The sequence below is a fragment of the Enterobacter sichuanensis genome, from assembly GCF_009036245.1.
Classification (GTDB): domain Bacteria; phylum Pseudomonadota; class Gammaproteobacteria; order Enterobacterales; family Enterobacteriaceae; genus Enterobacter; species Enterobacter sichuanensis.
On record NZ_CP027986.1, the window covers coordinates 2572234 to 2629127 of the forward strand.

Annotated in this window: 58 protein-coding genes, 2 tRNA genes and 1 other annotated feature (2 of these 61 only partly in view); of the genes, 28 read left to right on the forward strand and 32 right to left on the reverse strand. The window is 53.7% G+C overall.

Annotated features, from left to right (window positions below; translation table 11 throughout):
- Positions 1-1744 carry the 3' portion of a cyclic di-GMP phosphodiesterase gene (gene pdeR, locus C1N69_RS12345; protein ID WP_025756594.1) on the forward strand. Its footprint begins 248 nt before the window's first position, so 1744 of the gene's 1992 nt are visible here — the last part of the coding sequence; its start codon lies beyond the left edge, outside the window; the stop codon is at positions 1742-1744.
- On the opposite strand, the gene C1N69_RS12350 is transcribed toward pdeR, so the two are convergent.
- The gene (locus C1N69_RS12350; protein ID WP_025756593.1) at positions 1741-2610 is read right to left on the reverse strand and encodes a crotonase/enoyl-CoA hydratase family protein; all 870 of its coding nucleotides are present in this window, start codon (positions 2608-2610) and stop codon (positions 1741-1743) included. The two genes, pdeR and C1N69_RS12350, sit on opposite strands and share 4 nt — an antisense overlap.
- Positions 2611-2803: 193 nt before the next feature.
- Here C1N69_RS12350 and C1N69_RS12355 point away from each other — a divergent pair, with 193 nt between their 5' ends.
- The 3 genes from C1N69_RS12355 to osmB all read left to right on the forward strand — a co-directional run bounded on the left by C1N69_RS12355 (position 2804) and on the right by osmB (position 4264).
- Positions 2804-2986, forward strand: a complete 183-nt coding sequence (locus tag C1N69_RS12355; RefSeq protein WP_047958819.1) for a YciZ family protein — start codon at positions 2804-2806, stop codon at positions 2984-2986.
- A gap of 43 nt (positions 2987-3029) precedes the next feature.
- Positions 3030-3782, forward strand: a complete 753-nt coding sequence (gene yciT / locus C1N69_RS12360) for a DNA-binding transcriptional regulator YciT (protein WP_047958820.1) — start codon at positions 3030-3032, stop codon at positions 3780-3782.
- Positions 3783-4045: 263 nt separating this feature from the next.
- Positions 4046-4264, forward strand: a complete 219-nt coding sequence (gene osmB, locus C1N69_RS12365) for an osmotically-inducible lipoprotein OsmB (RefSeq protein ID WP_008501216.1) — start codon at positions 4046-4048, stop codon at positions 4262-4264.
- A 105-nt stretch (positions 4265-4369) separates the two neighbouring features.
- On the opposite strand, the gene yciH is transcribed toward osmB, so the two are convergent.
- From yciH to pgpB, 5 genes are all read right to left on the reverse strand, one after another.
- On the reverse strand, positions 4370-4696 hold the full coding sequence (yciH, locus tag C1N69_RS12370; protein ID WP_155031297.1) for a stress response translation initiation inhibitor YciH: 327 nt from the start codon (positions 4694-4696) through the stop codon (positions 4370-4372).
- On the reverse strand, positions 4693-5433 hold the full coding sequence (pyrF, locus tag C1N69_RS12375; RefSeq protein WP_059387034.1) for an orotidine-5'-phosphate decarboxylase: 741 nt from the start codon (positions 5431-5433) through the stop codon (positions 4693-4695). Before pyrF ends, yciH begins: the two co-directional genes overlap by 4 nt.
- 186 nt (positions 5434-5619) lie before the next feature.
- The gene (gene lapB / locus C1N69_RS12380) at positions 5620-6789 is read right to left on the reverse strand and encodes a lipopolysaccharide assembly protein LapB (protein ID WP_025756588.1); all 1170 of its coding nucleotides are present in this window, start codon (positions 6787-6789) and stop codon (positions 5620-5622) included.
- 6 nt (positions 6790-6795) lie between these two features.
- Complete coding sequence (locus tag C1N69_RS12385) at positions 6796-7104, reverse strand: LapA family protein (RefSeq protein WP_025756587.1); 309 nt, start codon at positions 7102-7104, stop codon at positions 6796-6798.
- Between the two features lie 148 nt (positions 7105-7252).
- Positions 7253-8020, reverse strand: coding sequence for a phosphatidylglycerophosphatase B (gene pgpB / locus C1N69_RS12390; RefSeq protein WP_045285945.1), 768 nt, complete (start codon positions 8018-8020; stop codon positions 7253-7255).
- A 197-nt stretch (positions 8021-8217) separates the two neighbouring features.
- Between pgpB and ribA the strand changes: the two genes are divergently transcribed.
- Positions 8218-8808 (forward strand): GTP cyclohydrolase II, encoded by a 591-nt coding sequence (gene ribA, locus C1N69_RS12395; RefSeq protein WP_008501210.1) that lies wholly within the window; start codon positions 8218-8220, stop codon positions 8806-8808.
- Positions 8809-8842: 34 nt separating this feature from the next.
- On the opposite strand, the gene acnA is transcribed toward ribA, so the two are convergent.
- The 6 genes from acnA to topA all read right to left on the reverse strand — a co-directional run bounded on the left by acnA (position 8843) and on the right by topA (position 16326).
- The gene (gene acnA, locus C1N69_RS12400; RefSeq protein ID WP_155031298.1) at positions 8843-11518 is read right to left on the reverse strand and encodes an aconitate hydratase AcnA; all 2676 of its coding nucleotides are present in this window, start codon (positions 11516-11518) and stop codon (positions 8843-8845) included.
- Between the two features lie 162 nt (positions 11519-11680).
- Positions 11681-11779 (reverse strand): small membrane protein YmiC, encoded by a 99-nt coding sequence (ymiC, locus tag C1N69_RS22950; protein WP_032672427.1) that lies wholly within the window; start codon positions 11777-11779, stop codon positions 11681-11683.
- A 137-nt stretch (positions 11780-11916) separates the two neighbouring features.
- Entirely contained in the window at positions 11917-12087 is a 171-nt protein-coding gene (locus C1N69_RS22800; protein ID WP_053060153.1) for a hypothetical protein, read from the reverse strand.
- 2 nt (positions 12088-12089) lie between these two features.
- Positions 12090-12230 (reverse strand): YmiA family putative membrane protein, encoded by a 141-nt coding sequence (locus C1N69_RS12405; protein ID WP_216689425.1) that lies wholly within the window; start codon positions 12228-12230, stop codon positions 12090-12092.
- Positions 12231-12566: 336 nt separating this feature from the next.
- Complete coding sequence (cysB, locus tag C1N69_RS12410) at positions 12567-13541, reverse strand: HTH-type transcriptional regulator CysB (RefSeq protein ID WP_006175683.1); 975 nt, start codon at positions 13539-13541, stop codon at positions 12567-12569.
- 187 nt (positions 13542-13728) lie between these two features.
- Complete coding sequence (gene topA, locus C1N69_RS12415) at positions 13729-16326, reverse strand: type I DNA topoisomerase (protein ID WP_025756584.1); 2598 nt, start codon at positions 16324-16326, stop codon at positions 13729-13731.
- Positions 16327-16725: 399 nt separating this feature from the next.
- Here topA and C1N69_RS12420 point away from each other — a divergent pair, with 399 nt between their 5' ends.
- Entirely contained in the window at positions 16726-16977 is a 252-nt protein-coding gene (locus C1N69_RS12420) for a YciN family protein (protein WP_003856804.1), read from the forward strand.
- Positions 16978-17011: 34 nt separating this feature from the next.
- Here the strand turns inward: C1N69_RS12420 and sohB are convergent, their stop codons facing one another.
- Positions 17012-18058, reverse strand: coding sequence for a protease SohB (gene sohB, locus C1N69_RS12425; protein WP_104556919.1), 1047 nt, complete (start codon positions 18056-18058; stop codon positions 17012-17014).
- A gap of 251 nt (positions 18059-18309) precedes the next feature.
- Between sohB and C1N69_RS12430 the strand changes: the two genes are divergently transcribed.
- Positions 18310-19071, forward strand: a complete 762-nt coding sequence (locus tag C1N69_RS12430; protein WP_155031299.1) for a YciK family oxidoreductase — start codon at positions 18310-18312, stop codon at positions 19069-19071.
- A complete protein-coding gene (gene cobO / locus C1N69_RS12435) occupies positions 19068-19658 on the forward strand; it encodes a cob(I)yrinic acid a,c-diamide adenosyltransferase (protein WP_059387019.1) in 591 nt (196 codons plus the stop codon). Before C1N69_RS12430 ends, cobO begins: the two co-directional genes overlap by 4 nt.
- A gap of 35 nt (positions 19659-19693) precedes the next feature.
- Here the strand turns inward: cobO and rluB are convergent, their stop codons facing one another.
- The 3 genes from rluB to rnm form a co-directional block, all read right to left on the reverse strand.
- Positions 19694-20569, reverse strand: coding sequence for a 23S rRNA pseudouridine(2605) synthase RluB (gene rluB, locus C1N69_RS12440; RefSeq protein ID WP_025756579.1), 876 nt, complete (start codon positions 20567-20569; stop codon positions 19694-19696).
- 96 nt (positions 20570-20665) lie between these two features.
- Entirely contained in the window at positions 20666-21286 is a 621-nt protein-coding gene (locus C1N69_RS12445) for an L-threonylcarbamoyladenylate synthase (RefSeq protein ID WP_025756578.1), read from the reverse strand.
- Entirely contained in the window at positions 21283-22176 is an 894-nt protein-coding gene (rnm, locus tag C1N69_RS12450) for an RNase RNM (RefSeq protein ID WP_155031300.1), read from the reverse strand. Before rnm ends, C1N69_RS12445 begins: the two co-directional genes overlap by 4 nt.
- 148 nt (positions 22177-22324) lie before the next feature.
- Positions 22325-22419: a sequence feature (Trp leader region), on the forward strand.
- Positions 22420-22442: 23 nt separating this feature from the next.
- Between rnm and C1N69_RS12455 the strand changes: the two genes are divergently transcribed.
- From C1N69_RS12455 to yedF, 7 genes are all read left to right on the forward strand, one after another.
- Complete coding sequence (locus tag C1N69_RS12455; protein ID WP_047958826.1) at positions 22443-24005, forward strand: anthranilate synthase component 1; 1563 nt, start codon at positions 22443-22445, stop codon at positions 24003-24005.
- Positions 24005-25600 carry a bifunctional anthranilate synthase glutamate amidotransferase component TrpG/anthranilate phosphoribosyltransferase TrpD gene (gene trpD / locus C1N69_RS12460; protein WP_155031301.1) on the forward strand — a complete coding sequence of 532 codons (1596 nt, stop codon included), beginning with the start codon at positions 24005-24007 and terminating at the stop codon, positions 25598-25600. The genes C1N69_RS12455 and trpD overlap by 1 nt, the downstream gene beginning before the upstream one ends.
- Before the next feature lie 3 nt (positions 25601-25603).
- Positions 25604-26962 (forward strand): bifunctional indole-3-glycerol-phosphate synthase TrpC/phosphoribosylanthranilate isomerase TrpF, encoded by a 1359-nt coding sequence (gene trpCF, locus C1N69_RS12465; protein ID WP_025756574.1) that lies wholly within the window; start codon positions 25604-25606, stop codon positions 26960-26962.
- 10 nt (positions 26963-26972) lie between these two features.
- Positions 26973-28166 carry a tryptophan synthase subunit beta gene (gene trpB / locus C1N69_RS12470; protein WP_047958829.1) on the forward strand — a complete coding sequence of 398 codons (1194 nt, stop codon included), beginning with the start codon at positions 26973-26975 and terminating at the stop codon, positions 28164-28166.
- Positions 28166-28975, forward strand: a complete 810-nt coding sequence (gene trpA / locus C1N69_RS12475; RefSeq protein WP_155031302.1) for a tryptophan synthase subunit alpha — start codon at positions 28166-28168, stop codon at positions 28973-28975. Before trpB ends, trpA begins: the two co-directional genes overlap by 1 nt.
- Before the next feature lie 181 nt (positions 28976-29156).
- Positions 29157-30368, forward strand: a complete 1212-nt coding sequence (gene yedE, locus C1N69_RS12480; protein WP_155031303.1) for a selenium metabolism membrane protein YedE/FdhT — start codon at positions 29157-29159, stop codon at positions 30366-30368.
- Positions 30365-30598 (forward strand): sulfurtransferase-like selenium metabolism protein YedF, encoded by a 234-nt coding sequence (gene yedF, locus C1N69_RS12485; protein WP_025756570.1) that lies wholly within the window; start codon positions 30365-30367, stop codon positions 30596-30598. The genes yedE and yedF overlap by 4 nt, the downstream gene beginning before the upstream one ends.
- Before the next feature lie 43 nt (positions 30599-30641).
- Here yedF and ompW read toward each other — a convergent pair whose 3' ends face one another.
- Positions 30642-31274, reverse strand: coding sequence for an outer membrane protein OmpW (ompW, locus tag C1N69_RS12490; RefSeq protein WP_047958831.1), 633 nt, complete (start codon positions 31272-31274; stop codon positions 30642-30644).
- A 282-nt stretch (positions 31275-31556) separates the two neighbouring features.
- On the opposite strand from ompW, the gene C1N69_RS12495 reads away from it, so the two are divergent.
- The 4 genes from C1N69_RS12495 to yciA all read left to right on the forward strand — a co-directional run bounded on the left by C1N69_RS12495 (position 31557) and on the right by yciA (position 33825).
- Entirely contained in the window at positions 31557-31961 is a 405-nt protein-coding gene (locus C1N69_RS12495; RefSeq protein ID WP_047958832.1) for a YkgJ family cysteine cluster protein, read from the forward strand.
- Positions 31962-31986: 25 nt separating this feature from the next.
- Positions 31987-32730 (forward strand): YciC family protein, encoded by a 744-nt coding sequence (locus tag C1N69_RS12500; protein ID WP_025756567.1) that lies wholly within the window; start codon positions 31987-31989, stop codon positions 32728-32730.
- 55 nt (positions 32731-32785) lie between these two features.
- Positions 32786-33325 carry a septation protein A gene (locus tag C1N69_RS12505; protein WP_025756566.1) on the forward strand — a complete coding sequence of 180 codons (540 nt, stop codon included), beginning with the start codon at positions 32786-32788 and terminating at the stop codon, positions 33323-33325.
- 104 nt (positions 33326-33429) lie between these two features.
- Positions 33430-33825, forward strand: coding sequence for an acyl-CoA thioester hydrolase YciA (gene yciA, locus C1N69_RS12510; RefSeq protein WP_008502796.1), 396 nt, complete (start codon positions 33430-33432; stop codon positions 33823-33825).
- A gap of 39 nt (positions 33826-33864) precedes the next feature.
- Here the strand turns inward: yciA and tonB are convergent, their stop codons facing one another.
- Positions 33865-34587 carry a TonB system transport protein TonB gene (gene tonB, locus C1N69_RS12515; RefSeq protein WP_045285931.1) on the reverse strand — a complete coding sequence of 241 codons (723 nt, stop codon included), beginning with the start codon at positions 34585-34587 and terminating at the stop codon, positions 33865-33867.
- Positions 34588-34807: 220 nt separating this feature from the next.
- On the opposite strand from tonB, the gene C1N69_RS12520 reads away from it, so the two are divergent.
- Entirely contained in the window at positions 34808-35104 is a 297-nt protein-coding gene (locus C1N69_RS12520; protein WP_025756564.1) for a YciI family protein, read from the forward strand.
- Positions 35105-35145: 41 nt separating this feature from the next.
- On the opposite strand, the gene C1N69_RS12525 is transcribed toward C1N69_RS12520, so the two are convergent.
- From C1N69_RS12525 to C1N69_RS12535, 3 genes are all read right to left on the reverse strand, one after another.
- Positions 35146-36099, reverse strand: a complete 954-nt coding sequence (locus C1N69_RS12525; protein ID WP_155031304.1) for a bifunctional helix-turn-helix transcriptional regulator/GNAT family N-acetyltransferase — start codon at positions 36097-36099, stop codon at positions 35146-35148.
- A gap of 93 nt (positions 36100-36192) precedes the next feature.
- Positions 36193-36828, reverse strand: coding sequence for a leucine efflux protein LeuE (leuE, locus tag C1N69_RS12530; RefSeq protein WP_095451169.1), 636 nt, complete (start codon positions 36826-36828; stop codon positions 36193-36195).
- 106 nt (positions 36829-36934) lie between these two features.
- A complete protein-coding gene (locus C1N69_RS12535) occupies positions 36935-37108 on the reverse strand; it encodes a YciY family protein (protein WP_088244222.1) in 174 nt (57 codons plus the stop codon).
- A gap of 158 nt (positions 37109-37266) precedes the next feature.
- Between C1N69_RS12535 and cls the strand changes: the two genes are divergently transcribed.
- Positions 37267-38727: a cardiolipin synthase gene (gene cls / locus C1N69_RS12540; RefSeq protein ID WP_025756561.1), complete on the forward strand. Its 1461-nt coding sequence runs from the start codon at positions 37267-37269 to the stop codon at positions 38725-38727.
- Between the two features lie 33 nt (positions 38728-38760).
- Positions 38761-39090 (forward strand): HI1450 family dsDNA-mimic protein, encoded by a 330-nt coding sequence (locus tag C1N69_RS12545; RefSeq protein ID WP_025756560.1) that lies wholly within the window; start codon positions 38761-38763, stop codon positions 39088-39090.
- A 31-nt stretch (positions 39091-39121) separates the two neighbouring features.
- On the opposite strand, the gene C1N69_RS12550 is transcribed toward C1N69_RS12545, so the two are convergent.
- The 7 genes from C1N69_RS12550 to C1N69_RS12580 form a co-directional block, all read right to left on the reverse strand.
- Complete coding sequence (locus tag C1N69_RS12550) at positions 39122-39991, reverse strand: ion transporter (RefSeq protein WP_047958837.1); 870 nt, start codon at positions 39989-39991, stop codon at positions 39122-39124.
- A gap of 14 nt (positions 39992-40005) precedes the next feature.
- Complete coding sequence (gene oppF / locus C1N69_RS12555) at positions 40006-41010, reverse strand: murein tripeptide/oligopeptide ABC transporter ATP-binding protein OppF (RefSeq protein ID WP_155031305.1); 1005 nt, start codon at positions 41008-41010, stop codon at positions 40006-40008.
- A complete protein-coding gene (oppD, locus tag C1N69_RS12560) occupies positions 41007-42020 on the reverse strand; it encodes an ABC transporter ATP-binding protein (protein ID WP_025756557.1) in 1014 nt (337 codons plus the stop codon). Before oppD ends, oppF begins: the two co-directional genes overlap by 4 nt.
- A gap of 11 nt (positions 42021-42031) precedes the next feature.
- The gene (oppC, locus tag C1N69_RS12565; protein WP_025756556.1) at positions 42032-42940 is read right to left on the reverse strand and encodes an oligopeptide ABC transporter permease OppC; all 909 of its coding nucleotides are present in this window, start codon (positions 42938-42940) and stop codon (positions 42032-42034) included.
- 14 nt (positions 42941-42954) lie between these two features.
- Positions 42955-43875: an oligopeptide ABC transporter permease OppB gene (gene oppB / locus C1N69_RS12570; protein ID WP_008502786.1), complete on the reverse strand. Its 921-nt coding sequence runs from the start codon at positions 43873-43875 to the stop codon at positions 42955-42957.
- A gap of 84 nt (positions 43876-43959) precedes the next feature.
- Complete coding sequence (gene oppA / locus C1N69_RS12575) at positions 43960-45591, reverse strand: oligopeptide ABC transporter substrate-binding protein OppA (RefSeq protein ID WP_025756555.1); 1632 nt, start codon at positions 45589-45591, stop codon at positions 43960-43962.
- Positions 45592-46361: 770 nt separating this feature from the next.
- The gene (locus C1N69_RS12580) at positions 46362-47009 is read right to left on the reverse strand and encodes a YchE family NAAT transporter (RefSeq protein WP_021240330.1); all 648 of its coding nucleotides are present in this window, start codon (positions 47007-47009) and stop codon (positions 46362-46364) included.
- 476 nt (positions 47010-47485) lie between these two features.
- On the opposite strand from C1N69_RS12580, the gene adhE reads away from it, so the two are divergent.
- Positions 47486-50164 (forward strand): bifunctional acetaldehyde-CoA/alcohol dehydrogenase, encoded by a 2679-nt coding sequence (gene adhE / locus C1N69_RS12585; protein ID WP_025756553.1) that lies wholly within the window; start codon positions 47486-47488, stop codon positions 50162-50164.
- A gap of 65 nt (positions 50165-50229) precedes the next feature.
- On the opposite strand, the gene tdk is transcribed toward adhE, so the two are convergent.
- Entirely contained in the window at positions 50230-50844 is a 615-nt protein-coding gene (gene tdk, locus C1N69_RS12590) for a thymidine kinase (protein WP_025756552.1), read from the reverse strand.
- Positions 50845-51392: 548 nt separating this feature from the next.
- Here tdk and hns point away from each other — a divergent pair.
- Complete coding sequence (gene hns / locus C1N69_RS12595) at positions 51393-51806, forward strand: histone-like nucleoid-structuring protein H-NS (protein WP_008502781.1); 414 nt, start codon at positions 51393-51395, stop codon at positions 51804-51806.
- Between the two features lie 199 nt (positions 51807-52005).
- On the opposite strand, the gene galU is transcribed toward hns, so the two are convergent.
- The 3 genes from galU to rssA form a co-directional block, all read right to left on the reverse strand.
- Positions 52006-52914 (reverse strand): UTP--glucose-1-phosphate uridylyltransferase GalU, encoded by a 909-nt coding sequence (galU, locus tag C1N69_RS12600; protein ID WP_008502780.1) that lies wholly within the window; start codon positions 52912-52914, stop codon positions 52006-52008.
- Positions 52915-53114: 200 nt separating this feature from the next.
- Positions 53115-54128, reverse strand: a complete 1014-nt coding sequence (gene rssB / locus C1N69_RS12605) for a two-component system response regulator RssB (RefSeq protein ID WP_045286278.1) — start codon at positions 54126-54128, stop codon at positions 53115-53117.
- Between the two features lie 91 nt (positions 54129-54219).
- A complete protein-coding gene (rssA, locus tag C1N69_RS12610; RefSeq protein WP_155031306.1) occupies positions 54220-55122 on the reverse strand; it encodes a patatin-like phospholipase RssA in 903 nt (300 codons plus the stop codon).
- A 114-nt stretch (positions 55123-55236) separates the two neighbouring features.
- Here rssA and C1N69_RS12615 point away from each other — a divergent pair, with 114 nt between their 5' ends.
- From C1N69_RS12615 to C1N69_RS12630, 4 genes are all read left to right on the forward strand, one after another.
- Positions 55237-55695 (forward strand): YchJ family protein, encoded by a 459-nt coding sequence (locus C1N69_RS12615; RefSeq protein ID WP_059387007.1) that lies wholly within the window; start codon positions 55237-55239, stop codon positions 55693-55695.
- A 46-nt stretch (positions 55696-55741) separates the two neighbouring features.
- Entirely contained in the window at positions 55742-56584 is an 843-nt protein-coding gene (gene purU, locus C1N69_RS12620; protein ID WP_014832256.1) for a formyltetrahydrofolate deformylase, read from the forward strand.
- A gap of 156 nt (positions 56585-56740) precedes the next feature.
- Positions 56741-56825, forward strand: a tRNA-Tyr gene (locus C1N69_RS12625).
- Between the two features lie 35 nt (positions 56826-56860).
- A tRNA-Tyr gene (locus tag C1N69_RS12630) sits at positions 56861-56894 on the forward strand (it continues 51 nt past the right edge of the window).

Below are 56894 nucleotides of genomic sequence, written 5' to 3' on the forward strand. Positions count from 1 at the left end.
AATCACCCGCAACGAGTGGGCAGGCACCGCGTCGGCCTGGAACGATACCCCTTCCGTGGCCCGCGATCTGGCTCAGGGACTCTCTTTTGCGGAACAGGTTGTTTCAGAGGCCAACTCCGTCATCGTTATTCTCGATCAGAATGGCAATATTCAGCGTTTTAACCGGCTGAGCGAAGAGTACACCGGTCTCAAAGAACACGAAGTAATTGGCCAGAACGTGTTTAAGCTGTTTATGAGCCGCAGCGAAGCGGCAGCCTCAAAGCGGAATATTACCGGTTTCTTTCGCAACGGCAGCTCCTACGAAGTGGAACGCTGGATCAAAACGCGTAAGGGGCAACGGTTGTTTCTGTTCAGAAACAAATTTGTTCATAGCGGCAGCGGTAAAAATGAAATTTTCCTCATCTGTTCCGGTACCGACATTACCGAGGAACGCCGCGCGCAGGAGCGGCTGCGCGTGCTGGCCAATACCGATACCATCACCGGTTTACCAAACCGCAATGCCATTCACGAACTGATTTCTGACGCCATCGCCACCCGCGGCGATACGCAGGTTGGCGTGGTGTATCTCGATCTGGATAACTTTAAAAAGGTCAACGACGCCTACGGGCATATGTTTGGCGATCAGCTGTTACAGGCTGTCGCGCTCGCCATTTTGAGTTGCCTGGATGAGGGCCAGGTGCTGGCCAGGCTTGGCGGTGATGAGTTTATCGTCATGGCCACCCATACCTCTCAGGGGTCTCTGGAGGCGATGGCATCCCGTATTTTGACTCGCCTGCGCCAGCCGTTCAGAATCGGTCTGATTGAAGTTTACACCGGCTGCTCGTTGGGGATTGCCCTCGCCCCGCAGCACGGTAACGACCGAGAAAGCGTCATTCGTAACGCCGATACCGCCATGTATACCGCGAAAGAGAACGGCCGCGGCAAGTTCTGCGTATTCTCTCCCGAGATGAACCAGCGCGTGTTCGAATATCTCTGGCTGGATACCAACCTGCGTAAAGCGCTGGATAACGATCAACTGCTGATCCACTACCAGCCTAAAATAACCTGGCGCGGAGAAATCAGAAGTCTGGAAGCGCTGGTCCGCTGGCAATCGCCGGAGCGCGGTCTGATCCCTCCGCTGGAGTTTATCTCTTATGCCGAGGAGTCGGGCCTGATCGTGCCGCTGGGCCGTTGGGTCATGCTGGATGTGGTTCGCCAGGTGGCGAAATGGCGCGATAAGGGGATAAACCTGCGCGTGGCCGTGAACGTCTCTGCGCGCCAACTTGCCGACCAGACAATTTTTAGTGACCTGAAACAGGCGCTGAAGGATTTGAACTTTGAATACTGTCCTGTCGACGTTGAATTGACAGAAAGCTGTCTGATTGAGAACGAAGAGCTGGCGCTTTCGGTGATCCAGCAGTTCAGCCGACTCGGGGCACAAATTCACCTCGACGATTTTGGTACCGGCTACTCGTCGCTTTCTCAACTGGCCCGCTTCCCCATTGACGCCATAAAACTCGATCAGTCTTTTGTCAGAGACATTCATAAGCAGTCAATCTCCCAGTCTCTGGTGCGCGCCATCGTCGCGGTGGCGCAGGCGTTGAACCTGCAGGTGATTGCCGAAGGGGTGGAAAATGCGAAAGAAGACGCCTTTCTGACCAAGAACGGCGTCAACGAACGGCAGGGTTTTCTGTTTGCTAAGCCGATGCCCGCTGCCGCATTCGAGCGATGGCTAAAACGATATCAAGCGCGTAAACAACGTTAACTGGCTTTACGCAAACCCGCCGCGTGATGGCGGTTTTGCAGCATCACCAGACGCTCCATGTAGGCGATATCTTTGGGCTCCAGACAGAACGCCGCGTCAACCCAGTCTTCCGTGATATCCATCAGTTCACTGCGAGGCAACTGCAGAACGCGCGCACGAGCGCGCAACATCGCCCTTACGCCATTCAGTTTTGGTGCCAGCGTATCGATGAAGGTTCTGGCAGAGACATAGCTTTGTCCGGGTTCAAACAGCACATCCACCAGCCCGTGCTGTTCGTACCATTCCGCCGTATGAGACTCTCCTTTGTAGATGAGTTCCTCCGCCAGCTTCATGCCTGACCGGCGTGCCACCAGGGAGTATCCGCCCATCCCCGGGAACAAATTAAAGGCGATTTCAGGGAAACCTAAACGGGCATCGCGCTGTGCCAGGACAAAATGGTGCGCCAGCGCGGCCTCAAAGCCACCACCCAGAGCACTGCCTTCGACCATTGCCAGGCTGATGGCTCCTGTATCAAACCCCCGTGACGCGGCGTGGACGCAATCAACGCAGGCGCGGGCATACGCCCGTAATGCTTCACGACGCCCGTTCTGCAGGCATTCGACGAAGAATTGTAAATCGCCGCCCACGTTATACATTTCAGGCACCAGCGAACCGGTAACCCAAAAATCAACCGTAAAGCCGGACTGGCGAACCAGCCATGAAAAATTCATGATCTCCTCGATTAACGCATGGTTGAAGCAAGGACGTGGCTGGGCTCGCAGCATCATCCAGACTGTGCGTCGTTCCGCCTCGTAATAGCCTGACAACTGGGTGAACCGTTCAGTATCGGTAAACAGTGTGCAGGTTGGCTGATTGATAACTGTCATAGTCTAATACCTCTTATAAAAAAGCGCCTTGCGCGCAGTTTTAGACTAATCCACTCACCCAACCTGCTTTATGAGGGGGAATAAATTTATCACTTCCGTTTATGTGATTTCGTTATTGCATTTTTTCCCTTCTCTTTTGATCCTAATTTCTGCATCATTGAAAATATTAACTTTTCGCGCCTGGGGTGAGATTATGTCTACTATTGATGCACAAGCTGTAGCACAACGTATTGATACCGTGCTGGATATCCTGGTGGCGGGCGATTATCACTCTGCTATTCGTAATCTGGAGATCCTGAAGTCTGAACTTCTTGCTCAGAATGGCTCTGACGTTGCGCCCGAAAACAGCCAGCCCAAAGCGCCGTGGGAAGTTTAATCCCACCGTTTCCGACTTCGTTTCGCTTTATTAAATGGATGCTATGAATTCCCGACAACAACTCATTTTGCAGATGGTCATTGACCAGGGGCGCGTCAGCGTAGTCGATCTCGCCAAAACCACTGGCGTTTCTGAAGTCACCATCCGTCAGGATCTTAATCTGCTGGAAAAACAGAGCTACCTGCGTCGCGCGCACGGGTATGCTGTCCCGCTGGACAGCGATGACGTTGAGACGCGTATGATGAATAACTACGCGCTGAAACGTGAGCTGGCGGAATTTGCCGCATCGTTAGTGAACAATGGCGAGACTGTCTTTATTGAAAACGGCAGCAGTAATGCCCTTCTGGCGCGCACGCTTGCCGAGCAGAAAGACGTGACCATTATCACTGTCAGTAGCTATATCGCGCATTTGCTTAAAGAGACGCGCTGCGAGGTTATTCTGCTGGGCGGTATTTACCAGAAAAAAAGTGAAAGCATGGTCGGCCCGCTGACCCGTCAGTACGTTCAGCAGGTCCATTTCAGTAAAGCCTTTATCGGCATTGATGGCTGGCAACCGGAAACGGGGTTTACCGGCCGGGATATGATGCGCTCTGACGTCGTGAACGCGGTACTGGAAAAAGAGTGTGAAGCCATTGTGCTCACGGATAGCTCAAAATTTGGCGCCGTTCACCCTTACACCATGGGGCCCGTTTCCCGCTTTAGCCGCGTTATTACTGACGACCGTTTGAGCGAAGCGCACCGCAATAAAATGGAAGATGACGGTCTCATCGTCAATATTATTAAAACCACAGCCTGATTTCCCTCCGCGCCCGAATTTCGGGCGCGCATGTTGTTCTTTCTCTGAGAAGATTCTTAACCCTGCTTTAAGAGTTTTTACCTGTTTAACCCGGCGTAAAGTCGTAAAATTACTGTTAGCGATATAACAGGAAGTGACTATCACCTGCGTGATGACGTAACACCTGCGCGACCAGCTTTCACGGAGAACGGTTTTAAGTATTCGATTCGTCTATACTTAACGTGTACATCTTTCCGTGAATCGATAATTCAGGAGAAAGTATTATGACCTTAACCAGCAAAAAATTAGCCGCCGCTGTTCTGGCAATCACTGTAGCAATGTCCCTGAGCGCATGCTCTAACTGGTCTAAACGTGACCGTAACACCGCGATTGGTGCCGGTGCTGGTGCTCTCGGTGGTGCAGTCTTAACAGATGGTAGTACGCTGGGTACATTAGGTGGCGCTGCTGTCGGTGGTATTATCGGTCACCAGGTTGGCAAATAATTACTCTATAAGCCTTCCCCGATATTGCGATATTTGAACGCATTTCAGGTCTGACTTACGCACGTATATAAAACGAGCCGCGGCAATTGCCGCGGCTTATTTATTTTAACCACCCGCCAGTTTGACTTTCATGCCTTTGGCTTCGAGCAGAGACTTTATTAGATCGCGCTTATCACCCTGGATTTCAATAATGCCGTCTTTCACTGCACCACCGCAGCCACATTTCTTTTTCAACTCGGCCGCCAGCGTTGTCAGCCCGGCATCATCAAGGTCAATACCCGTGATAAGGCAAACACCTTTTCCTTTTCGCCCGCTGGTTTGACGCTGGATGCGAACGGTGCCGTCCCCTTTTGGACGCTCCACTTTCGTTTTCGGTTCGTCTATGCGTCCGCTCTCGGTTGAGTAGACCAGACGACTGTTGGAATCGGTCATTGTGCCCCCTTCTTCAACGATGCGTTGATTGCCTTCAGCGCCTCAGCCGGATTTGCAGACTGCGTAACCGGACGTCCGATGACCATGTAGTCTACGCCTGCTGCCAGCGCCTGCTCAGGGGTCATAATGCGGCGCTGATCGCCAACGTCGCTGCCTGCGGGACGGATCCCTGGGGTGACGAGTTTGAAATCCTGACCCAGTGCAGACTTGAAACGTACAGCTTCCTGCGCCGAGCAGACGACGCCGTCAAGGCCACACTGTTGCGTCAACCGCGCGAGACGCTCGGCCTGTTCCGCAGGTGACAATGTCACACCGAGATCGCGTAAATCACTTTCGTCCATACTGGTCAGCACAGTCACCGCAATCAGTAACGGCGCATCTTTGCCGAACGGCACGAGCGCTTCACGGGCGGCCGTCATCATTCTTGCCCCACCCGACGCATGAACGTTGACCATCCAGACGCCGAGCTCTGCGGCAGCGGCAACAGCATGCGCCGTGGTATTCGGGATATCGTGGAATTTGAGGTCAAGGAAAACGTCAAAGCCGCGCTGTTGCAAATCGCGAACAATTTGCGGTCCAAACAGCGTGAACATCTCTTTGCCAACTTTCAGGCGGCAATCGCGAGGGTCAATACCGTCGACAAACGCCAGTGCGGCGTCACGCTTATTGTAGTCAAGCGCAACAACAACAGGAGAATCGGTAATTACGCGGGAAGTGGAGGATGTAACAGACGTCATGACCAGCCCTTTTCGTCTATGGGCGCGCAGCGGCGCGGAACAGATAAACGGCGAGCATTCTACCTGCCGGCGCTGCAAATTGACAGGATCCATTTGCACCCTCTGCTAAGCCGACAAACCGCACGGAGCCAGAAGAGGTTTTAAAGCCATTAGTATGTTGTAACTAAAATAAGGCGTTTTAAAAAATTACTGTCCGTCGAGACCACGTATAGGCTTAATGGTGGACCAGGCACGGCATGATGGACAATGCCAGTAGAGCGTATAGGCGGTGAAACCACATTTCTGGCAACGATAGCGCGGCTTACTGCGCACCTGCTCGCCGACCATGTCGCGCAGGACCATCAGGCTCTCTTTCGCGCGCCCTTCTTCAGCATCGTTCAGGTGGTAATCCATCAGCTTGTGGAAAACCCGCATGGTCGGATGACGCTGCAGCTGACGGGTAATATAGACCTGGGCAGTATCACTCCCCTCATACTGCTCAACCACGTCTGAAAGCATCAGTTCCGCGGTCGCGCCGGTATTCTCTTCCACACAGCGACGCAGGAAGGCCACCCACTCCTCCTGCTTGCCCAGCTGTTGGTAGCAGGTTTGCAGCATCTCCAGCGTTTCACTGACCAGCTCTTTGTCCTGGTCGATCACCCGCAGCAGGCTTTCAACGGCTTTGGCGTAGTCACCTTTCGCCATAAAGACTCGCCCCATCATGATGGAGATGCGCGCGCTGTTGCGGTCTGCGGCGGCCCCTTTCTTCAGCAACGCCATGGCTTTGTCCATGTCGTCATTGCCCATCTGCTGAAGGGCAAGCTCGCAGTAGAAATGGGCTATCTCAACGCGCTGCTTGTCTTTACCCAGCTTCACCAGACGTTCGGCCGTATCAATGGCTTTCTGCCAGTCACTGGTGGCCTGATAAATTTGCAACAGCTGCTGCAGCGCGCCGATGCGGAAATCCGTTTCATCCACCAGCTGCGAGAACATATCTTCAGCGCGATCGTAAAGCCCTGCGGCCATGTAATCCCGCCCCAGCTGTTGTACGGCGAGGAGGCGTTGCTCGTAGGTCAGGGAGGCACTTTCCATCAGGGTCTGGTGGATACGAATGGCGCGATCGACCTCACCGCGCGAGCGGAACAGGTTGCCTAAGGTGAGATGCGCTTCAACGGTCCCGGTATCCTCTTTCAGCATGTCGAGGAACAGGTCTACCGCTTTGTCCTGTTGATTACTCAGGAGGAAGTTCACCCCCGCCACGTAGTCGCGGGAGAGACGGTTGGCCTCATCCTGTTTTGTTTGTTGCGCACTTCTGCGGCCCATGTACCAGCCATAGGCTGCGGCGACAGGCAAAAGCAGAAACAACAACTCCAGCATCGTCGATTATTCCTTCACGACCGGCACACCGGAGCTTTCCGGCACGTCGGACGCAGGCGCAATGTTATTTTCGAGTCGTTTAATTTTACGTTCAGCGCGCGCAAGAGAGACACGGACTTTCAACCAGAACAGACCGCAAACCAGCCAGCCGATGGCAAAGCCCGCAGCAAATAAGACCGCCAGCAGGCTCGACACGCGATACTCGCCCTGAGCCAGCAGATAGTTAAACGTCACCTGTTGATCGTTTTGCGCACCCAATGTGACTGAAATGACAAAAATCGCCAAGACCAGTAAGAAAATGAGTAAATATTTCACATTACTTCCCGTTATGTGGTTCAAGCGAATAAAGTGTGTTCAACTCACCGCAATCAGCCTTATAAACTACCATTTTAGTGACGGGCGCGAAACGGAAAAAGTGACGCGCCAGTCATGGATTTATGGGCAAAATACGGAATATCAACCGTCAGGCGTCGTTTTGCTCCCGTTCGGCTATTTCTTGTTTCTCTTCTGGCGGTGGCGTAAGCGGCCCGCAGAAGCGTTCAGCAAGCCAGGTCGCCAGCGTCACCAGCATCCATGAGAGAAGCGTAGCGACGACCAGGTCCCGTGGCCAGTGCATCCCCAGCAGTAAGCGGCTCCCCATCACCCCCGTTGCCCAGACCAGCAGAATCGCGATGGTGACCGTCCGGCGTCGTGGCCAAAGCAGCCCGACCCCCAGTAATGCCCAGCTGGCCGCAAACATGGTGTGACCGGAAGGAAACGCGAACCCGGTCTCTTTTTGCCAGTGTTTACGCAAGAACTTTGGGATATCCTGCTGTTCCGAAAGCTGTTCCTTTACCAGCGCCCCGCGATCTTTACGCTTTAAAGTGTAGAACTCATCGACAGGAATATGATGTGCTTTTTCCAGCCAGACGACAAAAGGTCGCGGCTCCTGAACGCGATCTTTTACCCAGGACTTAACGCCCTGGCCAATAACGATCGCTCCCGCGAGGATCGCAAACAGCATCAGCGCCGCGCGCAGACGAAAGCGCAGGCACCAGAGGAACCAGGCACAGAGAAGCACGTGGGTAATGATTCCCCACGGCTGGGTCACCGTCTCCGTAATCCAGTATAACGTTTTCAGCCACGCGGTATTTTGCCCGGGCTGCCACATCCAGCCTGAAACCCATACGGCCAGAGGCATAATCAGTAAAATGGCCGCACCTGCTGCCGTACGTCTGGCGATTGAAAGCATGTCTTCTCCTTTTTCGCTAAGCGTCACAATCATAACTGAAATTTATCCGCCGGGTGGAGATGTCGGATCGTGCGTTTAACGTTCATATAGCGTGGCGCCCATTAGGCGAACATGCCGGGCTTGTGGCAAAATGAACAGATACAGAAAGTAAAACAGGGCCAGGACACGAAACGTGTCAGCCTACTCTGGAGAATCACATGCAGCTTAAACGTGTGGCAGAAGCCAAACTGCCAACCCCATGGGGCGATTTCCTGATGGTCGGATTTGAAGAACTGGCAACCGGACAGGATCATGTCGCACTGGTTTATGGCGACATTTCAGGGCAGACGCCGGTGCTGTCCCGCGTACATTCGGAGTGTCTTACCGGCGATGCACTGTTCAGCCTGCGCTGTGATTGTGGTTTCCAGCTGGAAGCGGCCCTCTCTCATATTGCTGAAGAAGGCCGTGGTGTGCTGCTTTATCACCGTCAGGAAGGCCGCAATATTGGTCTGTTGAATAAAATCCGCGCTTACGCGCTTCAGGACCAGGGCTACGATACGGTTGAAGCGAATCATCAACTCGGTTTCGCCGCTGATGAGCGTGATTTCACCCTGTGTGCCGATATGTTCAAACTGCTGGGCGTGGATGAAGTTCGGCTGCTGACCAACAACCCCAAAAAAGTGGAGATCCTGACCGAAGCGGGGATCAACATTGTCGAGCGTGTTCCGCTGATTGTCGGCCGTAACCCGAAAAACGCCCACTATCTCGATACCAAAGCCGCCAAGATGGGCCATCTCCTGAAAGAGTGATGCAAAAAAGCCCGGCACAGGCCGGGCTTTTTCATCAGTCCAGCATCTTACGAATCACATAATGTAAAATGCCGTCGTTCTGGTAATAGGTCAGCTCGGTGGCCGTATCAATACGACACCGGCATTCCACCACCTCGGTTTTCCCGTCTGCCCGCGTTAATTTCACCGGCACCGTTTTCCCCGGCGCCAGGTTTTGCAGCCCGCTGATGTCAATCTGCTCTTCCCCCGTCAGGCCCAGGGTTTTGCGCGTCACGCCCTGCGGGAACTCAAGCGGCAGGATCCCCATGCCAATCAGATTCGACCGGTGAATACGTTCGAACGATTCCGCGATAACCACGCGTACGCCAAGCAGGCGCGGACCTTTCGCTGCCCAGTCACGGCTTGAGCCAGAACCGTACTCTTTCCCGGCGATCACCGCCAGCGGCGTACCTTGCTGCTGATATTTGACGGCCGCGTCATAAATCGAAACGACTTCCGTTCCCGGCAGAAGACGCGTCATGCCCCCTTCCACACCCGGTACCATTTCATTACGAATACGGATGTTAGCAAACGTGCCGCGCATCATGATTTCATGGTTACCACGGCGCGAACCGTAGGAGTTAAAATCACGGCGCTCTACGCCACGGCTTTGCAGATAGCGGCCTGCAGGGCTATCGGCTTTGATACTCCCCGCCGGAGAGATATGGTCAGTCGTGACAGAATCCCCCAGCATCGCCAGGATGCGCGCGCCGTGAATATCCTTGAGCGGCGCCGGCTCGGCAAGCATCTCATCAAAGAATGGCGACAGACGAATATAGGTCGAGTCATCCTGCCAGTCATAGGTATCCGAACCTGCAACGTTAATGGCTTTCCATTCCGGCGTGCCTTCAAAGACTTCCGCATACTCCTTGCGGAACATCTCGGTGGAGACCTTTTCAACGGCCAGCGCGATTTCCCGCGAGGACGGCCAGATATCTTTCAAATAAACAGGGTCATTCTTGCGATCGTGACCAACCGGATCGGTCACGAGATTGATATTCATATTCCCTGCCAGCGCATAAGCTACCACCAGCGGTGGCGAGGCAAGCCAGTTGGTTTTTACCAGCGGATGAATGCGCCCTTCAAAGTTGCGGTTCCCGGAAAGCACAGCGCCAACCGTCAGGTCGCCCTGCTTAATCGCCGTTTCAATGGGCTCAGGCAGCGGACCGGAGTTACCAATACAGGTCGTACAGCCATAGCCCACGAGATTAAAGCCCAGTTCGTCGAGATACGGCGTCAGTTTGGCCTGAGCGAGGTAATCCGACACCACCTTGGAGCCCGGTGCCAGCGAGGCCTTGACCCACGGCTGGGGTTTGAGCCCAAGCTCGACCGCTTTTTTTGCCAGCAAACCGGCAGCCATCAATACGCTGGGGTTCGACGTGTTGGTGCAGGAGGTAATGGCGGCAATCACCACCGCGCCGTCCGGAAGCTGATACTGATGACCGTTCAGAACATAGTCGACTGGACGATGGTCTTTCTTCGCCACGTTCACCTCCAGCTCATTGCTGGCGGTAAACGCTTTCGGCACATCGGTCAGTGCGACGCGATCCTGAGGACGTTTAGGCCCGGCGAGGCTCGCCTCTACCGTTCCCATGTCCAACTCCAGGGTGCTGGTAAATACTGGCTCATCACCCGGATTTCGCCACATCCCCTGGGCTTTGGTATACGCCTCTACCAGCGCCACCTGCTCTTCGCTGCGGCCACTGAGACGCATATATTCCAGCGTGACGTCATCGATAGGGAAAAAGCCGCAGGTCGCGCCATATTCCGGCGCCATATTGGCGATGGTGGCGCGGTCGGCCAGCGGCAGCGAATCCAGTCCGTCGCCGTAGAATTCAACAAACTTGCCCACCACGCCGTGCTTACGCAGCATCTGGGTGACGGTGAGCACCAGATCGGTGGCGGTAATGCCTTCGGACAACTTGCCGGTCAGCTTGAAGCCCACCACATCAGGGATGAGCATAGAGACCGGCTGGCCGAGCATAGCGGCTTCCGCTTCAATACCGCCTACGCCCCAGCCCAGCACACCCAGACCGTTGATCATGGTGGTATGCGAGTCCGTGCCTACCAGCGTGTCCGGGTAAGCCACCCACTCTTTATCCTGCAATTCGCTCCAGACGGCTTTACCCAGGTACTCAAGGTTCACCTGGTGACAAATACCGGTACCTGGCGGGACCACGCTAAACCGGCTGAACGCCTGCTGTCCCCACTTCAGAAAGACGTAGCGCTCGTGGTTACGCTCCATTTCCAGTCGCACGTTCTCGCCAAAGGCATCGTCATCGCCGAAGCGATCCACGGTGACGGAGTGGTCGATGACGAGATCAACCGGGGAGAGTGGATTCACTTTTGCCGTGTCACCCCCGAGGCGCTTAACGGCCTCGCGCATGGCGGCTAAATCAACCACCGCAGGAACGCCGGTAAAGTCCTGCATCAGGACCCTTGCCGGGCGGTAGGCGATTTCTCTGTCGGCATGGGCATTCTTGAGCCACCCTGCCAGTGCCTGAATATCTTCGAGGGTAACGGAGTCACCATCCTGCCAGCGCAGGAGATTTTCAAGTAAAACTTTCAATGACTTGGGTAAACGCGAAATGTCCCCAAGCGTTCTGGCAGCCAGCGGCAGGCTGTAGTAATGCCAGGTTTTATTTTCTGCCTGTAATGTGTCCTTACTGGCTTCGCGTAGGGTTAACGACATAAGCTCCTCCTTAATCACAGAGATGTCCCGACAATCATCAGGGCTGTAATTAAAGATAACACAAAGATGTCGTAACGTTTTGATAACAACCCAAATTGATAAATTTCGGACTGGTCCAGAAGGGAGGAAACAAAAAACCCCGCCGTAGCGAGGTTTTACAATTTAGCTTAGGGCCAGCCAGATGAGTTGGCTCCAGAACAGAATCGACACGGTAAAAACGCCGATCCATGACCAGTATTTGTGAGACGTCATGTTATTCATCATAGGGACACCAGGCATTATTTATAAAAAGTTCCGAGGTTTGTCCTCAGCGCTATATTGCTGATGTGTATTTATTAAAGAGTACAAAGGTGCAGAGTCTTATTCAGACTATTTGCATCGTTACGCAATAAACTAAATTATTGTTTTTTGGGTTCGTCTTCTGCGAACACATCAATAAACGCTTGCTGTTGCGGCGTCAGTTTCCAGGACGCAGGGACAACCGTCACCGGTGCTTTACGCCCTCTGTGGCCATTGTCACGATGCTGACACATCTGTTTCACCGAAGCTGTACGAACCGTCACTGCCATATTTAACCCCAATATTTCCAGGCCAGGAGAGCAACAGCCACCCAAAACAGGGCGGAGACGAGAAAGACCGCCAGCCAGGCTTTACGCTTGAGCGCAGGATCCCTTTGCGGTTCTTCACTTCCTGAAGGCATTGCTAACCTCATACAATCGACATCGCTTATCATTTAGGACCAAACAATTGGTACAATTAATCATCCGTTGAGATAAATCCTAAAGAAACTTTAGCCGAAAAGCCAGTGAATTTACGCATCGGGAGGTATGAAATATTCAATCTTTTGACCAGAAATAAATAATTGAAAAGAAAAATTTGCGAAGCCGTAAAATAGTTTCTACTTTTGTCGCCAATTCACGACATTAAAACCACACAAAATAAAAGGCTAATGACATTATATGGCAGGGAGGGTAGATGATGATAATTCTAATTTAGCTTTGAGGGGTTATTTCGGTATCTTTCCGCAGGGGAAAGATACCGGGTGTGATTATTTTGCCGGGAGTTTGATATCTTTAAACATCTCTTCAATATCTTCATTAGAGCGTAATGCAACGGCGGTATCCACCACATCACGCGTTAAATGCGGGGCAAAGCGCTGAATAAAATCATACATATAGCTACGCAGGAAGGTGCTGCGACGGAACCCAATTTTTGTGGTGCTATGGCTGAAAATATCGTGCGCATCAAGGCGTACCAGGTCAGGGTCTGACACCGGATCGACCGCCATGCTGGCGATAACGCCTACCCCCAGCCCCAGCCGGACATAGGTCTTAATCACGTCGGCATCGGTTGCGGTAAAGACAATACGCGGCGTTAATCCTGCCCGGTTAAACGCCGTATCGAGCTCCGAGCGCCCGGTGAAGCCAAACGTGTAGGTCACTAAAGGATATTGCGCCAGCTCTTCGATCGTCACCGACCCTTTACCCGCCAGCGGGTGATCAGGGGTGACCACAATGGAACGGTTCCAGTGGTAGCATGGAAGCATTACCAGATCGTCATACAGGTGCAGCGCCTCCGTTGCGATAGCAAAGTCCGCATTGCCCTTCGATACCGCCTCCGCAATTTGCGTTGGCGAGCCCTGATGCATATGCAGCGAGACGCGTGGATAACGCTCGATAAAGCCCTTAATCACCCCCGGAAGCGCATAGCGAGCCTGGGTATGCGTCGTGGCGATATACAGCGAGCCTTTATCCGGCCAGGTGTGTTCCCCGGCCACAGACTTAATCGCATCGACTTTGGAGAGGACTTCCCGCGCAATACGGATGATTTCCTGCCCTGCAGGCGTCACCTGCGTCAGGTGCTTACCGCTGCGGGCAAATATCTGGATACCTAACTCGTCCTCCAGCATACGAACTTGTTTGCTGATACCCGGTTGCGAGGTATACAACCCCTCGGCGGTAGAAGAGACGTTAAGGTTGTGATTCACCACCTCAACGATATAACGAAGCTGCTGTAATTTCATGCCAGACCATCCGATTTAGCGCATGCGGTCAATCGCTTAAGACGATTTAATAATAAGAAACAGGTTAACTATAACCACTATATCATTTATAGCCTGACTGTATAGTACGGAACAAAAAATAATAACAAGGCAATAAAAAAGGGCCGGAATGCCGGCCCTTTTGCAGGTAAGTTACGGTAAGGGAAGATTATTTCTTGCCTTCAACCCATTTGCCATCGACAAAGAAGGCTGACCATCCGGTCGCTTTACCCTCTTTCTCTGCCGCCACATACTGCTGCTTCGTTTTGCGGCTAAAACGTACCACGGTTTTGTTGCCTTCCGGATCCTGCTGAGGCGCATCGGCCAGGTAACGCAGTTTCTCAGGCAGACGATCGCGGAAACGGTGTAACTCTTCCACCAGCGGCGCGCGGGTTTCGCGCGATTTCGGGAACGTGTTGGCTGCAAGGAAAACCCCTGCAGCGCCATCACGCAGCACGAAATAGGCATCGGATTTCTCACACGGTAACTCTGGCAGCGGAACCGGGTCTTCCTTCGGCGGAGCCACTTCACCGTTACGCAGAATTTTGCGCGTGTTTTTACACTCGTCGTTGGTGCAGGCCATGTACTTCCCGAAACGCCCCATTTTCAGGTGCATTTCAGAACCACACTTCTCGCACTCCACAATCGGACCGTCATAGCCTTTAATGCGGAACTCACCCTCTTCGATCTCATAGCCGTCACACGTTGGGTTGTTACCGCAGACGTGCAATTTACGTTTTGGATCGATCAGGTAGCTGTCCATTGCCGTGCCGCATTTTTTGCAGCGGCGTTTGGCACGCAGGGCGTTGGTTTCTGCATCATCACCTTCCAGCACGTTAAGAACTTCATTCTCAGGCACCAGGTTGATGGTGGTTTTGCAGCGCTCTTTTGGCGACAGCGCATAGCCAGAGCAGCCGAGGAATACGCCCGTCGTTGCGGTGCGGATCCCCATCTTGCGGCCACATGTAGGGCAGTCGATGCTGGTCAGGACCATCTGGTTAGGCAGCATGCCGCCCTCTTCAGGATCTTTCTCCGCTTTTTCAAGCTGGTCGGTAAAGTCACTGAAGAAGCTATCGAGTACTTTTTTCCACTCTGCCTGATGGCTGGCAACCTGATCGAGGCTGTCTTCCATTTGCGCGGTGAAATCGTAGTTCATCAACTCGCGGAAGTTGGCTTCCAGGCGATCGGTGACGATCTCCCCCATTTTTTCCGCATAGAAACGACGGTTTTCAACACGTACGTAACCACGGTCCTGAATCGTCGAGATGATGGACGCGTAGGTTGACGGGCGGCCAATACCGCGTTTTTCCAGCTCTTTTACCAGAGAGGCTTCGCTAAAGCGCGCAGGTGGTTTGGTGAAGTGCTGAGCCGGGATCAGCTCAACCAGAGACAGTTCGTCCCCTTTGTTCACCGCAGGCAGCGTCCGGTCTTCATCGCCTTTACGCAGCGCGGGCATCACTTTCGTCCAGCCGTCGAAGCGCAGGATGCGACCGCGCGCCTTGAGACGGAAATCCCCCGCGCCGACGGTCAGCGTGGTGGAATCGTACTGCGCTGGCGTCATCTGACACGCCACGAACTGACGCCAGATCAGCTGATACAGCTTCTGCGCGTCCGCTTCCATATCCTTCAGCGATTCGGCTAACACAGAGACATCAGAAGGACGAATTGCTTCGTGCGCTTCCTGAGAATTCTCTTTGCTGGCGAACTGGTTGGCAGTTTCCGGCAGGTATTTCTTGCCGAAATTGTCACTGATATAGCCACGCACCATGTTAACCGCGTCCTGGCTCAGGTTAGTTGAGTCAGTACGCATATAGGTGATGTAACCCGCTTCATACAGGCGCTGGGCCATCATCATGGTTTTCTTCACGCCGTAACCCAGACGGGTACTTGCCGCCTGTTGCAGCGTGGAGGTAATAAACGGCGCCCCAGGCTTGCTGCTGGTCGGTTTGTCTTCGCGTTCCAGTACCTGATAGCGTGCTTTTTCCAGCAGCGCGACAGCGGCCATGGTCTGGTCGCGGTTTTCAGGACGGAAAGGCTTGTCGTTCTGATGGCTGACCTGCAGCGGCAGCGCGTCTCCGCCTGGCGTGGTCACGCTGGCGTCCACTTCCCAGAACTCTTCCGGAACGAAGGCTTTAATTTCGCGCTCACGCTCAACGACCAGACGCACGGCGACAGATTGCACACGACCAGCGGACAGGCCACGGGCAATCTTCTTCCAGAGCAGTGGAGACACCATATAGCCCACAACGCGGTCCATAAAGCGACGCGCCTGCTGGGCGTTGACACGGTCAATATTCAGCTCGCCCGGCTTTTCAAACGCCTGACGAATCGCATTCTTCGTAATTTCGTTAAACACTACACGGCTGTAGCGTTTGTCATCACCCCCGATCACTTCCCGCAGGTGCCATGCAATGGCCTCCCCTTCGCGGTCAAGGTCGGTTGCGAGATAGATGTGGTCTGCTTTTTCAGCCAGCTGCTTCAGTTCGTTAACGACTTTTTCTTTTCCAGGCAGCACTTCATAGTGTGCATCCCAGTTATGCCATGGATTAACACCCATGCGGTTGACAAGCGCGCTACGTTCATCCTTTTTAGGCTTTTTAGCCCCTTTGGTGGAGGTAGAGTCTGCGCTCTTTTTGCTGGCTGAGCCACTGGTCGGCAAATCGCGGATATGACCGACGCTGGACTTAACCACGTAGTCATTACCCAGATACTTATTGATCGTTTTGGCTTTTGCCGGGGACTCAACGATGACGAGAGCTTTACCCATATTCACCTTTACCTAATTTAATTCTTCCAGGAATACGCCGCACGTTGATTTCCCTTCCGCTGACGACGAGCCAATGATATTGCGACTGCGTCAGGAGATATCAACCCCTTTGTCTTACCGGGCATCAAAGAAAACACGCCCAGGTGATTGAGTTCTCGGGTATTTTTCTCACATCTCGTGTAATTCGTGACGAATTCCCGGTTGAATGTCAAGCAATTCTGTTGCCAGAATGACGAAAGCGCACACTCTACCTGATAAAATTCGTTACGCAACTTTATTAGCATGCAAAAGCAAATCCTGCCAGCCAGGCCCCCGTACCTTATCCCCTCACAATACAGGGAAAATTTGCCCCCAAAGCGCCCCCGGCGTAGACTATTGTCACTGTTTAAGGAGTGGATTATGCAGAATACGACCCAACCCATTGACCGAGCCTCTCTGCTTATCGAAGCAAACAAGCTTATCCGTGACCATGAAGACACGCTGGCGGGCATTGAAGCCACCGGCGTAGAGCAGCGTAATGGCGTGCTGGTGTTCAGCGGTGAATACTTCCTTGACGAACAGGGGTTACCGACCCCGAAAAGCACCGCCGTGTTTAACATGTTTAAATACCTGGCGCATACGCTTTCAGAGAAATATCACCTGGTCGATTAACGCAAAACGCGAGGCACAGGCCTCGCGTTTTTGTTTACAGCAGCGGTTTCTGCCCGCGTTGTAGCCAGCGGAGCAGCAGGCGGTCCGCACTCTCTGCCGCGCTGTTGGTAAAGCGGTCAAGCAGTCGCTTACGCTGGGTAAAGCGCACCCCAACCAGCTCACGGCCGTCCATCAGGTTGAGCAGCAGATCGTCACTGGTGCCAACGGCATCCACCAGCCCTTTCTCCAGCGCCTGGACGCCGTACCAGTGCTCACCCGTTGCCACCTGTTCGATATCCAGCGTCGGGCGCATACGGTGCACAAAATCTTTAAACAGGTGATGCGTTTCATTGAGATCCTCACGGAATTTTTGACGCCCTTCTTCCGTGTTTTCCCCGAGCAGCGTCAGGGTACGTTTGTACTGACCCGCCGTGTGAAGTTCGATATCAATCTCTTTATTTTTCAGGAAGCGGTTAAAGTTCGGGATTTGCGCGACCACGCCGATCGAGCCAATAATGGCGAACGGCGCGGCAACAATGTTATCCGCCACGCAGGCCATCATATAGCCACCGCTCGCCGCCACTTTATCCACGGCCACGGTCAATGGGATCTGTTTTTCACGCAAACGCTGCAGCTGCGACGCCGCCAGCCCGTAACCGTGAACCACGCCACCCGGGCTTTCAAGACGCACGACAACCTGATCCTGCGGTGTCGCCACGGCCAGCACGGCAGTGACCTCTTCGCGCAAAGACGCGACTTCATGTGCATCCATGCTGCCTTTAAAATCGAGCACATAAACCCGTGGAATGACCTTATCCTGCAGTGCATTGAGCTTAGCTTTTGCCTTCGCCGCTTTGGCTTCCTGTTTATGCTTTTTCTTCTGCGCTTTATGCCACAGTTTCTGTTGATGCGTATCCAGCAGCGCCAGAGACATCTCTTCCTGCATCTCTTGATACTGCTCGCTCAGGCGGGTGATGCGTAACTCCCCACGCTGACGCTTGCGCTGCGTCAGGTTAACAATCAGAACGGCAACCACCGCAATGGCAATCACCACCGTTGCGATTTTGGCCAAAAACAACCCATATTGAGAAAGTAATTCCACGCGTTCCACCTTGATTTAACCACGAATCTTTCACGGCAGTGTACAACAGCCCTGCCCATGCGTCTCGCTCGTGACATTACCTCTGCGAGCCGCCTTCAGGAATCCCCGGTCTGGAGTTTAAATATTTGCAAATTGTTAATTTTACAGTAATGCGTCCTGTAGACTGATTGAATTCTCATGCTAATTCGGGCATAAAGCCGAAAAGTCATAAAAGAAGGCGTCTTTGAATCACTGTGCGCCGAGGAGTCACCGTGCATTATCAACCGCAAAAAAATCTGCTGCAGAACCGCATCATCCTTGTCACCGGGGCCAGCGATGGGATTGGCCGTGAAGCGGCGCTGACCTACGCTGAGTATGGCGCGAGCGTCATCCTGATCGGTCGTAACGAAGAAAAACTGAAAGGGGTGGCGCAGGAGATTGAAGCCACAGGTGGCCTTCCTGCCCGCTGGTACACGCTGGATCTGCTCACCTGTACCCCCGCGACATGTCAGGAGCTGGCTCACCGCATCAGCACGCACTACCCGAGACTGGACGGCGTACTGCACAACGCAGGTTTGCTTGGAGAGGTTCGCCCGATGGATGAACAGGATCCCGCGATCTGGCAGGAGGTCATGCAGGTCAATGTCAACGGGACGTTTTTCCTGACCCAGGCACTGCTTCCTTTATTACTCAAATCGGATTCTGGCTCACTGGTGTTCACCTCTTCCAGCGTTGGCCGGGAGGGGCGCGCGAACTGGGGCGCCTATGCCGTATCAAAATTCGCGACCGAAGGCATGATGCAGGTACTGGCGGAGGAGTATCAGAGCCGTCATCTGCGCGTAAACTGCATTAATCCGGGTGGAACGCGCACCAAAATGCGCGCCAGCGCCTTCCCGAGTGAAGATCCGCAGAAGCTGAAAACCCCGGCCGATATCATGCCGCTTTATCTCTGGCTGATGGGTGACGACAGTCGCCGCAAAACCGGGATGACCTTTGACGCCCAGCCGGGCCGTAAGCCGGGAATTTCGCAATGAGTGAAGAACGCCATCAGCAACGTCAGCAGCGGCTGAAAGAACAGGTTGACGCTCGCATCGCGGCCGCGCAGGACGAGCGCGGGATCGTCATCGTTTTTACCGGCAACGGTAAAGGAAAAACCACCGCCGCGTTTGGTACCGCCACCCGTGCGGTCGGACACGGGCAGAAAGTCGGCGTTATCCAGTTTATTAAAGGCGAGTGGCCCAACGGTGAGCGCAATTTGCTTGAGCCTCACGGCGTAGAGTTTCAGGTAATGGCGACCGGGTTTACCTGGAACACCCAGAACCGGGAAACCGATACCGCAGCCTGTCTCGCCGTCTGGGAGCACGCGAAAAGAATGCTGGCCGATCCCACACTGAACATGGTTCTGCTGGATGAGATCACCTACATGGTCGCCTACGATTATCTGCCGCTGGACGCCGTACTGACTGCCCTCAAGAACCGGCCTGTCCATCAGACGGTCATCATCACGGGGCGCGGCTGTCATCGGGATATTCTGGAGCTGGCCGATACCGTCAGCGAACTGCGTCCGGTAAAGCATGCCTTTGACGCAGGTATCAAAGCGCAAATAGGGATTGATTACTAAAAAAAAGCCCGGTCACTGTGACCGGGCTTCTGTTTTTAACCGTTGTTATTGCGGCTGCCGGCGCGGCGATTACTGTTCACCTGGCTATGACGTTTCACCGCACGACGGATCTGATTCGCCTTCATGCGACGACGATCTTTCTCCACCGCCACCTTCGAGGTGGTTTCTGGCGTCAGGCCGACCAGCTCACGAAGATAGTTCGTTTGCGTCAGATCCAGTTCGGTATACCCCCCACGAGGCAGACCTTTTGGCAGCAGAATATCACCGTAGCGAACGCGGATCAGACGGCTAACCTGGACGCCGACCGCTTCCCAAAGACGACGCACCTCGCGGTTACGGCCTTCGGTCAGGGTTACGTTGTACCACTGGTTAATGCCTTCCCCACCGGTAAATTTGATGGTTTTGAACGCCGCAGGACCGTCTTCCAGCTGAACGCCACGCGACAGATCGCGTAGTTTATTTTCATCAACCTGGCCAAAGACACGCACAGCGTATTCACGTTCCACTTCACGGCTTGGGTGCATCAGACGGTTTGCCAGCTCACCGTCGGTGGTAAACAGCAGCAGACCGCAGGTGTTCACGTCCAGACGACCGACGGCAATCCAGCGAGCCCCACGCAGTTTTGGCAGACGGTCAAACACCGTCGGGCGACCTTCCGGGTCGTTGCGGGTGCACAGCTCGCCTTCCGGCTTATAGTAAGCCAGCACGCGGCAGATCTGCTCAGCGGACTCTTTCACGGAGATAAGATGACCGTCGATACGGATCTTCAGCCCCGGTACGATTTCTACGCGGTCACCCAGCGTGGCGATTTTACCGTCCACACTCACGCGGCCCGCTTCAATAATGGCTTCGATTTCACGGCGCGAGCCGTGGCCGGCACGCGCCAGCACTTTCTGTAACTTCTCGCTCATTGAGCTTCCTCAGGTGTCGCCTTCACAGGCGTCGAATCAGGTCAAAAAAGGGCCGCGCCCTGCTTTGATGGCCGCGTAGTATATCTGCTTATACCATCACAAGAAAGGCTTTACATCGCCCACGCCTTCACGAATCACTTCCGGCGTGTCTTCGGTTAAGTCAACCACGGTGGTTGGCTGTTGTCCGAGATAGCCACCGTGAATAATCAGCTCAACGACCTTCTCCAGACGATCTTTAATCTCTTCCGGATCCGACTCCGTAAACTCACTTCCCGGCAGCATCAGTGAGGTCGAAAGCATCGGCTCGCCGAGGGTTTCCAGCAGCGCCTGCGCTATCGGGTTCGACGGCACGCGCATACCGATGGTTTTACGTTTTTCCTGCAACAGACGACGCGGCACTTCTTTGGTCCCTTTCAGGATGAAGGTGTAATTACCCGGCGTGTTGTTCTTGATCAGGCGAAACGCCACGTTATCGACATAAGCATAGGTCGACAACTCGGAGAGATCGCGGCACATCAGGGTAAAGTTATGGCCGTCCGGCAGCTGGCGAATGCGGCAAATACGCTCCATCGCCCCTTTATCTTCAATTTTGCAGCCCAGCGCATAGCCTGAATCGGTTGGGTAGACAATCACGCCGCCTTTGCGGACGATCTCCACGGCCTGATTAATCAGGCGCGGCTGCGGGTTATCCGGATGGATATAGAAAAACTGACTCATACTTCCCTCTCTTCAATTTGCTGCGGCTGTTCCCAGCGCTGCCAGACCGGCTCAACGCCTGCGGGCAACCAGAGCTTGCGCCCCAGTTCGATCCAGGCGCAGGGCTGATGGAAATCAGACCCCTGCGACCCAAACAGGCCAAACTGACGCGCATAGGTCGCGAGCTGCGCACGCTCATTGGGTGCCTGCTGACACTGGGCGACTTCCATCGCCTCACCGCCGCATTCGGCAAAATGTGCCAGCAGTCTTTTCAGCCATTTAGCAGAAAGATTATACCGCCCCGGATGGGCCAGCACGGCCTTACCGCCAGAATGATGAATCACATCAATAGCTTGTTTTATTGTACACCACTGCGGCGGAACGTATCCGGTTTTCCCCCGTGCAAGATACTTTTTAAAGACATCCGCCATCGTCGTGGCCTTGCCTGCTTCAACCAGAAAACGGGCGAAATGGCCGCGTGTCACCGCCCCGCCGTTCGCCAGTTTCTGCGCGCCTTCCAGCGCGCCCGGAATATGCGCCTTTTCCAGGCGCTCGCCGATCATCTGAGCACGCTGATGACGGCGTGCTTTTTGTTCTTGCAAAAAGGCCCGAAGTGCCGGATGGTCTATATCGATGTTCAGGCCAACAATATGAATTTCGTGGTTTTCCCAGACCGTCGAGATCTCGACGCCAGGCACCAGATTCAGCGCCAGTCCGCTGCGGGCAATCTCGGCGCGCGCGGCCGGGATGGCATCTGTCGTATCGTGATCGGTTATCGCCAGCGTGCCGACGCGCATTTCAACGGCACGATGAACCAGATCTTCGGGTGTCAGCAGGCCATCAGAGGCCTGAGTATGGCTGTGTAAATCATAAATAATCGCGTAGGTGGTATCGCTCAAAGCACTTCCCATAACAGGTTGGAGACATCCGAAACCACCATGATACCGACTTAAAACGAAATTCTGAAATCAAGGGTTGACAACACGCCATCGAACTAGTTAACTAGTACGCAAGTTCACACGAGAAAGGTATCTGAAAATGACAGCACATTGCACTCTGCACGGTTGGTGGCGTACTTCCTGATTATCGGGCAGTGTCACGCGTCTGCGAAATGCAAACAGATACCCAGCCCGCGACTAAGCGGGCTTTTTTTTGAACAGAAAATGAGAACACAATAATGCAAACAGCCAAACCACACCTCGAACTGCTGACCTGCGAGGCGGTCTATCGTCACAACCCTACCGCGCTGTTTCATCAGGTATGCGGTGCCCGTCCGGCAACACTGCTGCTGGAGTCGGCGGATATCGACAGCAAGGACGATCTGAAGAGCCTGCTGCTGGTCGACAGCGCGCTGCGTATTACGGCGTTAGATAGCACCGTGACCATCAAAGCGCTGTCTGAGAATGGTGCGTCATTGCTGCCTTTGCTGGATGCCACTCTGCCTGCCGGCATTGAAAATGAACGTCATCCGGAAATGCGTATTTTGCACTTCCCGCCAGTCAGCCAACTGCTGGATGAAGACGCGCGCCTCTGCTCCCTGTCCGTCTTTGATGCTTTCCGCCTGCTGCAGAATCTGGTCACTGTACCGGAAGATGAACGCGAGGCGATGTTCTTCGGTGGACTGTTTGCTTACGACCTGGTCGCCGGTTTTGAAGATTTGCCAGAAACCGAACAGGGTAACCGCTGCCCGGATTACTGCTTCTATCTGGCTGAAACCTTGCTGGTGATCGACCATCAGAAAAAATATACCCGCATTCAGGCAAGCCTGTTCACGCCGTCTTCCTCAGAGAAGCAGCGTCTCGAACACCGCATCATGCAGCTGCAGCAGCAGATGACCGAAGCGCCGCCTGCGCTGCCGGTGCAGCGCGTGGAAAAAATGACCTGTGATGTTAACCAGACCGACGATCAGTACGGTGCCGTGGTTCGCCAGATGCAAAAAGCGATTCGCGCCGGGGAAATTTTCCAGGTGGTGCCTTCCCGTCGCTTCTCTCTGCCCTGCCCGTCGCCGCTGGCGGCCTACGATGTGCTGAAAAAGAGCAACCCAAGCCCGTACATGTTCTTTATGCAGGATAACGATTTCACCCTGTTTGGCGCGTCGCCGGAAAGTTCGCTGAAGTACGACGCCACCAGCCGCCAGATTGAAATTTACCCGATCGCCGGTACCCGTCCACGCGGACGTCGCGCAGACGGTTCACTGGATCGCGATCTCGACAGCCGCATCGAACTGGAAATGCGAACCGACCACAAAGAGCTCTCCGAGCATCTGATGCTGGTTGACCTGGCGCGTAACGATCTGGCCCGCATTTGCACCCCTGGCAGCCGTTACGTGGCGGACCTGACCAAAGTTGACCGTTACTCCTTCGTCATGCATCTGGTCTCCCGCGTGGTCGGTGAGTTACGCCATGATCTCGACGTGCTGCATGCCTATCGCGCCTGCATGAACATGGGCACCCTGAGCGGTGCGCCGAAAGTGCGCGCCATGCAACTGATTGCCGCCGCCGAAGGGCGTCGTCGCGGCAGCTATGGCGGCGCGGTGGGCTATTTCACCGCCCACGGCGATCTGGATACCTGCATCGTTATCCGCTCCGCTTACGTCGAAGACGGTATCGCCACCGTACAGGCGGGTGCCGGGATTGTTCTTGATTCTGTTCCGCAGTCTGAAGCTGACGAAACACGCAGTAAAGCGCGTGCGGTCCTTCGCGCCATTGCTACCGCACATCATGCACAGGAGATTTTCTGATGGCTGACATTCTGCTGCTCGATAACATCGACTCATTTACCTATAACCTGGCAGATCAGCTGCGTGCGAATGGACATAACGTTGTTATCTATCGTAACCACGTCCCGGCACAGACCCTGATTGACCGTCTGGCTACCATGCCAAACCCGGTGCTGATGCTCTCCCCGGGCCCTGGCGCACCGAGTGAAGCGGGCTGTATGCCGGAGCTGCTAACCCGCATGCGCGGCAAGCTGCCGATTATCGGCATCTGCCTCGGTCATCAGGCGATTGTGGAAGCCTATGGCGGCTACGTCGGCCAGGCGGGTGAAATCCTGCACGGTAAAGCGTCCAGCATCGAACATGACGGCCAGGCAATGTTTGCCGGGCTGCCGAATCCGCTCCCGGTGGCACGCTACCACTCGCTGGTCGGCAGCAACATTCCTGCCGGGCTGACCATTAACGCCTCGTTTGAAGGGATGGTGATGGCGGTGCGTCACGATGCCGACCGCGTCTGTGGTATGCAGTTCCATCCGGAATCGATCCTGACCTCACACGGTGCCCGTCTGCTGGAACAGACCCTGGACTGGGCGTTGCAAAAACTGGAGCAGACTAACACCCTGCAACCGATTCTGGAAAAACTGTACCAGGCACAAACCCTGAGCCAGCAGGAGAGCCACCAGCTCTTCTCTGCCGTGGTTCGCGGTGAGCTGAAGCCTGAACAGCTGGCGGCTGCACTGGTGAGCATGAAAGTGCGTGGCGAAAGCCCGCAGGAGATCGCGGGCGCCGCCACGGCTCTGCTGGAGAATGCCGCCCCGTTCCCGCGCCCCGACTATCCGTTTGCAGATATCGTCGGTACCGGGGGTGATGGCAGTAACAGTATCAATATCTCTACCGCCAGCGCCTTCGTGGCGGCGGCGTGTGGTTTAAAAGTGGCGAAACACGGTAACCGCAGCGTTTCCAGCCGCTCCGGATCGTCGGATTTGCTCGCGGCATTCGGCATTAATCTCGATATGAACGCCGAACGTTCCCGTGAAGCGCTGGATGACCTGGGCGTTTGCTTCCTGTTTGCGCCGAAATACCACACCGGTTTCCGCCACGCGATGCCGGTTCGTCAGCAGCTCAAAACCCGCACGCTGTTTAACGTGCTCGGTCCACTGATCAACCCGGCGCACCCGCCACTGGCGCTGATTGGCGTCTACAGCCCGGAGCTGGTTCTGCCGATTGCCGAGACGCTGCGCGTGCTCGGTTATCAACGGGCTGCCGTAGTACACAGCGGCGGGATGGATGAAGTGTCGCTGCATGCCCCTACGCTGGTGGCCGAACTGCGTGACGGCGAAATCCTGAGCTACCAGCTGGAAGCCGCAGACTTTGGTTTAACCCCGTATCACCAGGAGGCGCTGGCAGGCGGTACGCCGGAAGAAAACCGTGACATTCTGACGCGCTTATTACAAGGTAAGGGAGAGGTCGCCCATGAGGCCGCCGTTGCTGCCAACGTCGCCATGCTGATGCGTTTGCACGGCGAGGAAGACCTGAAGGCCAACGTTCAAAAAGTTCTGGATGTACTGCGCTCCGGTGCAGCTTACGATCGCGTTACCGCACTTGCGGCAAGAGGGTAAAGAATGCAGACCGTTTTAGCGAAAATCGTTGCCGATAAGGCCATCTGGGTGGAAGCCCGCAAGCAACAGCAGCCGCTTGCCAGTTTTCAGAATGACGTCGTTCCGAGCAGCCGTCGTTTCTATGACGCCCTGCAGGGTGCGCGCACCGCATTTATTCTTGAGTGCAAAAAAGCGTCCCCGTCTAAAGGCGTTATCCGTGACGATTTCGACCCGGCACGTATTGCCGGTATTTATAAGCATCATGCGTCCGCTATCTCCGTGCTGACGGATGAGAAATATTTCCAGGGAAGCTTCGATTTTCTGCCGATCGTCAGCGGCATCGCGCCGCAGCCGATCCTGTGCAAAGACTTTATTATTGACCCGTATCAGATCTGGCTGGCGCGTTTCTATCAGGCGGATGCCTGCCTGCTGATGCTCTCGGTTCTGGATGACGAACAGTATCGCCAGCTTGCTGCCGTGGCCCACAGCCTGAACATGGGCGTGCTGACCGAAGTAAGCAACGAAGAGGAGCTGGAACGCGCCATCGCGCTCGGGGCCAAAGTGGTCGGGATTAACAACCGCGACCTGCGCGATCTGTCCATCGACCTCAACCGCACGCGCCAGCTGGCGCCGCGTCTGGGTTCCGGCGTAACCGTTATCAGCGAATCTGGCATTAACAGCTACGCTCAGGTGCGCGAGCTGAGCCACTTTGCCAACGGTTTTCTGATTGGCTCCGCCCTGATGGCGCATGACGATCTCAATGCGGCAGTGCGTCGGGTGCTGCTCGGTGAAAACAAAGTGTGCGGCTTAACCCGCGAGCAGGACGCCCAGGCCGCCTATGAAGCGGGCGCCATTTACGGCGGACTGATTTTTGTTGAGACCTCCCCGCGCGCGATAAGCGAAGAGCAGGCGCGTAAGGTGATAGCCGCGGCTCCACTCAGCTATGTCGGCGTCTTCCGTAATGCGGACATCGCCGACGTTGCGGCGAAAACCGACGCGTTATCGCTGAGCGCGGTACAGCTCCATGGTGATGAGGATCAGGCGTATATCAATGACCTGCGCGCCGCGCTGGCACCGCAGGTGCAAATCTGGAAAGCACAACGCGTCGATAAGACGTTACCCGCGCGAAACCTGAGCCATGTGGACAAATACGTCCTCGACAACGGCCAGGGCGGCACGGGCCAGCGATTTGACTGGTCACTGCTTAACGGTGAAAAGCTGGACAACGTCCTGCTGGCGGGAGGTTTAAGCCCGGATAACTGCGTGGAAGCCGCCAAAATGGGCTGTGCGGGCCTCGATTTCAATTCAGGCGTAGAGTCCCAGCCCGGCATAAAAGATGCCAGCAAACTGGCCTCCGTATTTAAAACTCTGCGTGCATATTAAGGAAGAGAAGATGACGACATTACTTAACCCGTATTTTGGTGAGTTTGGTGGGATGTACGTCCCGCAAATCCTGATGCCCGCACTGCGCCAGCTGGAAGAAGCCTTTGTCAGCGCGCAGAAAGATCCAGCGTTTCAGGCTGAATTTACCGATCTGCTGAAAAACTATGCAGGCCGTCCAACGGCGCTGACCAAATGCCGCAACCTGACCGAAGGCACCAAAACCACGCTGTATCTCAAGCGTGAAGACCTGCTGCACGGCGGCGCCCATAAAACCAACCAGGTGCTGGGTCAGGCGCTGCTCGCGAAGCGGATGGGCAAAACCGAAATCATCGCAGAAACCGGCGCAGGCCAGCATGGCGTAGCCTCTGCGCTCGCCAGTGCCCTGCTCGGCCTGAAATGCCGCATCTACATGGGTGCGAAAGACGTTGAGCGTCAATCGCCGAACGTTTTCCGTATGCGTTTGATGGGTGCTGAAGTGATCCCGGTGCACAGCGGCTCCGCCACGCTGAAAGATGCCTGTAACGAAGCGCTGCGCGACTGGTCTGGCAGTTATGAGACCGCACACTACATGCTGGGTACCGCTGCGGGTCCGCATCCGTTCCCGACGATTGTCCGCGAATTCCAGCGCATGATCGGCGAAGAGACCAAAGCGCAGATCCTCGAAAAAGAGGGTCGCCTGCCGGATGCCGTTATCGCCTGCGTGGGTGGCGGCTCTAATGCTATCGGCATGTTCGCTGATTTTATCGACGAAACGAACGTCGGCCTGATTGGCGTGGAGCCTGCCGGCCACGGCATCGAAACCGGCGAGCACGGTGCGCCGCTGAAGCATGGCCGCGTGGGCATCTACTTCGGCATGAAAGCGCCGATGATGCAGACCGATGAAGGCCAGATAGAAGAGTCGTACTCTATCTCTGCCGGTCTGGACTTCCCGTCCGTCGGGCCCCAGCATGCATTCCTGAACAGCACCGGTCGCGCGGATTACGTTTCCATTACCGATGACGAAGCCCTTGAAGCGTTCAAAACGCTGTGTCGCAGCGAAGGGATCATCCCGGCGCTGGAGTCTTCGCATGCCCTGGCGCACGCGCTGAAAATGATGAAAGAAAACCCGGAAAAAGAGCAACTGCTGGTGGTAAACCTTTCCGGTCGCGGTGACAAAGATATCTTCACCGTTCACGATATTCTGAAAGCACGAGGGGAAATCTGATGGAACGCTACGATAACGTATTTGCAGAGCTGAAATCCCGCCAGGAAGGCGCGTTCGTTCCCTTCGTCACCCTGGGCGATCCGGGCCCGGAGCAGTCGCTGAAGATTATCGACACCCTGATTGAAGCCGGTGCCGATGCGCTGGAGCTGGGGATCCCGTTCTCTGACCCGCTGGCGGATGGCCCGACCATTCAGAACGCGACGCTGCGCGCCTTTGCCGCAGGCGTGACGCCAACCCAGTGCTTCGAGATGCTGGCCGCGATCCGCCAGAAGCACCCGAGCATTCCGATTGGTCTGCTGATGTACGCCAACCTGGTATTCAACCGCGGAATCGACGAATTTTATGCCGAGTGCGCGCGGGTGGGCGTCGACTCGGTGCTGGTAGCCGACGTGCCGGTTGAAGAGTCCGCGCCGTTCCGCCAGGCAGCGATGCGCCATAATGTGGCCCCGATTTTCATCTGCCCGCCGAATGCGGATGACACACTGCTGCGCCAGATTGCCTCCTACGGACGCGGTTATACCTACCTGCTCTCTCGCGCGGGTGTGACCGGTGCGGAGAACAAAGCGGCGCTGCCATTGCATCATCTGGTGGAAAAGCTGGCTGAATATCACGCCGCACCACCGCTGCAGGGCTTCGGGATTTCATCTCCGGATCAGGTCACCGCGGCGATTGACGCGAAGGCGGCAGGTGCCATTTCCGGCTCCGCGATTGTGAAGATCATCGAGAATAACGTGGACAAGCCAGAGCAGATGCTGGCCGAGCTGAAAACGTTCGTCAGCGCCATGAAGGCCGCGACGCGTAAATCCTGACCCATCCACCGTCTGGCATCCCTGCCAGACGGTTACCCTTCCTTCCGCACTATCTACAAAGGATTACATCAAAATTGATCCTGTCGATATTTTCGGTGTGAATGGCTTTTCAAACGGTCATGTAAGCGTATGATCTGGACTCTTTTTTATCTTTAATCCTTCTGAGTTCAGAGGCTTATTCATGTCATGGCAATCCTTCAAACAGACTTACCTGGTTAAGTTCTGGTCACCTGTTCCAGCCGTTATCGCCGCTGGCATTCTCTCTACTTATTATTTCGGCATCACCGGTACCTTCTGGGCCGTGACCGGCGAGTTTACCCGCTGGGGTGGGCAACTGCTGCAACTCGCTGGCGTGCATACCGAAGCGTGGGGTTACTTCAAACTCATCCATCTGGACGGTACGCCGCTAACCCGCATTGACGGGATGATGATCATTGGCATGTTCGGGGGCTGTTTTGCCGCCGCGCTGTGGGCAAACAACGTAAAGCTCAGGCTGCCTAAAAGCCGGATCCGTATTTTGCAGGCAATTGTCGGCGGCATGATTGCCGGATTCGGCGCGCGCCTGGCGATGGGCTGCAACCTTGCCGCCTTCTTTACCGGGATCCCGCAATTTTCGCTCCATGCCTGGTTCTTTGCTGTTGCTACAGCGATCGGCTCTTACTTTGGCGCAAAATTTACTCTTCTTCCGCTGTTCCGTATTCCCGTCAAAATGGTCAAAGTGAGCGCCGCGTCGCCGCTTACGCAAAAGCCCTCGCAGGCGCGTCGCCGTTTCCGCCTCGGAATGCTGGTCTTTTTTGCGATGGTGGCATGGGCGCTCTGCACGGCCCTGAACCAGCCCAAACTCGGTCTGGCGATGCTGTTCGGTGTGGGTTTTGGTCTGCTGATTGAACGCGCGCAGATCTGCTTTACCTCCGCGTTTCGCGATATGTGGATCACCGGGCGTACAATGATGGCGAAAGCGATTATCGCCGGGATGGCGGTCAGCGCCATCGGCATCTTCAGCTATGTGCAGTTAGGCGTCGAACCCAAAATCATGTGGGCCGGTCCTAACGCGGTGATTGGCGGCCTGCTGTTTGGCTTCGGGATCGTGCTGGCTGGCGGGTGTGAAACCGGCTGGATGTACCGCGCCGTCGAAGGTCAGGTGCATTACTGGTGGGTGGGTCTGGGAAATGTTATCGGGTCGACGCTCCTGGCGTACTTCTGGGACGACCTGTCCCCGTCGCTCGCCACGAACTGGGACAAGGTCAACCTGCTGAACACCTTCGGGCCTCTCGGCGGCCTGCTGGTCACCTATGCCCTGCTGCTGGTCGCGTTTTTACTGGTTGTCGCGCAGGAGAAACGTTTCTTCCGTCGTGGGAGTGTCAAAACAGAAACGCAGGAGAACGCTGCATGAAACAGATTGTGCCTGATTACCGTCTTGATATGGTCGGTGAACCCTGCCCTTATCCGGCGGTTGCTACGCTTGAAGCGTTACCGCAGCTTAAGAAAGGCGAAATACTGGAGGTGGTCAGCGACTGCCCGCAGTCCATCAACAATATACCGCTGGATGCCAAAAACCATGGGTACACGGTGCTGGATATCCAGCAGGATGGCCCGACCATTCGCTATTTGATTCAAAAGTAAGAAAGGATATGCGCCCCGCCGGGGGCGCATTGAACAGAAGGGACTAGAAGCGATAACCCGCAGAGAACATAAATACCCACGGATCCAGACGCGTGCTGATGCTTTGCTGCTGACCGCCCGCTTTGAAGCGTACATCAGTATCGATATCCATATACCAGACGGAGGCGTTAATTAACCAGTCGCGGTTAATCAGATAATCCAGCCCGACCTGTCCCGCCATCCCCCACGAATCTTTCAGGCTAAGATCGGTCAGACCGGCGTCTTTTCCGGTATCGTTAAATTTCTCATCAAAGAACGTGGTGTAGTTCACACCCGCACCAATATATGGACGCACCTTGCTGCTGGCATCACCAAAGTACCACTGCGCCATCAGCGTTGGCGGCAGATGGTGCACCGTAGCGATATCACCGGTTGGCCCAAGGCCCACGCGATGACGGAAAGGCGTTGCGGCAAGAAGCTCAACACCAATGTTATCCGTCGCCATATAGGTAAAGGTTAACCCCAGCTGGGTGTTATTACTGACGTTAAAACCGCCCATCCCCAGCACGTTATCTGAACCTTCGGTTGGACGAACCGTGGCCGAACCGGCACGAATAAAGAATTCGCCTGCTTCATGCGCGTACGCGCCACCAGAGAGACTGCTTAATACAAGGGCTGCCACCGCTAATTTTTTCATATCCGCTCCATCGTTGTGGTTTTAATCGCGGATGAGAATATACTCACAAAAGAGTAATAAGTGATCTGCCCCAGATCACATTAAAACCAGTAACTTAACATTCATTGATCTGGATTAATTTTTTGTTACGCACTAAAAACCGATAAGTTGTTTCCATGTCAATTTTTGGCATTTCACGGTTACAAAATTTTCTCTTTTCCCCCTCTTGCTCTTCCTCTGGCGGCTGGATAATTTAGCGCTCTCACAAATTGATTTGATGCGTTCTTCTTTTGCAGGTGTGCCATGAGTGATATCAACCCGTGCATGACGTGCGGAGCCTGTTGTGCGTATTTTCGAGTCTCTTTCTACTGGGCCGAAGCCAGCGATGGCGGCGGTACCGTTCCGGTTCATCTCACTGAGCCGTTAACCCCCTTTCTGCGCTGCATGAGCGGCACCAATCAAAAGCAGGCCCGCTGTGTGGCGCTGGAGGGTGAACCTGGGGTCTCGACCCGATGTTCCATCTATGAAAATCGCCCCAGCCCGTGCCGCGAGTTTGCGATGTCGGGTGAAGAGGGTCAGGTTAACGAAGCCTGTAATCGCGCCCGGGCCCGCGTGGGATTACCGCCGCTTTACAAAGATATGCTTTTCCATACAAGCCTTGATGCTGCCACAGCAGGCGCATCCGGTGTACAATTGCCGGCTAATTAACACCTGCAATACTCAAGGAGAGTGCATGTCTATCACGGCGAAGTCTGTCTACCGTGACACGGGAAACTTTTTCCGCAATCAGTTCATAACCTTTTTACTGATCGCGTTGTTATGCGCCTTTATCACGGTGGTGCTGGGTCATGCGTTCTCACCGAGTGACGAACAGATTGCCAGCCTGAGCCAGGGCGACCATCTGGCGGGAAGCGTAGGCTTGTTTGAACTGGTGCAAAACATGACGCCGGAGCAGCAACAAATTCTGCTGCGCGCGTCTGCCGCATCCACGTTCTCCGGCCTGATTGGTAACGCCATTCTGGCCGGCGGCGTGTTACTGTTGATTCAGCTGGTGTCGGCGGGTCATCGGGTTAGCGCCTTACGGGCGATTGGTGCCAGCGCCCCGGTCTTACCTAAACTGTTTATCCTGATCTTTTTAACCACCCTGCTGGTGCAAATGGGGATCATGCTGGTGGTGGTGCCGGGTGTGTTACTGGCTATCGTGCTCTCCTTTGCGCCTGTGATGATTGTGCAGGATAAAATGGGTATTTTTACCGCGATGCGCAGCAGCATCCGTCTCGCATGGGCTAATATGCGTCTGGTAGCGCCTGCTGTGGTCGGCTGGCTGCTGGCCAAAACGCTCCTGTTACTGTTTGCACCGAATTTTGCGGTATTAACGCCAAATGTTGGGGCGGTAGTGGCGAATACGCTGAGCAATTTGATTTCAGCGGTACTGCTGGTCTACCTGTTCCGCCTGTATATGTTAATTCGCCAGTAATCCTGAGGCGGGGGCATTCTGGCCTCCCGCCCCGCTCAGAAAATGGAATCACAGAATGAAGCAGTTTCTTGATTTTTTACCGCTCGTGGTCTTTTTTGCTTTTTATAAGCTGTACGACATTTATGCCGCGACCACTGCGCTGATCGTTGCGACCGCTGTTGTCCTGATTTACAGCTGGGTTCGCTATCGTAAAGTCGAAAAAATGGCGCTGGTCACGTTTGTTCTGGTCGCCGTATTCGGCGGGCTTACGCTGTTCTTCCACAATGATGAATTTATTAAGTGGAAAGTGACCGTGATTTACGCGCTGTTTGCGGGTGCACTGTTAATCAGCCAGTGGGTAATGAAAAAACCACTGATCCAGCGCATGCTGGGCAAAGAGCTGACGTTGCCTCAGGAAGTCTGGTCGCGTCTGAATATTGCCTGGGCGGTGTTCTTTATTCTCTGCGGTCTCGCCAATATCTATATCGCCTTCTGGCTGCCGCAGAATATTTGGGTCAACTTTAAGGTCTTCGGCCTGACCGCCCTGACGCTTATCTTCACGCTGCTAAGCGGCGTATATATCTATCGCCATATGCCCCAGGACGACAAGCACTGATTAATGACTGACCAGAGCGTCTGCAACAGGCGTTCTGGTCTATTCTCACCGCTGTGAAATCATAGTAGCATCCCGCCTGAAGTCTTCCGTTACGAGTTAAAACAATGACAACAACTAACGCCCCTCAGGGCGAACTGGTTTTACGCACACTGGCAATGCCCGCTGACACCAATGCCAATGGCGATATTTTTGGCGGCTGGCTGATGTCGCAGATGGATATGGGCGGCGCCATTCTGGCAAAAGAGATCGCCCACGGGCGTGTGGTGACCGTGAGAGTGGACGGCATGACCTTCCTGCGCCCGGTGGCGGTCGGTGATGTGGTGTGCTGCTACGCGCGCTGCGTTAAACGCGGCAATACCTCTATTTCCATTAACATCGAAGTCTGGGTGAAGAAAGTCTCTTCTGAGCCGATTGGACAGCGTTATAAAGCAACAGAAGCGCTGTTTATTTATGTGGCTGTCGACAGCGAAGGTAAACCTCGCCAGCTTCCGCAGGCCTGAACCACCGGCAAAAAAAAAGCCTCCTTGCGGAGGCTTTTTTTATTCCATCTGTGCCCCGCCGTTCAGGCGGAAAACAATATTAATGACCAACCCGCTACCCGGTTTGCCTGGCTCATAACGCCATTTGCGCATTGCCGCTTTCACGTCGCGCTCAAACATATTCGAAGGCTGCGCTGACAGGATCTCCACGTTATCAACGCGCCCATCCGCCGTGACGTCAAATTTTACCCGCACGCGGCCTTCAATACGCAACATCCTGGCGCGAGGCGGATACTGCGGTTGACTGCGGCTCACGGCGCGCGGGCCCGCTGGCGCGGCGACCGTTGGTTTGGTGGTCGTTGCCGTATTGTTCATCACCGGACGTGAAGGGGCTGCATTTTCTACCGGCTGGGTTGCGCGTGGTTCAACCGGACGCTCTTCGCGTTTCGGACGCTCCTCGACCTTCTTCACCGGTTTGGGCTTCGGCTTAGGTTTCGGTTTTGGTTCAGGTTTGTGGATCACCACCGGCGCTTCTTTCGGTGGCTCCGGAACAGGCTCGGGTTCTGGCTCCGGTTCAGCAACCGGCTGTGGCGGCGGCGGTGCAACCTGCGGGGGTTCGAGATCCGCAGGCGATACCATCGTCACCGAGATCGGCTGCGCGGGCGCGGGCATTTCAATAACCTGATGAACCGAGGTATAGAGCAAACCCGCCACAACAGCACCGTGAATCACGACAGAAAGCAACGTCGGCCAGGGAAAGCGGCGTGGTAAATCAAGGGTCATCGAAGTCATAGTCATCAACGTTAAAAAACCGAACCCTGATTTTAAATGCAAATAGCAATCATATTCAATAAGACACTTTGTCCTGGCGCAACTTTAGCGCATGAGAGGCCAAAAAAGGCGCATTCAGATCAGGGCATTAACATTGTTTTTATTTTACATTGCAGTCGTATGCCCTTTCACATAACGTAACTGACACTTTTACCGGTTAAGGAGCTTCGCCGTGTTTTACGTGATTTACTCTGAAGATGTTGCTGATTCCCTCGATAAACGTCAGTCTGTACGCCCTGCTCATCTGGCACGTTTGCAGTTGCTCCAGGATGAGGGCCGCTTACTGACCGCGGGCCCCATGCCTGCGGTAGACAGCAACGACCCGGGCGCCGCCGGTTTTTCGGGTTCCACGGTCATTGCTGAGTTTGAATCCCAGGAAGCCGCTCAGGCCTGGGCTGATGCAGACCCGTACGTTGCCGCGGGTGTGTATGCGAAAGTGACGGTTCGCCCGTATAAGAAAGTGTTCTGAGACAAAATCGGCTCCGAAAGGAGCCTTTTTTATCATGGCGGCTACGCGTCCCGTCGTCGAGTAAACTGCTGCTCCGTTATGAGGCTGCCCCACTGGTCGCCTTCCCACTCTTTAACCAGCGTAAAACCAAACGATTCATACAGGCGCCGGGCGGTGGTCAGCTCATTGAACGTCCAGAGATGCACGGCTGAAAACCCGACGTCGTCGCAAAAACGCATCGCTTCGGTGAGTAATTTTTTTCCAGCGCCATGGCCCCGACAGCCGTCGTCGATAATAAACCAGCGCAGGTGGGCTTCGCCCTGTTCTAAATCCTCACCATCGATTGCCACCGCCCCGACAATTCTGTCGTTCATCACCGCCAGCCAGACCTGGTTACAGGGTTTATCCAGCCGGCCACTAAACTCTGCCAGACCGGAGGCCACTTTGGCCTCAAAGAAGCGGCCGAAATGATGCTCGCGCGCGTAATAGCATCCGTGCATCTCTGCGATGCGGCCAATCATGCCGGGAAGGTAGCCCTGCACGATCTTAAGCTCATCAGGGGGCATAGCAACGCCCTCCTCCCGACACGCCAGCAGCGCGTTGGCGTAAAGGGACAATCCCCGGGAGATGGTTTCCTGCTGAGCGGGCTGCAGGGATTTTATCGCTGATACAACGCGCGCGTTGCTGAAGGTATTAATTTTATGGACCGTGTCGTGGCCTTTCGCCGTCAGCCTGAGGCATTTTGATCTGGCATCGTCAGCGGACACCACCTCTTCAAGTTCACCCGCGGCAATCAGGCGAGCCAGCATCCGGCTGACGCTGGATTTTTCCAGCCCCAGCAGCTGCACCAGTTGACCTGCGGTCATCTCTTTGCGCAAGGCGATTTCAACGAGCGTGTGAACGGCCGAGGGCGAATAAGGGGTTGAGGCCAGGGTGGAAGCCATAAAGCCCAACTCTCGCACCATCAGACGCGAGGAACGACGGATAACGCTGACTACGGGGGTTTCGCTGTGCATAGTATGCCCTCATCATTTAGTTGTACTATACAACTAAATGATGAGGGGTTGTCAATGACATTAAAAAGGCTCCCGCAGGAGCCTTTCAAACCATCAATGCAACGACGCTAACCTCGCCGCAAACCCGACAAACAGCAGCCCGATCAGGCCATTGCCCAGCTTTGCCAGTTTCTTTTTGGTTTTCAGATAACGGGTAACAAACGCGCCGGAGAAGATCAGGAAGCTCATATAGATAAAGCTAATCAACTCAAGCGTGGTCGCGAGGATCAGGAAAGAGGTTCCGGTGTTTTTCGCATTCACGTCAATGAACTGAACGAAGAACGAGACGTAGAACAGAATCGCCTTGGGGTTCGTCAGGCTTAATACCAGCGCGCGCTTCATGATCATACTGGCTGGCTCAGGGGGGCTCTCCTGAGCATTATTCTGACGGTTCACCACCGACCAGAGCATTTTGCCCCCCAGCCACAGCAGATAAAACGCGCCGAGATAACGCACGATATTAAACAGCACCGGGGTAGTCTGAATTAATGCAGCAACACCCGCCCAGGCCAGAAACATCAGTACCGCATCACCGATAAATACCCCTGTCGCGGCAAGATAGCCTTTTTTCACGCCGTGACCAATACCGGTTTTCAGTACAAACAGGGTATTGGGTCCTGGCACCAGCACGATAAAAAATGCGCCGACCACGTACGTCCAGAAATTCAGTACACCAAACTCCGCAAACACTTCTCCCTCCTTTTGCTACACCCAACAGGAACAGCGCTGCAAATACGCTATTCCAAAAAAAGACGCTATAAAAACAGTGGGCACCATTACGGTGCCCTCATGGTTCTCAGAAATCCTGGACGGCGAACAACAACGCGTTGCGGTGCCGGGTCATTCCACATTTCCTGATGGCGTGAATACGCATATTGCGGCGGGATTGTGCTTCCAGCCAACGAGCCTTGCGACGACTCACCTGTCGCAACATGCGCCAGCGCCCTACTTCTGTTCTACTGCGCTTCATGTCTACAACTCTTTCTCTAACACTTTTTCTCTAAAAGAAAGGTCATTATAAACCCAACCCCACAGCAAACCAGCGCTTTTAGCTGGCGTTTTTATTTGCCAGATGATTCCTGATGCGTACACTCATAACAATACGCTTTCAAAAGGATTTTTTTACTCATGACAACCTTCTACACCGTGGTGAGTTGGCTGGTCATTCTGGGATACTGGCTGTTAATCGCGGGTGTGACATTACGCATCCTGATGAAGCGCAGAGCCGTACCCTCTGCCATGGCCTGGCTTCTGATAATCTACATCCTGCCGCTGGTAGGAATTATTGCCTATCTCTCTTTCGGTGAGCTTCATCTGGGGAAACGCCGCGCCGAGCGGGCCCGCGCCATGTGGCCTTCGACCGCGAAGTGGCTCCACGACCTTAAAGCCTGCAAACACATCTTTGCCGAGGAGAACAGCAGCGTAGCCTCCTCGCTGTTTAAGCTGTGCGAGCGCCGTCAGGGAATTGGCGGCGTAAAAGGCAACCAGCTCCAGCTGCTGACCTCCTCCGATGACGTCATGCAGGCGCTGATCCGCGATATCCAGCTGGCCCGGCACAATATTGAGATGGTGTTTTATATCTGGCAACCCGGCGGCATGGCCGACCAGGTGGCAGAATCGCTAATGGCCGCCGCGCGACGCGGTATTCACTGCCGCCTGATGCTCGACTCCGCGGGCAGCGTGGCCTTCTTCCGTAGCCCCTGGGCTGGCATGATGCGTAATGCTGGCATCGAGGTGGTTGAGGCGCTGAAGGTCAATCTGCTGCGTGTGTTTCTGCGCCGGATGGATCTCCGCCAGCACCGCAAGATGGTCATGATCGATAACTATATTGCCTATACCGGCAGCATGAACATGGTTGACCCCCGTTTCTTCAAACAGGACTCGGGCGTGGGCCAGTGGGTGGATTTGATGGCGCGCATGGAGGGGCCGATAGCCACCTCGATGGGCATCGTCTACTCCTGTGACTGGGAGATCGAGACCGGTAAGCGTATCCTGCCGCCGCCGCCCGACGGCAATATAATGCCGTTCGAAGAGGCCAGCGGTCACACCATTCATACCATTGCCTCTGGCCCGGGCTTCCCGGAAGATTTGATCCATCAGGCGCTGCTGACGGCTACGTACTCCGCGCGTGAATACCTGATCATGACCACGCCCTACTTTGTCCCCAGCGACGATCTCCTGCACGCGATCTGTACCGCAGCGCAGCGCGGTGTGGATGTGAGCATCATTTTGCCGCGCAAAAATGACTCGCTTCTGGTGGGCTGGGCCAGCCGCGCCTTCTTTAGCGAACTGCTGGCTGCAGGGGTAAAAATATACCAGTTTGAGGGCGGGCTGCTGCATACCAAGAGCGTGCTGGTGGACGGCGAACTGAGCCTGGTGGGAACGGTGAACCTGGATATGCGCAGCCTGTGGCTAAACTTTGAAATCACGCTGGTGATTGATGATGCCGGCTTTGGCGGCGACCTCGCGGCGGTGCAGGATGATTATATCTCCCGCTCCCGCCTGCTGGATGCCAGACTGTGGGTAAAACGTCCGCTGTGGCAGAGAATTGCCGAACGACTGTTTTACTTCTTTAGTCCGTTGCTGTAAAACGTGCCCAACGATGTTAAACAGGTAGTCATCATGGAAATGGATCTGAACAATCGCCTGACCGAAGACGAAACGCTCGAGCAGGCCTATGACATTTTTCTCGAACTGGCGGTTGATAATCTCGATCCCGCGGACGTGATCCTCTTTAATCTGCAGTTCGAAGAGCGCGGCGGCGCCGAGTTGTTCGATCCTGCTGAAGACTGGGCCGAGCATGTGGATTTCGACCTCAATCCGGACTTCTTTGCTGAAGTGGTGATTGGACTGGCCGATGAAGACGGCGGCGAAATTAACGATATCTTCGCTCGTGTCCTGCTGTGTCGCGAAAAAAACCACAAGCTGTGCCATATTCTCTGGCGCGAATAATAAAAAAGGCTGCGATTGCAGCCTTTTTTATTTAATCCGCTAATTCATTTCCGCACCGGTTGCAGAACCGGGCGTTAAGCTCATGTTCCGCCTGGTGGCAGCGCGGACATTTACGCTGTTGCTTGCGGGTCTGAAAGGCACTGCTCATGTGCGTGGTAATCAGCCCTGTTGGAATTGCAATCACCGAATAACCAATCAGTATCAGCACCGATGCGACAATACGTCCCAGCGGCGTATGCGGTGTGATATCCCCATACCCCACCGTCGTGACGGTAACAATTGCCCAGTAGACGGACGCATTGAGCGTCGTGAAGCCATATTTAGGTCCTTCTATCAAGTACATCAGCGCACCGAAAACAATCATGACGATGGCAATAAACGAGTAAAAGAGAATAAGCTGATGGCGGGCGCTGACGATCGCGCTCCAGAATATGTGCAGAGACGGCATAAAACGCAATAATTTCAGGATGCGTAATACCCGAATAACGCGCATCGCTCGCCAGGCAAAGACATAGCTCAGGCTGATTTCCGGCCACAGCCACATCACATAGAGAGGCAGAATTGTGGCTAAATCGATAAATCCCCAAAAGCTGAAAACATATCGGGCCGGGTTGGGCCAGGCTATCACTCTGAGAAGATATTCCGCGGTAAAGACCAGGGTTATTATCAGTTCAAGCCAGACAAAGATATGCCATTCGTCAAACGTCAGGTGATATTGCGTTCCGGCACCGGACTCTATAAAGATGACAATCACGCTGAGGAGCGCAAATAATCCGCAGAGCCCTTCGACGCGTCGTCCGGACAGCGTTTCAGGATCGAATAATAAATGATAGAGCCGCCGACGGGCTGACGTGAATATACGCGACACAGTGACCTCGCAAAAAATAAGGGCTGACATCATGTCAGCCCTTGCGATTATAACGGGTCTACTTTCAGGCAGGAAACCGCATGTCGGAAACTGCCTTCCAGAACCGGTCGCGTTTTGGCGCATTCCGGCCCGGCCATTGGGCACCGCGTACGGAACACGCAGCCCGATGGCGGGTTGATCGGTGAAGGTAATTCCCCTTCCAGAAGCTGAATCGTTTTATTCTTTTCCAGATCGGGATCGGGGATCGGCACTGCCGACATCAGCGCTTTGGTGTAGGGGTGCAGCGGATTATGGTACACCTCATCGTAGGTGCCCAGCTCCACGGCATGACCCAGGTACATCACCAGCACGCGGTCAGAGATGTGTTTCACCACGGCCAGGTCGTGCGCAATGAAGATTAACGATAGTCCCATCTCGCGCTGCAGCTTCTGCAGCAGGTTCACTACCTGCGCCTGAATGGACACGTCCAGCGCGGAAACTGGCTCATCGCAGATGATCAGTTTCGGCTCGAGGATCAGCGCACGCGCAATACCAATACGCTGGCATTGGCCGCCGGAGAACTCGTGCGGATAACGGTTGACGAGGTTGGGCAACAGCCCCACCTTCATCATCATCGCTTTAACACGATCGCGGACTTCCTGGCGCGGCATCTTCGGGTGATAGGTGCGCAGCGGCTCGGCAATGATTTCACCGATGGTCATACGCGGGTTTAATGACGCCAGCGGATCCTGGAAAATCATCTGGATATCGCTGCGCACGTCGCGCCACTCGTCGGGTTTCATGCCCAGCAGATCTTTGCCCAGCCACGCCACTTTACCGCCGGTCGCTTTCACCAGACCGATAATGGCACGCGCGAAGGTCGATTTGCCGCAGCCAGACTCGCCCACCACGCCCAGGGTTTCCCCTTCATACAGACGAAGCGTAACACCATCCACCGCTTTCAGGGTTTTAGGCGGCTGCCAGAACCACTGTTTGCCATCTTTGATGTCGAAATGCACTTTAAGATCGGCGATTTCGAGCAGCACGTTGCGTTTTTCATCTAATGCGTTCATACCAGCTCCTCCTGCGGCTTAAAGCAGGCGCGCAGACGGCCTGGTGCAAACTCTTCCAGCGGCGGCGCGCTGTTGCAGATCTCCATCGCGTGCGGACAACGTGGCTGGAACGGACAGCCTTTCGGCAGACGCAGCAGGTTCGGCGGGTTGCCCGGAATGGTCAGCAGGGATTCCCCTTCCGCATCGAGGCGCGGAACCGCATTCAACAGGCCAATCGAGTACGGATGCGCGGGGTGATAGAAGACATCGCGCGCTTTGCCATATTCCATGGTACGACCGGCATACATCACCAGCACCTTGTCACAGATGCCCGCCACTACCCCCAGATCGTGGGTGATCATGATAATCGCCGTGTTGAACTCACGCTTCAGCTCGTTTAACAGGGTCATGATTTGCGCCTGTACGGTCACGTCCAGCGCAGTGGTTGGTTCATCAGCAATCAGCAGTTTTGGCCGACACAGCAGCGCCATCGCAATCATCACACGCTGGCGCATACCGCCAGAGAACTCATGCGGGAACATGCGCATACGCTTACGCGCTTCCGGCATTTTTACCGCATCGAGCATTTTAACGGACTCTTCAAAGGCTTCGGCTTTGCTCAGGCCTTTGTGCAGCATCAGCACTTCCATCAGCTGCTCACCCACGCGCATGTAAGGGTTAAGCGAGGTCATCGGATCCTGGAAAATCATCGAAATCTGCTCAGCACGCAGCTTGTTCAGCTCATGCTCTGGCAGGTTGAGGATCTCACGGCCGTTGAACCTGGCGGAACCGCCAATCACCCCGTTAGCCGCCAGCAGTCCCATCAGCGCGAATGCCGTTTGCGATTTCCCGGAGCCCGATTCGCCCACGATGCCCAGCGTTTCACCGGCACGCAGGTTGAAGTTGAGATCGTTTACGGCGGTCACATCCCCGTCCGGCGTCTTAAAGGTGACCCGGAGATCTTTTACATCCAGCAGAAGGTCGCTGCGCTGTTGCGCCTGTGGCGCTGTTGCCGTTTCAATTATTGTCATCACGGCGCTCCTTAACGGTCTTTCGGGTCGAGGGCATCACGCAGGCCATCGCCGATAAAGTTAAAACAAAACAGGGTAACGACCAGGAAGCCAGCCGGATACAACAGCAGCCACGGTGAAACTTCCATTGAGTTTGCCCCGTCACTCAGCAGCGCACCCCAGCTGCTCAGCGGCTCTTGCGTACCCAGACCGAGGAAGCTCAGGAAGGATTCAAACAGGATCATGCTTGGCACCAGCAGTGAGGCATAGACCACCACCACACCCAGCACGTTAGGAACGATATGGCGAACCACGATATTTCCGGTCGATACGCCACCCACCTGCGCGGCTTCGATAAACTCTTTGCGTTTAAGGCTCAGCGTCTGGCCGCGAACAATTCGCGCCATATCCAGCCATGACACCATCCCGATGGCCACGAAGATCAACAGGATATTCTGGCCGAAGAAGGTCACCAGCAGGATCACGAAGAACATAAACGGGAAGGAGTTCAGAATTTCCAGCAGACGCATCATTACTGAGTCCACTTTACCGCCAAGGTAGCCGGAAAGTGAGCCGTAGAGCGTCCCCACGATCACCGCCACCAGCGCCGCCGCAATACCCACCATCAGCGAGATACGGCCACCGATGGCGACGCGTACCAGCAGGTCACGACCGGAAGAGTCCGTGCCAAAATAGTGGCCAGATTCCATATCCGGCGCGCTGGACATCATTCCCCAGTCGGTGTCGAAATAGGTAAATTGCGACAGCATCGGCGCCAGGGTCACAAACAGGGCGATGATCACCAGAACAATCAAGCTGGCGACCGCAGCACGGTTGTGCATAAAACGACGGCGCGCATCCTGCCAGAGGCTACGACCTTCTACTTCCAGTTTTTCACTGAAGTTTTCCAGCGCCTCGCTGTTTTTCTTACTCAACATCATGGCGTGCTCCAGTGTTAGTAACGGATTTTCGGATCGATGACGGCGTACAGCACATCGACGATAGCGTTAAAGAGGATGGTCAGCGCACCGACGAGAATAGTCAGGCTCAGCACCAGCGAGTAGTCGCGGTTGAGCGCGCCGTTAACGAACAGCTGGCCAATCCCCGGCAGACCGTAGATCGTTTCGATAACCATTGAACCGGTGATGATCCCGACAAAAGCCGGTCCCATGTAGGAGAGCACTGGCAACAGCGCCGGTTTAAGCGCGTGGCGGAAAATAATCCGGCGCATCGGCAGCCCTTTAGCGCGCGCGGTGCGAATGAAGTTTGAGTGCAGTACTTCGATCATCGAACCACGGGTGATACGCGCGATGCTGGCGATATACGCCAGAGATAGGGCCACCATTGGCAAAATCATGAACTTTAATGCCCCGCCGTTCCAGCCGCCGCCCGGCAGCCACTTCAGCGTGATGGCAAATATCATCACCAGTAATGGCGCTACAACGAAGCTGGGTATTACTACCCCGGTCATTGCCACCCCCATTACGGCATAATCCCATTTGGTATTTTGTCTGAGCGCGGCGATTACGCCGGCGGTGACCCCGAAAACGATAGCCAGAATGAATGCGGCCGCACCCAGCTTAGCTGAAACCGGGAAGCTGGACGCCACCAGGTCGTTAACGGAATAGTCTTTATATTTAAATGACGGTCCAAAATCACCGTGAGCCAGCTGCTTCAGATAATTGAAGTACTGGGTGGAGATAGGATCGTTTAAGTGGTATTTCGCTTCGATATTCGCCATCACTTCTGGCGGCAGCGTACGTTCACCGGTAAAAGGACTGCCCGGCGCAAGACGCATCATGAAGAAGGAAATCGTGATGAGAATAAATAACGTTGGAATCGCTTCAAGACAGCGACGTAGGATAAATTTCAACATTGCCCGTACCTTCTGGCGTGTGCCTATATAATGTGACGTTGGTTAGACACCGTGGGGCGAGCAAGCTCGCCCCACTCATTGCCATTAATGCTTGATAATATACAAGTTTTTAACGTAGATATTATCCATCGGGTCTTTACCGGTGTAGCCACCTACCCACGGTTTCACCAGACGGGCGTTAACGTAGTAGTAAACCGGAACGATCGCGGAATCTTTATCCAGCTGCTGCTCAGCTTTAGAGTACAGTTCAGTACGCTGTGCTTCGTCAGTGGTTTTCAGCGTGTCGGCAATCAGCTTGTCAAACGCCGGGCTCTTATAGTGCGCGGTGTTGTTTGAGCTGTCGCTCAGCATGGTGTTCAGGAAAGAAGTCGGCTCGTTATAGTCCGCACACCAGCCTGCACGCGCCACATCAAAGGTGCCCTGATGACGGCTGTCGAGGAAGGTTTTCCACTCCTGGTTCTCCAGCTTCACGTTTGCGCCCAGGTTCTTTTTCCAGATCGAGGCGACAGCGATAGCCAGTTTTTTGTGCAGATCGGAGGTGTTGTACAGCAGGCTGAAGGTCAGCGGTTTGTCCGCGGTGTAGCCTGCTTCGGCCAGCAGTTTCTTCGCTTCCGCGTTACGCTGTTCCTGCGTCTGTTTGAACCAGTCTGGCTCGGTCAGTTTTGCGCCATCGGTGTATGGCGGGGTGTAGCTGTATGCCGGCAGATCGCCCTGGTTTTTCACTTTGTTCACGATGATGTCGCGATCCAGTGCCAGCTTCAGCGCAGTACGGACACGTACGTCGGTGAACGGTGCTTTCTGGTTGTTGATCTCATAGTAATAGGTGCACAGGTATGGATCGACGTGAACTTCTTTCGGGATCTCTTTTTTCAGTTTCTGGAACAGTTCAATCGGCATGTTGTTATAGGTCATGTCGATTTCGCCGCTGCGGTAGCGGTTTACGTCAGTCACTTCAGAAGAGATTGGCAGGTAGGTGACCTGGTTAATCACGGTTTTGGCGTTGTCCCAGTACTGCGGGTTACGCTCCAGGACCATACGTTCGTTGACCACCCAGTCTTTCAATTTATACGCACCATTGGTCACGATATTGGCAGGCTGGGTCCATTTTTCACCAAATTTTTCCACAGCGGATTTTGGTACCGGGGAGACGGACGGGTGAACCAGCAGCTTATAGAAGTACGGAACAGGTTCGCTCAACGTCACTTCAAAAGTATTGGCATCAATCGCTTTTACGCCCAGATCGGTTACCGGTTTTTTGCCCGCGATGATGTCATCAATATTGGCGATGTGGCCATATTGCAGGTAGCTCGCATACGGAGAGGCGGTCGTTGGATTCGCCAGACGCTGCCAGCTATAAACGAAATCTTCCGCCGTTACCGGCGTACCGTCAGACCATTTCGCATCTTTACGCAGATGGAAGGTCCAGACTTTAAAATCTTTGTTTTCCCATTTTTCTGCCACGCCCGGAGCCGGGTGGCCGTCTACGTCGGTGACCAGCAGACCTTCGAACAGGTCGCGGTTAACGTTAGACTCAGGAACACCTTCAATTTTGTGCGGGTCAAGAGATTGAACTTCCGCACCGTTGTTACGCACCAGCGTCTGCTTCTCAGCCAGTTGAACACCTGCAGGAACGTCCGCAGCCATTGCAGCGTTGCCCGCGATTAGCGCAGTTAAAATCCCCGCCGCTACCAGATTTTTTTTTGTGATGATGGACATTGTGTTGGTACTCCACTCATTATAATTACTGGCCTTCGCCAGCTGTGTAATCCCCTGTTGGGGCCTGTACAGCGCAGGAGTTTTTTTTGCTGCTGTCAGGTTCTTCTTTTACTGCTTGCTATCACCGACTTTTTTATTACTGACCGCTCGTATGGCCGTCTTGCGTCGATTCTTTACAGGCCTCCCCTGTTTGAGACCCGCGTTGGATATCTGAGAAGAGAACGATATGAAAATAATTCTCATCTGGTTGTTTTATGCTGCAAAATATTAGGCCGGAAAGTATCAAATGGCGTAAACGCGCGCCAATACATTTTGCAAATTTGTTAAGCAATTCTCTTTTACGGTGAACACCGTATCTTTGTGGGCAGCCCTGCCAGACATTAAATACCCTTAAAAACATCAGATATTCAATGTGATAGAGAAAATTTTCTCTGCGAGCGCGTCGTTGCGCTCTCAACGAGTGGTTTTGTACAAAAATTTAACAACTGGTTATTATTTAGCACATTCCTCTAAGGGAATGTTGAAATTACTAATATCATTTCGGTTATCACTCAGCAAGCCCCAGAGTATCATGTGAGTAAAATAACAGAGCGATCGCAGGTTTTCTGCACAGAGGAAGTCAGGCGGGTTTAATAACTTATTGAAATACAAGAAGTGAACATTATTAGTAGAATTTATTATGACATGTGAGCATTTCAACTTTAGTTATATGATTTGCTGATAATCACGTAAAAAAACGGAGCCGTCGCCCCGTTCTTTCATACGAAATATTAGTGTAACAGGCCGGGGAAAATGCTTTTAATCCCCGTAACGATGAATTCAATGCCTAATGCCATCAACAACAGGCCCATGATACGGGTAATGACGTTGATGCCCGTCTGCCCCAGCAGGCGTACCAGCCAGGGGGCCATGCGGAATACTCCCCAGCAGCAGAGCGCGAAAATGGCAATGGCGACAGAAAAGCCAATCAGGTGCATCAGGCTATGGTAACGCGTGCCCCAGACAATGGTTGAACTGATGGCACCAGGACCGGCCATCAGCGGTAATGCCAGCGGTACCACGCCAATGCTCTCTCTGATAGCGGTTTCCGACTTCTCCTGTTTGTTCTGTTTATCCTCGCCCAGCTTTCCGCTGATCATAGACATGGCGATGGTCACCACCAGGATCCCACCCGCTATGCGGAAAGAATCAATCGAAATCCCGAACAGCTGAAGAATCGCGTCCCCGAGAAAAAGGGAGGTCAGCAATATGATCGCCACTGACAGGTTAGCGGTCAGGTTGGTTTTATTCCTGGCCGCCGCCGTCTGGTAACTCGTCATACTAATGAAGACAGGAATGATCCCCACCGGGTTGACCAGGGCAAACAAACCAATAAAAAATTTAAAATACGTTGGAAAATCAAAGAGCGTTTGGATCACGTTTTGCTCCGCTTACAGATGCCCGGGACTGACAGGTTGTCATGAGAAATCGCGCTGAAGATACCTTTTTTATCAGCATACTTCACTTGAAATCTGTACCAAAACGTTATCATTTCAGGATGTTAAACATTTGTATAATCAATGATAGCGCCGCTTCCAATACTTACGTAATTATTTAACACTGGAAAAATCTCAACGAAATAACCCTGCTGAAAGGTATCAGCTTGGGGGAAAATTGACGCAGATCATGATTTCCGTACTCAGAAGTGAGTAATCTTGGTTACGCCCCCAGGGAGGTCACCTGCCAAAAAAGGATGATGCTAAGGTAAGGCTCTTTTAGTAAATTAGTGTGCTGGTGCAGAAAGTAACTCTTTGTTTTATTTTAAGTTACGCAAGTGGTTTCGGCTCTGTCTATACTGTGTGACGTATCGAGCGCTGGTTTACTAAAAGAGTTTAAACATTATCAGGAGAGCATTATGGCTGTTACTAATATCGCTGAACTGAACGCCCTCGTCGAGCGCGTTAAAAAAGCCCAGCGTGAATATGCCAATTTCACCCAAGAACAGGTTGATAAAATCTTCCGCGCGGCCGCACTGGCTGCTGCAGATGCTCGAATCCCTCTCGCTAAAATGGCCGTTGCCGAATCCGGCATGGGTATCGTTGAAGATAAAGTGATCAAAAACCACTTCGCTTCTGAGTATATCTACAACGCCTATAAAGATGAGAAAACCTGTGGCGTGCTGTCCGAAGACGACACCTTCGGTACTATCACTATCGCCGAACCTATCGGCATCATTTGCGGTATTGTTCCGACAACCAACCCAACCTCTACTGCCATCTTCAAATCGCTGATCAGCCTGAAGACCCGTAACGCAATCATCTTCTCTCCACACCCACGTGCGAAAGACGCGACCAACAAAGCTGCGGATATCGTTCTGCAGGCTGCTATCGCTGCGGGCGCACCAAAAGATCTGATTGGCTGGATCGACCAACCTTCTGTTGAGCTGTCTAACGCGCTGATGCATCACCCTGACATTAACCTGATCCTCGCGACCGGTGGTCCTGGCATGGTTAAAGCAGCATACAGCTCCGGTAAACCGGCTATCGGTGTGGGTGCGGGTAACACACCTGTAGTCATCGACGAAACCGCTGATATCAAACGTGCTGTTGCGTCTGTACTGATGTCTAAAACCTTCGATAACGGCGTGATCTGCGCATCTGAACAGTCTGTGGTCGTTGTAGACTCCGTGTACGATGCCGTTCGCGAACGTTTCGCCAGCCACGGCGGCTACCTGCTGCAGGGTAAAGAGCTGAAAGCGGTTCAGGACATCATCCTGAAAAATGGCGCGCTGAACGCCGCTATCGTCGGTCAGCCAGCGTATAAAATCGCTGAACTGGCAGGCTTTACTGTGCCGGCAACCACCAAAATCCTGATCGGTGAAGTAAAAGTTGTCGACGAAAGCGAGCCGTTTGCACACGAAAAACTGTCTCCTACGCTTGCCATGTACCGTGCGAAAGATTTCGAAGACGCGGTAGAGAAAGCCGAGAAACTGGTTGCTATGGGCGGTATCGGTCATACCTCTTGCCTGTACACCGACCAGGATAACCAGCCAGAACGTGTGGCTCACTTCGGCCAGATGATGAAAACGGCGCGTATCCTGATCAACACCCCTGCTTCTCAGGGTGGTATCGGTGACCTTTACAACTTCAAACTCGCACCTTCCCTGACTCTGGGTTGTGGTTCCTGGGGTGGTAACTCCATCTCTGAAAACGTTGGTCCAAAACACCTGATCAACAAGAAAACCGTTGCTAAGCGAGCTGAAAACATGTTGTGGCACAAACTTCCGAAATCTATCTACTTCCGCCGTGGCTCTCTGCCAATCGCGCTGGATGAAGTGATTACTGATGGCCACAAACGTGCGCTCATCGTGACTGACCGTTTCCTGTTCAACAACGGCTACGCTGACCAGATCACCTCTGTGCTGAAAGCGGCTGGCGTTGAAACTGAAGTGTTCTTTGAAGTAGAAGCTGACCCAACCCTGAGCGTAGTACGTAAAGGTGCTGAACTGGCCAACTCCTTCAAGCCTGATGTGATCATCGCACTGGGTGGTGGTTCCCCAATGGACGCCGCGAAAATCATGTGGGTGATGTACGAGCATCCGGAAACCCACTTCGAAGAACTGGCGCTGCGCTTTATGGACATCCGTAAACGTATCTACAAGTTCCCGAAAATGGGCGTAAAAGCGAAGATGATCGCGGTAACGACCACTTCCGGTACCGGCTCAGAAGTTACCCCATTTGCGGTTGTAACCGACGATGCAACAGGTCAGAAATACCCACTGGCTGACTACGCGCTGACGCCAGATATGGCTATCGTTGATGCGAACCTGGTCATGGATATGCCGAAGTCACTGTGTGCGTTCGGTGGTCTGGATGCCGTGACTCACGCCCTGGAAGCTTATGTTTCAGTACTGGCATCTGAGTTCTCTGACGGTCAGGCTCTGCAGGCACTTAAACTGCTGAAAGAAAACCTGCCAGCGTCTTACAACGAAGGCTCTAAAAACCCGGTTGCTCGTGAACGTGTCCACAGTGCCGCAACCATCGCCGGTATCGCGTTTGCTAACGCCTTCCTGGGTGTTTGCCACTCAATGGCGCACAAACTGGGCTCACAGTTCCATATTCCTCACGGTCTGGCGAACGCCCTGTTGATCAGCAACGTTATTCGTTATAACGCGAACGACAACCCAACCAAGCAGACTGCTTTCAGCCAGTACGACCGTCCGCAAGCTCGTCGTCGTTATGCTGAAATCGCTGACCACCTGGGTCTGAGCGCACCGGGCGACCGTACTGCTGCTAAGATCGAGAAACTGCTGGCATGGCTGGAAAGCCTGAAAGCTGAACTGGGTATTCCTAAATCAATCCGTGAAGCGGGCGTGCAGGAAGCTGACTTCCTCGCTCACGTAGATAAGCTGTCTGAAGATGCATTCGATGACCAGTGTACCGGTGCTAACCCACGCTACCCACTGATCTCCGAGCTGAAACAGATCCTGCTGGATACCTACTACGGTCGTGAGTTCAAAGAAGGTGACGTTGCCGCTGTGAAAACAGAAGCGCCTGTCATTAAAGCTGACAAGAAAGCGAAGAAAAGCGCTTAATTGGCTGCTGATGAAAAACCCGCCTTTATGGCGGGTTTTTTTATGTCTGAATGATAAGGCCGACGTTATTTTCTGTTATCGTGCTGAATCGCCGTCAGCGAGCCTACGGCCAGCGCTTCCTTATAGTGCTTACGGCAGACCGATACATAACGTTCATTCCCGCCTATCACCACCTGCTCACCATCTGCATAAGGTTTCCCGGCCTGGTCGAGACGAAGCACCATGCTGGCTTTACGACCGCAAAAACAGATAGTCTTCAGTTCAACGAGTTTATCCGACCAGGCGAGCAAATACTGGCTCCCGGCAAAGAGTTCACCGCGGAAATCCGTACGCAGCCCGTAACAAAGCACGGGAATATCGAGTTCATCCACCACCTCTGAAAGCGCATGAACCTGTTCACGCGTCAGAAACTGGCTCTCATCTACCAGAACGCAGTGAATGGGTTGCGCGGCATGGGCTGTGCGAATGTCCTCATACAGGTCCGTTTTGGGGTTAAACAGTCTCGCAGGCGACGAGAGCCCTATTCTGGAGCTTACCTTCCCTGCGCCAAAGCGGTCGTCAATTTCCGCCGTATAAACAACGGTACGCATTCCTCGTTCCTGGTAATTGTATGAGGATTGCAGCAACGCGGTGGATTTCCCGGCATTCATTGCCGAATAGTAGAAATAAAGTTGTGCCATTGGCCGTAAAACCCTAATCAATGTGTAATATTCCCGATGATTGATTGTACCATATTTTGTCTGGTCATCCGCGATGCGGCGCACAGCCCCTGCGGTCGAGGGCGGTTTTCAGGAACGACGGTTGACGAAAATAGTGCGTTAAAACAGGAGGTAAACCCATTCAGCACGGCTGATATGTTATAAGTTCAACCAAACATAACACTTCTTTTTATAGTGGAATCATCGTTCATTAAAATTCACTATTTATTAACTATTCCAGTCTTAGCATCCCTGACGGGAACTAATACGAAAGGCTGATATTTCTCCGCCGCAACTATAATTCCTGCGGTAAATGTCACAAAAAAACAGGCGAGCGGCCGGGTAAAGCTGGTTTGCGTGATAACAAGCGAGACTGTCGGGCGATGAAATTTAAGTTAGCGTAATTAATAATAGCGGCATTATTTAGTATTTTTTGAATTCCTTACATTCCTGGCTATTGCACATCTGAATTTATGGCTCTATTATTAGGTCAACAAACCACCCCCCATTATAAGTTTGAGATTACTACAATGAGCGAAGCACTTAAAATTCTGAACAACATCCGTACTCTTCGTGCGCAGGCAAGAGAATGCACCCTCGAAACGCTTGAAGAAATGCTGGAAAAATTAGAAGTTGTAGTTAATGAACGTCGTGAAGAAGAAAGCGCTGCTGCTGCTGAAATCGAAGAACGTACTCGTAAACTGCAGCAATATCGTGAAATGCTGATTGCTGATGGTATCGATCCAAATGAATTGCTGAACAGCATGGCTGCAGCTAAAACCGGTACTAAAGCTAAGCGTGCTGCTCGTCCTGCTAAATATAGCTATGTTGACGAGAACGGCGAAACTAAAACCTGGACTGGCCAGGGTCGTACTCCTGCTGTTATCAAGAAAGCCATGGATGAGCAAGGTAAACAGCTGGATGACTTCCTGATCAAGGATTAATCAAGCCGCATTCAGAAAAATCCCGCATAATGCGGGATTTTTTTTAACCAAAATTTGTCGCAAACATCCCCTTACACTCTGTCATAAAGCGTTATTCACCTGTTTCGCCGCAGTTACTCCCGGCTGGTCTCTGGATCTTATGGGCATAAAAAAACCGGTGGGCCAGGCCTCACCGGTTTTGAACATTTACCACTATGGCTTATTTCTTAATACCTACGCTCTCTTTGAGCCAGGTTTTAAATTCTTCACCAAGGGTATTGTGGCGAATGCCATATTCCACGAATGCCTGCATATAACCGAGCTTATTACCGCAGTCATGGCTCTTACCTTTCATATGGTAAGCCTCAACGGTCTCTTTCTCGATCAGCATATCAATGGCATCGGTCAACTGGATCTCATCACCCGCTCCTGGAGGCGTTTTAGCCAGCAGAGGCCAGATTTCGGCGCTCAGGACATAGCGACCCACTACAGCCAGGTTTGAAGGCGCTACGTCGGCTTTAGGCTTCTCTACGACGCCAACCATTGGCACACTTTCACCCGGCTCAAGGTTAACGCCTTTGCAGTCAACCACACCGTAAGCCGTCACGTCTTCCACCGGCTCAACCATGATCTGGCTGCTACCTGTTTCGTCGAAACGTTTGATCATCTCAGCAAGGTTATCCTGAGAGAGATCGGATTCGTATTCATCCAGAATTACGTCTGGCAGAATCACCGCAACAGGCTCGTCACCCACAACAGGGTGTGCACACATGACGGCGTGGCCCAGACCTTTCGCCAGCCCCTGACGAACCTGCATAATAGTAACGTGCGGAGGACAAATAGACTGAACTTCCTCTAACAGCTGACGCTTAACACGTTTTTCCAGCATGGCTTCAAGTTCAAAGCTTGTATCGAAATGGTTTTCGATAGAATTTTTTGATGAATGTGTAACCAGCACAATTTCCGTAATGCCGGCTGCGATACATTCGTTGACGACATACTGGATTAATGGCTTATCAACCAGAGGCAGCATCTCTTTAGGAATCGCCTTAGTTGCTGGTAACATCCTGGTCCCCAATCCCGCTACCGGGATGACGGCCTTTCTGACTTTCGAATTTAGGGCAGCCATTCAAATTCTCCTGAGCTGTTCAAGTTTTGAACTTTTATGCAATAAATAACGCGTTGAGTATATCAGTCTCGCCCCGCAGTTCGGGTCTGAAAAGAACGCGTTGCCGATCAATTAGGATAAATACGCATGAATCTGGGCAGCGATAGTAGCACTCCCCGTAAAACACAGGTAAAGCAATCTTAAAATTAAGATCCAATTGCTTATTCCGTGGACAACATTAAGCGTAGCCGTCCCCCGGCGCCCCAAATTTGGCACTGCCAGGAGGAACAGCGGTGGCTTATTTGATTAAGATACGCCGTTCCCAATGTCCCAAGCGGCACACCGTTACTCACCTGAATATGGTGCTCACCGGTATTCAGTGAAGCGTTGAGGCCGGCTGAAACGAGGATAAGATTTTTTAAACCGCTGTGGTAATAACCGACCAACAGCGGAAACTGTCCGGGTAAATTCGCCTGACGAAAAAGCTGGTTGACTTGTTTGAGTAAACTGCCTAACTCCGGCAACCGTTGTCCCTGATGCGATAACTGTTCCTGCAGCAAACCGTTAAATAGCGCGCGAAGAAGTAACGCCGCTAATACGCCGTTATCCCCCGCCCGGGTGACATCCAGGGAATAAAACGCAAGATCGACATCAGACAGTGGCGCAATATCCAGCACCAGCCCAGGCTGGTCTGCCGCCACCAGCTGACGATAATTGATACGGCAATGCGAAATGGTTTGCTGAACGGGCGGCTGGAGTTCTTGTAAAAGCTTCGCCGCAGCGGGCGGATCGCTGACCAGGGCATCCCAGTCCTGGAAAAGACGCTCCTCTTCCTCTACCCGGGAATTAAACATATTCGGATAAAGGCAGGCTAATACCGTTTCCCGTAACCGGTTCAGATCCTTGACCGGCTTAAGCAGAATATCCTGCACCCCAAGACGCAACGCTTTAGCGATATCCGCCATATTCTCAGTGGCGGATATCACCAGAATCGGCGTCTGGTTGCCTTCGTTACGCAGATGTTCAACCAGCTTCAGCCCATTCATCCGCGGCATCGCAATGTCGCAAATCATCAAATCGGGCGTGATGCTGTTCATTTTCTCCAGGGCGTCGATGCCATCTTCAGCCAGTGACGTGTTAGCGCCCAGTGAGGATAACCACGAATCCAGTAGCGATCGGAAAACGGGCTCGTCTTCTACAATCAAAATGTGTTTTCCGGCCAATGGCTGCGTCATGGTTCCTCCCCTGGCTGACAGTAACTAAATAGTGGCATGCGATCGGCACTATCGCCTGTCAGATTTTGCTGAAGTAGTCAAAAAAAGGTGCTTAACGTGCTGTTCGCACAAAAGGCAACAGTTCGTCCATTTTCTTTTCGACGGCTAACGAGCCCGCTGCGATGGCGGCCTCAGCCCGATGGAAATCGAGGGTAGAGATTTGTGGACAGTACGGTTGAATAAGAATGTCTGGCGGGTCGCCGGCCATACGATTTCGCTTGAGGCGGTTCTCAAGTACCTGGATTGAGGTGGTCATGATTTCGATGGCTGTCGGGGCTGCCGCCGCGCGTCGTGCGGCCATACGTCCGATTCGACCACGCAGACGTTCATGCCAGGCCAGTTTCTCTTCCTCAGGTTCTTCGCTCTGCAGATTGACCGGCATAAGATCCTGTTGCATCAGGTGGGCATCATGCTGCAGGTCCACGGCAATCACGATATCTGCCCCCATGGCGCGCGTCAGAGAGATGGGAACCGGATTAACGACGCCACCGTCAACAAGCCAGTAGCCGTTATGCGGCACAGGCGCCATTAAGCCGGGTATACTGCAGGAGGCGCGAACGGCAAGATGGATATCCCCTTCGGTCAGCCAAAGCTCGCGACCGGTGCTAAGATTCGTCGCGACGGCGCCGAACGGCATCCGGCAATCCGTGAAGTCTTCGAGAGGCATAACCTGGCGGAACTGGTTAAAGACGCGTTCGCCGCGTAAGAGTCCGCCACGCTGCCATGAGAGATCCATCAGACGAAGCACGTCCCAGTAACTGAAGGAACGCACCCAGGTCTCGAGCTCCGGCAGCTTCCCGCACGCGTAAGCGGAGCCGACAAGCGAGCCGATTGAACACCCTGCAACAATATCGACGTCAACACCCATCTGTTTTAACGCGTTAATCACGCCGATATGTGACCATCCGCGGGCTGCACCTGAGCCCAGCGCCAGTCCTATTTTAACCTTTCTCATTAGCCCTGTTTTACGTCCCCTGGATTCCTGACATAGCATCAACGCAACAGCTCAGTTAACATAGTGCTACCCGAAGCGTTTAACGCCTTTATTTATTGTTCCAGGAAGAGAATCGTGTCTCAACTCTGCCCTTGTGGTAGCGCTCTGGAGTATAGCCTATGTTGCCAGCGATATCTTTCTGGCGATCAGGTTGCACCAGACCCGTCACACCTCATGCGTTCACGGTACACTGCTTTTGTGATCAAAGACGCAGACTACCTGATTAAAACCTGGCACCCGTCCTGCCACGCGGCAGAATTCAGACAGGAGATCGAAGCCGGGTTCACCAGTACGCAATGGCTTGGCCTTACCGTCTATGAATCCTCAACCGGGAGTCATGCTGATGAGAGTTATGTCAGCTTTGTGGCCCGCTTTACCGAGAATAATAAGCCTGGCGCCATAATCGAACGTTCCCGGTTCTTAAAGGAAAGCGGGCAATGGTATTATATTGACGGAACGCGCCCACAGTTTGGTCGTAACGATCCCTGCCCGTGTGGTTCAGGTAAAAAATTTAAAAAGTGTTGCGGGCAGTAACGCCTGACAACCCAGACTTCGCAAATACAAACAGGATTTCCCGGCGATGCAATCACTACAACGTAAAGTTCTGCGCACCATCTGTCCCGATCAAAAAGGACTGATCGCACGAATTACCAACATTTGTTACAAGCATGAACTGAATATCGTGCAGAACAACGAGTTCGTTGACCACCGTACCGGACGTTTCTTCATGCGTACCGAACTGGAAGGTATTTTCAACGACACCACCCTGCTTGCCGATCTGGACAGCGCGCTGCCGGAAGGCTCCGTGCGTGAACTGACCCCCGCAGGCCGACGCCGCATCGTGATTCTGGTGACCAAAGAGGCGCATTGCCTGGGCGATCTGCTGATGAAAGCCAACTACGGCGGTCTGGACGTCGAAATTGCGGCCGTTATCGGCAACCATGAGACGCTGCGCACGCTGGTCGAGCGTTTTGATATTCCGTTCGAGCTGGTCAGCCATGAAGGCCACACCCGTGAAGAACACGACAACCTGATGGCGCAGGCCATTGAAGCGCACAACCCGGACTACGTGGTGCTGGCAAAATATATGCGCGTGCTGACGCCATCCTTCGTGGCGCGCTTCCCGAATAAGATTATCAACATTCACCACTCGTTCCTGCCGGCCTTTATCGGTGCGCGTCCTTACCATCAGGCCTATGAGCGGGGCGTGAAGATCATCGGAGCCACGGCGCACTACGTGAATGACAACCTGGATGAAGGTCCTATCATCATGCAGGACGTGATTCATGTGGATCATACCTACACGGCTGAGGACATGATGCGCGCCGGGCGCGACGTTGAGAAGAATGTGCTCAGCCGTGCGCTGTATCAGGTGCTGGCGCAGCGGGTCTTCGTTTACGGTAACAGAACCATTATTCTTTAATCCCAGGGAAATGAATTGATTAGCTTTGCACCTTTACGGATAAAAAGCAGGCAAACGACGTCATTTCACTAAAGGAATGCTTTACAGGGGCGCCTCATTTGATATGATGCGCCCCGCTTCCAGCAGGAAGCAGGCCAGTTAATAGCATTACCCCGTGGTGGGGTTCCCGAGCGGCCAAAGGGAGCAGACTGTAAATCTGCCGTCATCGACTTCGAAGGTTCGAATCCTTCCCCCACCACCATCTCTCAGCATCACCTCAAAATTTGAATTACCCCTGGTGGGGTTCCCGAGCGGCCAAAGGGAGCAGACT

Bases quoted from the DNA above. Each gene is read 5' to 3' on its own strand.
- C1N69_RS12350 (WP_025756593.1), bottom strand. From the start codon at position 2,610: ATGACAGTTATCAATCAGCCAACCTGCACACTGTTTACCGATACTGAA.
- C1N69_RS12355 (WP_047958819.1), top strand. From the start codon at position 2,804: ATGTCTACTATTGATGCACAAGCTGTAGCACAACGTATTGATACCGTG.
- yciT (WP_047958820.1), top strand. From the start codon at position 3,030: ATGAATTCCCGACAACAACTCATTTTGCAGATGGTCATTGACCAGGGG.
- osmB (WP_008501216.1), top strand. From the start codon at position 4,046: ATGACCTTAACCAGCAAAAAATTAGCCGCCGCTGTTCTGGCAATCACT.
- yciH (WP_155031297.1), bottom strand. From the start codon at position 4,696: ATGACCGATTCCAACAGTCGTCTGGTCTACTCAACCGAGAGCGGACGC.
- pyrF (WP_059387034.1), bottom strand. From the start codon at position 5,433: ATGACGTCTGTTACATCCTCCACTTCCCGCGTAATTACCGATTCTCCT.
- lapB (WP_025756588.1), bottom strand. From the start codon at position 6,789: ATGCTGGAGTTGTTGTTTCTGCTTTTGCCTGTCGCCGCAGCCTATGGC.
- pgpB (WP_045285945.1), bottom strand. From the start codon at position 8,020: ATGCTTTCAATCGCCAGACGTACGGCAGCAGGTGCGGCCATTTTACTG.
- ribA (WP_008501210.1), top strand. From the start codon at position 8,218: ATGCAGCTTAAACGTGTGGCAGAAGCCAAACTGCCAACCCCATGGGGC.
- acnA (WP_155031298.1), bottom strand. From the start codon at position 11,518: ATGTCGTTAACCCTACGCGAAGCCAGTAAGGACACATTACAGGCAGAA.
- ymiC (WP_032672427.1), bottom strand. From the start codon at position 11,779: ATGAATAACATGACGTCTCACAAATACTGGTCATGGATCGGCGTTTTT.
- C1N69_RS22800 (WP_053060153.1), bottom strand. From the start codon at position 12,087: ATGGCAGTGACGGTTCGTACAGCTTCGGTGAAACAGATGTGTCAGCAT.
- C1N69_RS12405 (WP_216689425.1), bottom strand. From the start codon at position 12,230: ATGAGGTTAGCAATGCCTTCAGGAAGTGAAGAACCGCAAAGGGATCCT.
- cysB (WP_006175683.1), bottom strand. From the start codon at position 13,541: ATGAAATTACAGCAGCTTCGTTATATCGTTGAGGTGGTGAATCACAAC.
- topA (WP_025756584.1), bottom strand. From the start codon at position 16,326: ATGGGTAAAGCTCTCGTCATCGTTGAGTCCCCGGCAAAAGCCAAAACG.
- C1N69_RS12420 (WP_003856804.1), top strand. From the start codon at position 16,726: ATGCAGAATACGACCCAACCCATTGACCGAGCCTCTCTGCTTATCGAA.
- cobO (WP_059387019.1), top strand. From the start codon at position 19,068: ATGAGTGAAGAACGCCATCAGCAACGTCAGCAGCGGCTGAAAGAACAG.
- rluB (WP_025756579.1), bottom strand. From the start codon at position 20,569: ATGAGCGAGAAGTTACAGAAAGTGCTGGCGCGTGCCGGCCACGGCTCG.
- C1N69_RS12445 (WP_025756578.1), bottom strand. From the start codon at position 21,286: ATGAGTCAGTTTTTCTATATCCATCCGGATAACCCGCAGCCGCGCCTG.
- rnm (WP_155031300.1), bottom strand. From the start codon at position 22,176: ATGGGAAGTGCTTTGAGCGATACCACCTACGCGATTATTTATGATTTA.
- C1N69_RS12455 (WP_047958826.1), top strand. From the start codon at position 22,443: ATGCAAACAGCCAAACCACACCTCGAACTGCTGACCTGCGAGGCGGTC.
- trpD (WP_155031301.1), top strand. From the start codon at position 24,005: ATGGCTGACATTCTGCTGCTCGATAACATCGACTCATTTACCTATAAC.
- trpCF (WP_025756574.1), top strand. From the start codon at position 25,604: ATGCAGACCGTTTTAGCGAAAATCGTTGCCGATAAGGCCATCTGGGTG.
- trpB (WP_047958829.1), top strand. From the start codon at position 26,973: ATGACGACATTACTTAACCCGTATTTTGGTGAGTTTGGTGGGATGTAC.
- trpA (WP_155031302.1), top strand. From the start codon at position 28,166: ATGGAACGCTACGATAACGTATTTGCAGAGCTGAAATCCCGCCAGGAA.
- yedE (WP_155031303.1), top strand. From the start codon at position 29,157: ATGTCATGGCAATCCTTCAAACAGACTTACCTGGTTAAGTTCTGGTCA.
- yedF (WP_025756570.1), top strand. From the start codon at position 30,365: ATGAAACAGATTGTGCCTGATTACCGTCTTGATATGGTCGGTGAACCC.
- ompW (WP_047958831.1), bottom strand. From the start codon at position 31,274: ATGAAAAAATTAGCGGTGGCAGCCCTTGTATTAAGCAGTCTCTCTGGT.
- C1N69_RS12495 (WP_047958832.1), top strand. From the start codon at position 31,557: ATGAGTGATATCAACCCGTGCATGACGTGCGGAGCCTGTTGTGCGTAT.
- C1N69_RS12500 (WP_025756567.1), top strand. From the start codon at position 31,987: ATGTCTATCACGGCGAAGTCTGTCTACCGTGACACGGGAAACTTTTTC.
- C1N69_RS12505 (WP_025756566.1), top strand. From the start codon at position 32,786: ATGAAGCAGTTTCTTGATTTTTTACCGCTCGTGGTCTTTTTTGCTTTT.
- yciA (WP_008502796.1), top strand. From the start codon at position 33,430: ATGACAACAACTAACGCCCCTCAGGGCGAACTGGTTTTACGCACACTG.
- tonB (WP_045285931.1), bottom strand. From the start codon at position 34,587: ATGACCCTTGATTTACCACGCCGCTTTCCCTGGCCGACGTTGCTTTCT.
- C1N69_RS12525 (WP_155031304.1), bottom strand. From the start codon at position 36,099: ATGCACAGCGAAACCCCCGTAGTCAGCGTTATCCGTCGTTCCTCGCGT.
- C1N69_RS12535 (WP_088244222.1), bottom strand. From the start codon at position 37,108: ATGAAGCGCAGTAGAACAGAAGTAGGGCGCTGGCGCATGTTGCGACAG.
- cls (WP_025756561.1), top strand. From the start codon at position 37,267: ATGACAACCTTCTACACCGTGGTGAGTTGGCTGGTCATTCTGGGATAC.
- C1N69_RS12545 (WP_025756560.1), top strand. From the start codon at position 38,761: ATGGAAATGGATCTGAACAATCGCCTGACCGAAGACGAAACGCTCGAG.
- C1N69_RS12550 (WP_047958837.1), bottom strand. From the start codon at position 39,991: ATGATGTCAGCCCTTATTTTTTGCGAGGTCACTGTGTCGCGTATATTC.
- oppF (WP_155031305.1), bottom strand. From the start codon at position 41,010: ATGAACGCATTAGATGAAAAACGCAACGTGCTGCTCGAAATCGCCGAT.
- oppD (WP_025756557.1), bottom strand. From the start codon at position 42,020: ATGACAATAATTGAAACGGCAACAGCGCCACAGGCGCAACAGCGCAGC.
- oppC (WP_025756556.1), bottom strand. From the start codon at position 42,940: ATGATGTTGAGTAAGAAAAACAGCGAGGCGCTGGAAAACTTCAGTGAA.
- oppB (WP_008502786.1), bottom strand. From the start codon at position 43,875: ATGTTGAAATTTATCCTACGTCGCTGTCTTGAAGCGATTCCAACGTTA.
- oppA (WP_025756555.1), bottom strand. From the start codon at position 45,591: ATGTCCATCATCACAAAAAAAAATCTGGTAGCGGCGGGGATTTTAACT.
- adhE (WP_025756553.1), top strand. From the start codon at position 47,486: ATGGCTGTTACTAATATCGCTGAACTGAACGCCCTCGTCGAGCGCGTT.
- tdk (WP_025756552.1), bottom strand. From the start codon at position 50,844: ATGGCACAACTTTATTTCTACTATTCGGCAATGAATGCCGGGAAATCC.
- hns (WP_008502781.1), top strand. From the start codon at position 51,393: ATGAGCGAAGCACTTAAAATTCTGAACAACATCCGTACTCTTCGTGCG.
- galU (WP_008502780.1), bottom strand. From the start codon at position 52,914: ATGGCTGCCCTAAATTCGAAAGTCAGAAAGGCCGTCATCCCGGTAGCG.
- rssB (WP_045286278.1), bottom strand. From the start codon at position 54,128: ATGACGCAGCCATTGGCCGGAAAACACATTTTGATTGTAGAAGACGAG.
- rssA (WP_155031306.1), bottom strand. From the start codon at position 55,122: ATGAGAAAGGTTAAAATAGGACTGGCGCTGGGCTCAGGTGCAGCCCGC.
- purU (WP_014832256.1), top strand. From the start codon at position 55,742: ATGCAATCACTACAACGTAAAGTTCTGCGCACCATCTGTCCCGATCAA.